The organism is Spirosoma arboris, assembly GCF_009754945.1.
GTDB classification, from domain to species: Bacteria; Bacteroidota; Bacteroidia; order Cytophagales; family Spirosomataceae; genus Spirosoma; species Spirosoma arboris.
This window is the reverse complement of sequence record NZ_WPIN01000006.1, coordinates 403,700-461,370: the sequence shown is the minus strand read 5'-3', so window position 1 is coordinate 461,370 and position 57,671 is coordinate 403,700. Positions and strand designations below refer to the sequence as shown.

Here is a 57,671-nt window from a genome sequence, read left to right as displayed (position 1 = left end):
ACTCGTTAAAACCAGCCAGCGAAAAAGAGAATGGACGAATAATAGAGGCAAATACATTTTCCAGTAACCTGTAAGTTAGCCTGCTTTTTTTGCGAAGCCAATCCAATAAAAAGAGTATTACAAAGGTCTCTACTTCGGGTTATTCAGGTTAGGACTAACAACGCGACTTTTAGGACGTTTCAATCATTTTGCGAAAGGCCAAAGGCGTAATACCTTCCTGTTTTTTGAAAAGACGACTAAAATAGGAAGCGTCAAGCAAGCCGACTTCGGTCGCTATTTCGCTGATAGACAAACTACTCTGATAAAGCAGAACTTTTGCTTCCAGCACAATGGCTTCATCAATCCACTTAGTGGGCGATTTCCCTGTAATTTTCCTGACGGCTTTATTTAGATGGTTGGGGGTAATGTTCAATTCGGATGCGTAATCCGTTACCCGATGGCTGGTTTTTATCCGGTCGACAAGGAGTTCTCTAAATCGATTCGTGATGCCCACAGCATTGGTCTGAGTGCTGACAGATACAGGTTTATAAACCCGATTTAACTCGCACAGTAATGCGATAAAATACGATTGAATAATGTCCAGATTCATCAGGCCATTTTCCGAATAATCGAGTAATATTCGTTTGAGCAGACGACGGACAAATTTTGACGTTTGTTTATCTAAACTGATACGCGGATTACCCCAAACCCGCAAAAATTCGAAGTCTTTAAGCAGCTCGTTTTTGCCGAACTTCCCGATAATGATGTCGTTGTGAAAGTTGCACAGATACCCATGATTCTCGTCAACATTACTAAACGAATACACCTGACCAGCGGGCACAACTAAACATTCGTTCTTGAAAATCTTGTACGTCTCACTACCGATCGTCATCACGGCTTCTCCATCTGTGAGGTAAATAAGCGTATGTGTTGTCGAGCGAATTGGGGGAACCGGAAGTTTGATCAGGCGAATCAATTTCTCTACTTCCACGATAAAAAACTTCCCAAAATCAGACTTTAGAATAGTGTCCAATTTCTGTTCGGGTTGCATATATGCATCCCGAAAATTTTCCGTGCTGTAGGTTCGTATTTTGCTTTTCGACACGTAAAATAGTGATAAACAAACCTAAGGCTCATGTCGATACGTATCGAAATTCCCTAAGATTTGCTCGATATGAATAACTTCATCAGCATCGTCAAAAGAAAAACCATTACCATATACATACCAACACTGACGCTGCTCAGCGGTTAATTTTTGAATACTTGGGAATCGATCGAGCGGCATCAAAATAGCACGCCCATCTGCCAGCTCAACTTTTAGTTGATTAGGTGTTGGAAAACAAATTGACTGTACTTTAGGTACAACATTCCAATAGCCTTCCACTTGTTGTTTTATGCTGACCATGTTAATTAATTTTTAGTATTTCAATTTTTTGTCCGCTCAAAAACTGTTGCCATTGTTTAATTAACTCCTCTTTATATAACTCTGTTATTTGTAAAACCTCTCGTTGCTCACTTGTTGACAATTCACCTGATTTGGAAATTTCCACATTCGGTTCCAGTCAGATTTTGCAAAGCTTTTCGGTGCCTTTGCGGCCTACATGCACATGCATCCGGTTCTCGAATATATCTGTACCGAAAATAGTGAATATCCAGACAGCCTGATAAATTAAAAGTTTAGGCATTTACTCTAAGTTACGATATACGTGTGAATTATGATATGCGGATAACGAGTTGGGGCTTTTCTTAAACCTCAACCAGCAACCATTGGGCAATCATAAAATAGACACCGATGCCAATCAAGTCGTTTGCCGTTGTGATAAACGGCCCTGATGCCACTGCTGGATTGATCCCTATCCGATTGAGCAACAGGGGCGTAACTGTCCCCATAAACGACGCCAGTAACACTACCGCCAGCAGCGAAGTAGCAACAACAAAAAATAGACGTGGTTCGCCGATAATGAATGTGTATGTGCCCGCAATCAAGCCTACGACTAAGCCATTGATAATAGCGACCAATAGCGTTCGTACCAGTCGTTTCGCCATGGTCATGCTGAGGCCCGTAGTATCTGTCAGACTTTGCAGAATAAGCGACGACGTTTGAATACCTACATTGCCACCAGTCGACCCAATGATGGGAATAAAGGCAGCCAGAGCCGCTACTTTCCCAAGTTCACTCTGAAATCCGTTGATAACCGTTGCTGCCAGCAAACTTCCAACTGCACCGGCTACGAGCCAGGGCAGCTGCACTTTAGAGCGTTGCCAGACATTATCATCCTCTTCTACTTCGCCCGAGAGACCCGAAATGACCTGAATATCTTCTTCGGCCTGTTCGGTAATTACGTCGACCACGTCATCGATCGTAATACGACCGAGCAAACGTTGCTGCACATTCACAACCGGAATAGCATCCAAATCATACTTCTGCATCAACTCAGCTACTTCGGCAACGGGACGATAGGTTTCTACAAACACGACATCCTCGTCGTAGAGATCAGCGATTTTGGCATTTTTTCGAGCCAGTACGATTTTCTTCAGCGATATCAGGCCGAGCAGTTTACCCACCTCATCGACGACGTAAACGGCATACACATTTTCGACATCTTCGGCTTGTTGCCTGATTTCTTCGATGCAGGCATTGACCGTCAGATTGACACTGATTTTGATCAACTCCTTCTGCATTAGGCTACCCGCAACACCGTCTTCGTAGTGCAGCAAATCCAGAATAAAGCGAGCCTGCTCCCGATCTTCCAGAAAACCGATTACCTCTTCCCGTATCTGAATCGGCTGCTCGTTCAACAAATCCACGGCATCATCAGAATCCATCTGATTGATGAAGGGAGCGAGTTCTTCTGACGAGAAAAGTTTGAGCAGATCGGTACGTATCGTGGGATCACTATTGGCGAGAATTTCTGCCCCGACCGATTTATCCAACAGACTCAGCAGGTAGTGCGCTGATTCGGGCTCCAGCTCATCCAGAATTCCCGAAATATCAGCCGGAAACAACTCCTCCATCTCAGTCCGAAGCAGTGTCTCATCACCCGCTTCAATAGCTGATTGTATATGATCGAGATAGTCTTTTGTGAGTTCGAAAGTCATTTTCTGATGTATGATATAGGATATATGATATATAAGTAATGGCCGATAGCTCCCGGCATACATCCTATATCATATATCATACATCAATCTCGTTAATTCCACAAACTGTGCCACGCTTAATTGCTCGGCGCGTTTATCCATGAACAGGCTGGCTAAGGCCGCTTCGGGTGGATTTAGGGGTTTCAGCGCATTACGAAGCGTTTTTCGTCGCTGACTAAAGCCGTGCTTCACTACTTGTGTGAATTTCCGAAAATCACAGCCGAGATCGGTGACCGTATTACGTCGAAGTGATAAAACACCCGAATGCACCTTGGGTGGCGGATTGAATACGTCTGGATCGACCGTGAATTCATACTTGATATCGTACCAGGCTTGCAGCAATACACTCAGGATTCCGTAATCTTTATTGCCCGGCCCCGATGCTACTCGTCGGGCCACTTCGCGCTGGAACATGCCCACAACTTCGGGGACACGATCGCGCATGTCCAGCACTTTAAAAAGAATCTGGGTCGAAATATTATAGGGAAAGTTGCCAATGATGGCAAACAGTTCTGTACTATCGGGCTGTTTAGTCGGGAGCAAATCGGGCCGAATATTCAGAAAATCGGCGGGTAAAATATGACCATCCAATGCGGGAAAATTCAGTTTGAGATAGTCCACTGATTCGCGGTCAATCTCGATCACATAGGTCTCGAAGCGTGTATCGTTCAAGACAAACTGAGTCAAAACGCCCATGCCCGGCCCAATTTCAAGGACTTTTTTATATTCACCATGTCCGGTCAGCAATTCAGCAATACGTTGAGCAATGCTAAGGTCTTTCAGAAAATGCTGACCGAGTTCTTTTTTGGGTTTAACGTACATCTGTGGCTTGTTTTCGGACGGTTCGGCGTTCCGGCGCAAAGGTACAGCCATCTCGTGCAAAATATACTCAAACTATATACAATTGTACCTTCATCAGTGATGCGTTAAAGAGTGCCTCTACAATGCCACCCGCCAAAGTAAATTCTTTGATTTTCAGATATTTACAACTCTATATAAGCCTAAGAACATACAGAGTCATATCCACGCGGAACAATCATTCCTTCTTGAACGTCTCTATAGAAGGTACCACCTCTTTGAGTATATGACTCGCCGACAGCATTTTATTATTATCCTGATTTTAGGTACGCTCTCTACAATCAGTCCGTTTTCCATCGACATGTATTTGCCGGGATTTCCGGCTATTGCCAAAGACCTTCACACGTCTATTTCGCAGGTTCAATTATCCCTAACCGCCTATTTAGTAGGCATTTCGGTGGGGCAACTTTTATACGGCCCTTTGCTGGATCGGTTTGGCCGAAAACTTCCACTTTACGCAGGTTTAGCAGTTTATTTACTAGCGTCAATTGGTTGTGCGGTGAGTACGTCGATTGATATGCTGATTGCCATGCGACTCTTTCAGGCGTTAGGCGGTTGCGTTGGTTTGGTAGCGGCTCAGGCGCTGGTACGTGATCTATTTCCGGTAAACCAGATTGCTCAGGTATTTTCGTTGCTTACGCTGGTGGTAGCGGTTTCGCCCATGATTGCCCCAACTGTTGGCGGCTATGCTACCATTGCGTTGGGATGGCACTCTATTTTTCTGATTCTGGCTGTCATAACCGGCCTCATTCTGGTGGGTGTTTACTTTGCACTACCCGATGGTAAACAGCCCGATGCCTCTCTATCGCTTCGACCGAAGGCCGTATTAGGCAGCTTTTTTACGGTACTGAAGCAGCCGCAATTTCTGGTCTATGCATTAGTGGGTGGCCTGGCCACATCGGCTCCCTTTGCATTTCTGGCTGGTTCGTCCGATGTATTCATGAATATCTACAAGGTAAATGAACAGGAATACGGCTGGATTTTTGCCATTCTGTCCGTTGCCGTGATCGCCCCAACACAACTGAATCGGTTTTTCCTGAAACGATTCACCAGCGAACAAATCATTTTTGCAACACTACGGTATCAGGCTGTAGTTGGCGCATTGCTAGTTTTTGGAACCTGGGCTGGCTGGTATGGGCAATATGGTCTGATGGTCATGTTATTTCTGTTTCTATGCGGGCAGGGAATCACAGGCCCCAATGCGTCGGCACTTTCGTTAGCTCCATTTGTACGACATGCGGGGAGTGCCGCAGCCCTGATGGGTAGCTTCCGAATGGGCTTTGGCGCCTGTGTTTCTGCTGCTGTGAGCGTGTTGCACAACAATACCGCTCTGCCGATGGTCGGTGTTATGCTGACTTGTGTGCTTAGTGGATTATTGATTCTCCTGATTGGGCAACGAACGATTCAGCATCGGAGTAGGCACGAAGATGTTAATGAACCGCTGGCTGAAGTTATGTTGTAAATAGGTACTCATATAAAACCGCACTTTATAGATCCATCCCGTTTGACCCCATCGGGGTCAAACGAGAATAGTGGCTAAAATCAAATTGCTTTAATTCTACAATGCCAGACCATGTTGATCCTGATCACGACTACTGGTTAGAAGGAATAACAATTCCTTCTCTGACAGATAGCCTGCTAGTCAAACACAGCGCAGGGTTTAATTCATTTTCTGATGGCTATGTTGATAGTCAGCCTAAGGACATTACCATTAATCAGGGAACGTTTACCAGTGCCTCCCGGCTAACGTACTTCCCAACAGTTACTGTTACTCAAACACAGCAATCACTGCTGGTGTCCTGTGTGTGCGATGACCCCAAAGACAAGTTATGCGGACACCAGGTACAGGTTTTGTCGAGTCTGCTCAGACGACGGGAGTTACGTATTTTCTTCGATCAGGCGCTACGATATGACGCCATCCGATTGGTTGCCAAAGATTATGGCTTAGAAAATGAGAGCCAGTTAGATGAATTTTTCGAAGTAGTTTATGAGGCTAAAGCTATAAGTATCAAACCGAAACGAAAAGAACTTACCCCATTAACACAATCAGATAAAGATTACCTTACTGCGAGCTTATTACCGAAAACTACGCGCCGGGAGCCGCCCGTCAACGAACTGGTTTCGAACTTAAAACGAATTCTGGTCTTTACGAAACACCGCTACTACGACCCGTTTTGTCTCGAGCTTTTTGAGGCTGCCACGGCACGAGATGGTCGAATAAAGAATCCGTTAGCCTCTGTTCAACCCTTCGAAGTATTGACTAAAGTCGATAAGCCGAATGATGTAAAATTCTATTCGGCTATTGCCCGATTTCAGAATCATCACCGTATTAAACAAGAAGAAACGGATCTGGAAAGCTTACGTCTGATAGCCTCAAATCCTGCCAGACTGTCCGTTTTTTATCATGTGAACAGCGTTTCAGAAAACATCACTGCGCATTCACTTGTGCCGGTTAAGCTAACGATTCTAAATACGAAACTCAGTTTATCAGTTCGGCTAATCGACAGCTTTTACGAAATCTCGGGCACGCTGACAATTGATGGCGGAACGTACGAACTTCACAAAGTGACGCTTAAGTACGATTATTTTATTCTGCTCGACGATACGCTTCACTTAATCGAAAACCCAGACTACCTGCGCGTTATTCAATTTTTCACGAAACGAGGCAGCAGAATCGTCCTTCATGAATCGAAATACGAGGATTTTCAACAGGGGATTCTAGCTAAACTTGAAGATCAGGTTCATATTAATTATGCCTACCTAAAACCTGCTACACCCACGCAGTTAGCCGAGAGCGGATTCAATCAGGAACGCGAGCGCATTATTTACCTGGAAGACACCGAAAATTACGTAGTCCTGACGCCCGTCATGAAATATGGGCCTGTCGAAGTGCCCGTGTTATCGACCAGGCAGATTCATTCGGTCGACAGCAAAGGGAAACCGTTTACAGTAAAGCGCGATGAGGACGCTGAAATTCAGTTTACAATAGCAGTGCTAGCACAGCATCCCGATTTTCAGGACCAGGCTCATCAAAACCAATTCTTTCTTCATAAAAAACATGTGCTGGAAGAAGGCTGGTTTCTGGATGCATTCGAGGCCTGGCAATCTCAGAATATCCAAGTTCGGGGATTCAACAAGCTCAGAAACAACAAACTCAATCCGAATAAAGGAAAGGTTTCGGTCATAGTTAGCAGCGGGCTAAACTGGTTCGAAACATCACTGGGCTTATCGTATGGAAAGCAACAGGTATCGCTAAAAAATCTGCATAGAGCGATCAAAAACAAAAGCCGGTTTGTGACACTCGGCGATGGAACGCAAGGCGTATTACCCGTCGAATGGCTCGACCGCTTTGCAGCCTATTTCCAGGCGGGTGAAGTCGTTGATGAACGTATCCGAACGCCAAAAGTTAACTTTTCGAGTGTCAGGGATTTGTACACCGAAGAACAGTTGATGAATGACGTAAGGGATCAACTGGCTCTGTTTACGAAAGGCTTTGCTGACTTTAAAGCCATTAAGCCAGTTGCTGTACCGAAGGAGCTACAGGCGTCGCTTCGGGATTATCAGCGGGAAGGGCTAAACTGGCTAAATTTTCTGGATGATCTTGGTTTTGGCGGGTGTCTGGCGGATGATATGGGCCTGGGTAAAACGCTTCAAATTATCGCGTTTATTCTGTTGCTACGGGAGAAAAAACGACCGAACACGAACCTAATTATCGTTCCTACCTCGCTTCTATTCAACTGGCAGGCCGAGGTAGCGAAGTTTGCGCCAACGCTCAAGATCCATACATTTTACGGCGCTGATCGCGCACTAACGAAAAAGGAATTTGACCAATACGACATCATTCTAACCTCTTACGGTACACTGCTTTCCGATATTCGATTTTTAAAAGAATACCCGTTTAATTACATCTTTCTGGACGAATCGCAGGCGATTAAAAACCCAGAATCGCAACGCTATCAGGCAGCTCGATTATTGCAATCACGTAACAAGATTGTGCTGACGGGGACGCCCATCGAAAACCATACGTTCGATTTGTATGGCCAGTTGTCATTTGCGTGTCCGGGCCTGTTGGGAAGTTATAATCATTTTAGAGCGCACTACTCCACGCCCATCGACAAGTTTGGTGACGGGAAACGCGCCCGCGAGCTTCAGGCGAAAATCAATCCGTTCATTCTTCGTCGAACCAAAGCGCAGGTAGCTACTGAACTTCCCGACAAAACGGAGATGATTCTTCATTGTGAAATGGGGCCGGAGCAGCGCAGTGTGTACGATGCCTACGAACGTGAGTTTCGCAATTTCCTGCTGACGACCCAAGAGGGCGACATTCCCAGAGATCGCCTGCACGTATTGCAGGGCCTCACCAAGCTACGACAGATTTGTAATTCACCAATATTGCTCAATGATGATGAATTTTACGGCGACTCGTCAGCTAAAATCGATATGCTGATGGAGCAGATCGAGAATAAATCACCGAATCACAAAATCCTGGTTTTCTCGCAGTTCGTGTCCATGCTCGACCTGATTCGAAAGGAACTGGAAAGCCGGAAAATTGGCTTCGAATACTTCACCGGTCAAACGACCAACCGGGCTGCCATTGTAAACCGATTTCAATCGGACAACTCTGTTCGGGTATTCCTAATCAGTTTGAAAGCCGGAGGAACGGGGCTCAACCTAACCCAGGCCGATTATGTGTATCTGGTCGATCCATGGTGGAATCCGGCTGTCGAGAATCAGGCCATTGACCGGAGTTACCGCATTGGCCAGAAGAAAAACGTAGTGGCGGTTCGGCTAATCTGCCCAAACACAATTGAGGAAAAGATTCTACTCCTTCAGGAATCCAAGCAGGAGTTGGCCGGCAACCTGATCAAAACCGATTCAGCAATCGCTAAATCGCTGACAAGAAAGGATCTGCTGAATTTATTGAGCTAACTTTTTTTCTGACAGGATTTACAGGACAAAGCAGGATTATTCATCTCCTTAAATCCTGTTGTATCCTGTAAATCCTGTCAGAAAAAATTACTCTTCTATAGGTTCTATTGGGCCGTATTTAGCTTCGCGGATGGCGATCCACTCGCGGACTGTACCACCCTTAGAGAAGTGCTCATCTTCATCCTGAATTTCCTGATCCCAGCTAAACTCAGTCGTGAATTGGCCCTGAGCTGTTAGGTCGATTTGTAGTCGGTTAGCCGCAGGCAGTCCTTCCGTTTTTCGATGCAGGTACAATTCCTGAACAGCCTCGACCATCTCATCAGGAAAATCTGTGGATAGAGGTTCAGCTTCACCAGCTGGTGTCAGATAGGTACCATCGAATTCAATTTCCTGTCCCTCCGAGAGAATCTGAACGTTCAGTCGAACGATGGTCCATTCGTTAGGGATAATGCTGCTGATGGCATCCGTCAGCACATCATAAATTTCGTTTGTTGTCATGCGTATGATATAAGGTGCTCACGCACTAAATCGTTCACAAATTTACCCAGAACCATAACGCAGCTACCAGTTAATTTTTCACCTGAACCGGCAGGTCTTCCAGTTGAGCATAGCTCAGTTTCCAGGTATTATCTCCTCCTTTTTTCCAAAGAAGAATATAGTTTCCTTCTCCAAACGCGTGTGGATCTTTAGGATTCAATGGCAGCACATCGACCGAAAATGTGCCAGCCTCATAGGCAATTTTGCTATCTGATTCCGAGCTTACTACGTTGGTTTTCAGATCGGTCAGAGTGGGTAACGTTTCGCGAACCCATTTGTCGGCTACTTCTGCTTTGCCTTTAAAATGAGTACTGCCCTGCAGGAAATGAGCGTCATCGGCCAGGAGTGAGATTATCTTGGTCGAATCTTTATCGTTCCAGGCATTGATAAACTGTCGATTGAGGTCCTGCACATTGACCGTATCAGTCGATTGCGAACAGGACGCGAAAAGGGTAGCCGCGAGTAAAATGCGGATGGATGTGTTCATGACATAACGTTTTAGAAGTGAATGATAAAAGGTGCATTGCTGGCAGGTATTACATACCTGCCAGCAATGCATTAGCACTAACTATTACCAGCTTTTCCGGCGATATTCTGATGTAGGGTACGGTGACAGAGGATCACCATACGTATCGTTCGGTAGATAGCCAGGCTTTAGTACATAGGAAACTGTAGGCTGGGTGGTATCGATCAGGCTAGGTGCCTGCATCTGCGCGTCAGCAACCACTGCTGGCATACCCGGCTTCGCAGCGACTGGCGCTGGAGTAGCTGTCTGTTGGGCAACCGCTTTTGCATGGGCAGCCTGATCAGCCGCAGCACGGTCGGCGGCAGCTTTCTGAGCGGCAGCCCGTTCTGCAGCGGCAATACGAGCGGCTTCTGCTTTATTCTTATTGTCCTTATGCTTACCAATGGCATACCCGGCAGCCCCTCCAACAACGCCACCAACTACACCACCGACAACACGGTTTCGTTTATTGATAATCGCACCAGCAGCAGCGCCAGCCCCCGTACCGATAGCCGTACCAGTTGCTTGTGGACTCCAGCGTCGTTTCGACTTCTTGCCGATTGCATATCCAGCAGCGCCCCCTACGACACCACCAACGACTCCGCCCACCACGCGATTTCGTTTATTGATAATAGCGCCTATAGCGGCACCGCTCCCGGCCCCAATAACAGCGCCATTTGTTCCAGTACCCCAGCCTTTTATAACTTGGGCCTCAGCGGACTGACCAAGCGAAATGGTTGCCAGCAAAATCAGCGTAACAACCTGATGTGTCTTTTTCATGGTATTTCCTTTTAAGTGATAAGTAATACTTACCAATGACAATTAACGTGTTCTACTTCGTCATTGTTTAGTATAAGACCATGATGAGAACAGATGGTTTAATGAAGCAGGTTGGCGTACACCTAACGTAAAGCCTTCAACCGCTTAGTCCAGCAGGCACAAAATACAATCGCCCTGTTAGCTGGCAGCGACCAACTAACGGGGCGATTTAGTGTTGTTTACCAGCAGGTTAGAATAGGCTCAACTAGCCTATAAACCACGTTTATGAAAGTGCTACTTGAGGATCATTTTCATAAGCAGATCCGATGAGGCAAAGCTGATTAAGAATTTCGGCAAAGAGTTCGTAAAGCGATTTTAAGCGCTCAACATCTTTTATTACGCCTACCACCTTGAACGTTAACTGATCGACATCTTCCGGAAATCGAGTACTCAACCAGCCATCGTCATCTTTTATATCGAGGCTAATGTCGGGCTGTATCTCAATTAGCCGTCGTATTATGGGATTCTTAAATAGGAGTTGCAGTTTGGATTCATCATTTCCCTGAATGATAAACTGATCGTCAAATTCGGGGAAGCCGATTTCAACATCCTGCATACCGAACTTCTTACCTAGATTACTAAAGAGACCTTTCCGATATAGTTTGAATCGAAAACCATCCATGTTTACATATGGAGCCCGTATTCGCGTATATACGGTATGGGTTTTTCCTGTCGATACAGTGTAAGTATCAAGTGTTATTGTCCATTCATTAACGGTTGCCTGTACTTTACTATCTTTCCAGAAACCACCATCCACGAAATCAGCGTTGATTTCTCGAGCCAGTTGCTTCCAGACTTCTTCCTTATAAGGTCCAAATAGCGTCCTTAATATGCCCATCGTATTGTAGGTAAAAGCTTGGTAGGCTAGAGATTTTTCATCCAGATTTCGCGAAGTTGCACTTGCTGCGGTGTTGCCTGTGGATCGAGCTGAAAAACGTATTGTTTAAGGTTTTCTTTCTCCAACATAGCAGGTTTCACCGTAATATCCTGACCATTCCGCCGAACCGTTACCTCGTACATATCTCCCGGTTTCAGCTGCTTTAAGTCGGCCTGAATTTTACCAATATTTTCCAGATTTACTGGCTGGCCATTGAACGCAGTCCATTCATCGTTCTCCTGTAATCCGGCTTTCAACAGAGGTTCAGCCAGGCGGGTCAGGGTAAATTTTGCCCCTGTAAAAGCGGGCCTCATACCCAATGATGCGACCTTCTCGCCCGTAACAATGGCTGGCGTATAGGTAATACCCAGCTTGCCATAGTAGTCACTAAAGGGCAGTGGTTCAGCGGCTTTGATATACCGATTGAAAAAATCTCCAATTTCTGGGTAGGTCTTAGCGGTAAAAATGGCGAAGAACTCTTTCTCTGGGAATGATTTATTGGGGCCATAATTAGCGGCCAGCTCATTAATGACCTCACGTAAGCCTCGTTTACCACCAGAGAGTTCTAACAGGCGAATGTCGAGCAAACCTCCTACTAATGCTCCGCGAGCATAAATATTTCCGTATTGCCGCTGTCCTTCATCGGTATAGCAGGTCAGACCAAGCTTGCTTAAACTATACGTTGTGTCAACACTTTTGTCGTAAGCAATTTTCTGACTCAGTTCGCCAAAATAGGTCGGCAGATCCATAATCTGACCACGTAGCTGCATGGCGTCACTGGCCCATTCGGTTACGCCTTCGTAAAGCCACAGGTGTTCTGATGGTGTAGGCGTTTCGAAGTTGAATTGCTCAATAATTTCACTGTGGATGTTGAGTGGCGTTACCACATGAAAAAACTCATGCGCAGCAATCGACGTCATGTCATCAGCCAATTTCTTCGAAAACTCCTCTTCTTTTATGACATACTCTGAACTATATGAGTGTTCCCAGGCACCCCAGCTCTGATCTTCGAAATGGTACAGGAACGTATAGCGCTTAACAGGCAATTGCTTCAAAAATTGACCAGCAGCAGTCAGCATCGACTGCATATTCGTCAGCAGTTGGTCGGATTTAATTTTGTCGCTTTTCGAGTAGGCATACACATCGATCTGCGCCCCAGCAACGTTCGTCGTGGCTTTAGTCAGGCGACCCAGCAAGATGGGCGAGTCCACAATCCGGTCATAGGTTGCAGCAGTGAAGTAACCTTTCTCGTTTTTCTCCAATGCCGTTCCAACTGTCCAATTGGCGGGGTAATTCAGCTTCAGCTCGATAGGGGCCGCTTGCATACCAGTCGGGAAACCAAACACACCTTGACCATTGATCAGTACGTGATCGTTTTCGATGGACGTACCGCACATGTTGTACGGTTTGTGTTCGTTCACGGGCGTGTCCCAGGTTTCAGCAATGCTGTACTGCACCGTCCGAACTTTTCCGGGTTGATCAAATTTCCACTGGTTAGTAGAAACTTGTGTTGTTTTCACCTCTTTGCCTTTGGCATCAAACGCTTTAAATGATCGAACGTACCGGCCAATATCCATAATCTGATAGGTGCCGGGAGCTGTAGCCGCAAACTGATAAACAGCATTTTCGGCGGTCAATCCATTAACGTGCAGCGTTACTTTAAATTCGTCGTCGGCCCGGTCGTTGAGATTCACTTCATAGACTAAAGGAGTGGTGGGCTTGGCAATAGAAAACTGGAAAAAGAATGTAGCTGAAGCCAGCAGAAAAAGGCGTACGATCTTCATGAATTTTGGCACTAATTGAATACGAATAAGCAAGTTAACTCAATCTTGATGGTGGGTAAACGTAAGTAGTTTTTTACGGAATTATTTGAGGATAAATGGCAAACCAATCCATTTAATGACACCATATGTAACGTTTATCTGTTATTAGTTTGCATAAGATATAGAATCCATTTATCATTGTACCTGACATCCCTGTTGTAAATCGAGTTTCATCATTAACAGCTAATTAGTATGGAAACGAAAGTGGAACGCCCGAAGAGCATCGCCAAACAGATGTTAGAAAGGAAACGGTTAATTGAAGACTATTTAAAAAGTGGTGATGAGTCCAAAAAACCAGCCGGGGTTAAATTCGTCAAACCCTTCACCTTACCCGATGAGGAACGTTGAAGATGGTTTTCTGTTTGAAACAGACTTTGGGATAACATACGCAATACGATTCACGGACGACTCAGGCTATATACCTGAGTCGTCTTTTGTTGGTACTCTATTCTCTTTCTCTATTACTCCTATAGCGGGACAGGTCAAGCAGAAAGATCCACGCGTTGAGCAAACCGTTATAAAAGCCATCCTTCTTACCTTCGAGGCCTTACCTACTGCCGTGATTAATTATGTCTGTAGTCTGGACGACGACCAGGAGGTAGTCAGAAGTAGGCTATTTCACAGGTGGTACCTCAAAGCCGGAACAAATCACTTTGTCAAATTTGACCAAACAGATACTGAAAGTAGAATTTTCACATCGGTGATTTTCTCAAAAAACCACCCTGCTGAAGAAGAAATAAGGAGACGATTCGATCGAACATTTGACAAATAAAAATCGGCAAGCTTATTATCAACAGATTACGATTAATGAAATCAATACCCCTTCAAATCGAACTCCGCACTATCGACCTGCTCGACTCGTTTGCCCATCTTTTTCTGAATGATTTTGAAATGGTGTTCATCGTCAGGGGTAATTAGCGAGAAGGCTTTCCCTTTCGACTCGGCACGGCCTGTACGACCAATTCGGTGAACGTAATCCTTAGGAGAGCGGGGAAGGTCGAAATTAATGACGTACGGAAGTAACTGGATGTCAATACCTCGGGCTAACAAATCGGTAGCAACCATCACCGTAAGCTGACCCGCTTTGAATTTCTGAAGTACTTCGGTTCGGATATTCTGGCCTTTCTGTCCGTGGATAGCAGCCGCCAGAATTCCATTCTTCGTCAATTTGACAACCAGATTATCGGCCGTTCGGGTGGATGAAACGAACACCAAAACCTGCTTCATCTTCTCAGTTTTGATCAGGTATCGCAGCAAAGGGCCTTTTCGCTCAGCTTCAACTTTATAGGCTAGTTGTTCAATCAGATCAAGATTGGTTTCCTCTTCAGCAACCTCAATTTTAATCGGTGTGCGTAACAGCGTCGTGTTGATATCCTGAATAGCATCGCCCAACGTGGCTGAAAATAGGATCGTCTGGCGTTTTTTGGGCAATAACGCAAACAACTTGCTCATCTCGTCGGCAAAGCCGAGCTCAAGCATTTTATCGGCTTCATCGAGTACCAGAATTTCCACATCCGACAGACGTAATGCACGCTGATCCAGCAAATCCAGTAATCGGCCCGGAGTGGCTACGATAATGTCAGCGCCGTACACCGCCTGCATTTGCGGGTTAATGGCCACACCCCCATAAACGGCAACCGTTTTCACCCTCGGAAACAGGTGCGTACCCAACGTCTGAAACACATCAGCGACTTGCCCGGCCAGTTCCCGTGTGGGTACCAGCACCAATACGCTGGCATAGCGACCACTGGCTTCTTTAGTTCGGTGAAATAACTCCAGAATCGGCAACACAAAACTGGCGGTTTTTCCGGAACCGGTTTTGGCGATACCCAGAATGTCTTTCCCGCGCAGAATTGACGGAATGGCATCCCGTTGAATGGGGTAAGGCCGTGTGTATAATTGCTCCGTTGCAGCTTTCACCAGCGGCTCAGATAAGCCAAGCGATGAGAAAGTCGCGTTATTTTTTTCCGCTTCGTTTAATGGGTCGACCATATTTTAGCATTTTTTCGGCCGCGTGATCGCGCCGGACATTTACTTTTTTATTCTTAGCCAGTTTCTCGTGGAAAGCCGGTCCAACATCTTCTCGTTTAGGCACTTTCACCTCCGGCATTTTCATGTATACCTTCGGTTTTTCATCATCGGTGAGCACCTCTGAAATAGCCAGATCATCCGGTAGCGGTACTAACGGAATCTGGTAATTCATCAACGCTTCGATAGCCTCCTGTTTTTCCTGATCGGCAGGCGTAATAAAGGTGATCGCAATACCTTTCTGGTCAGCACGTCCGGTTCGTCCAATCCGGTGAATGTAGTTTTCCGGCACGTCGGGCATGTCAAAATTAACTACGTGTGACACCTCAGCTACGTCTAGTCCACGAGCAATGATGTCAGTGGCAATCACAATATGAAACACACCTGATTTAAACTTCTCGACAGCCTCAAATCGCTGATTTTGCGCTTTATTCGAATGGATAATTCCGAGCTGATCAGGAAATTTGGCATCCATCTCTTCATACACCTGATCGGCCAGTTGCTTGGTTGCTACAAAGACCAGCACTTTGTTCATAGTTTCGTCCTGACTCAATAACAGTTTCAGGAGATTAATCTTTGTGTAAAAGTTAGGAACATCATAGGCCGTTTGCGCAATGTTTTCCAGGGGCGTACCAACCGGCGCAGCCTCAACCCGAACCGGATTGTTGAAAAACGTCTCTATCAACTTCTCAACTTCAGTCGTCAGCGTGGCCGAAAACAGGAGGTTTTGGCGTTTCGGGGGAAGCAGATCAAGAATGATTTTCAACTGCGTGCGGAAGCCAAGGTCCAGCATTTCATCTACCTCATCGATAACCAGCTTTTTGATTGCCTTGGTTTTTAGCACACCACTCGACAACAAATCGACCAGCCGACCGGGTGTAGCGATCAGGATATCCATTCCCTGTTGAACTTGTGCAGCCTGCGGTTTCAGGTTGACGCCCCCATACACGCCCACCGCCGTCAGATTCATGTAAGTTGTCACTTGATTCACGGTTTCCAACACCTGAACGACCAGCTCACGGGTGGGAACGATGATCAAAAGTTGGGGCAATTTATCCTTCGAGAATTGAAGCTGGCGAAGGCAGGGTAGCAGGTAGGCAAGCGTTTTACCAGTTCCCGTTTGTGCAAGACCGCACACGTCCCGCCCAGACATAACAACCGAAAACACATTCTGCTGAATGGTCGTGGGGGTTGTGTAACCCAGGTCATTCAGGGCATTTATCAGCGGTTTATTTAGATTCAGTTCCTCGAACGTCATAGCTATTCCATTGTCTACCAATCTACGAAGGTACGGCTATTCCGGGAACTCATGTTTTTCTGACAGGATTTACAGGATAAAACAGGATTTTATTAAACCTTCACTCATATGACTCGACCAGAGGTTAGCAAAAATCCTGTTTTATCCTGTAAATCCTGTCAGAAATATAATCCTTACTTTTAGGGCATGATAACCCCACAACAACAGGATCAAATCCTGAAAAGTCTTGGCATTTCGGCTTTAAAGCCGATGCAGGAAGCTGCGCAGAAAGCCATTTTACAGGATAATGATACGTTTTTGATCGCTCCGACTGGCTCGGGCAAAACGATTGCCTTTCTGTTACCCATTTTCCAATTACTGAAACCAGATCGTAACGCCGTGCAATGCCTTGTTCTCGCACCCACCCGCGAACTGGCGTTGCAGATTGAGCAGGTCTGGAAAAAAATGGCGACGGGTTACAAAGTCAATGTCTGCTACGGTGGACATCCGATGGAAACCGAAATCAAGAACCTCAGTAATCCCCCTGCTCTCCTGATTGGCACACCTGGGCGAATTACAGACCATATTAGTCGGGGGACGTTTTCGCTGGATGGGATTCAAACGCTGGTTCTGGATGAATTCGATAAGTCGCTGGAATTGGGGTTTCAGGAAGAAATGGCGTATATCATCAGCGGTCTACGCAACCTCCGCAAACGGGTGCTTGTCTCGGCGACATCGGGCATTACTATTCCTGATTTTATTCGGCTCAACACGCCTACTACGCTGACATTCACGCCCGAAGAAGACATACCAGCGAACCTAACCGTTAAAGTGGTTTATTCGGAAGCAAAAGATAAAATCGAGACCCTGTTTCAATTACTTTGCTCGCTGAATTCGGAATCTGCCCTGATTTTCTGCAACCATCGGGAATCCGCCGAACGAACTAGTGCGATGCTCAACGAAATGGGTATTTATTCAACCTTTTATCACGGTGGTATGGAGCAGGACGATCGCGAGCGGGCGCTAATTCTATTCCGAAATGGCAGTGTCACCTACCTGATTACGACCGATCTGGCGGCTCGCGGACTGGACATTCCCGAAATGAAACACGTTATTCATTATCACTTGCCACCACATGCTCACGAGTTTACTCACCGCAACGGTCGAACGGCACGCATGCAAACATCTGGGACTGCCTATGTGATTCTGCATCGGGATGAAGCGCGCCCAGCCTATTTGGACAAGTTCCTCGAAACGTTAGAGCTTCCCGCGAATACATCACTGCCCAAACCACCCGAATTTGTAACAATTTACATCAGCGGTGGCAAGAAGAACAAACTGAATAAGGTTGACATCGTCGGCTTTTTCTCCCAGAAAGGACAACTCGAAAAAGGAGATTTGGGGCTGATTGAAGTGAAAGATTTCATTTCGTTTGCGGCCGTAAAAAAAGCAAAAGTCGACGCCTTTCTGAAACGGATAAAAGACGAGAAAATGAAGGGTAAAAAGTATAAAATAGAGATCGCACGATAAGCTTGCCTGTAACCATGTTCGAAGTTTTTCGAAAATATCTAAGTAGTAAGGCCAACCTCAGTGATGCCGATTTTGAGCGGATAAAGGCGGTGAGTGTCATCAAAAAACTGCGAAAACATCAGTACTTATTACAGGAAGGCGATGTCTGGCGATCCAATGCATTTGTGGCCAAAGGCTGTTTGCGTAGGTATCAGATTGATGCTAAAGGGCAGGAACACATATTGACATTCGCCACCGAAAACTGGTGGATTGGCGACCGGGATAGTTTACTGACAGGCAATCCGGCCATTAGTAATATTGATGCGATAGAAGACTCGGAGGTTGTGCTGATTAATAAGGAAAATTTCGATCAACTCTGTCAGCAACTACCCACGTTTAACGAGTTTATTCAAACGATTCTCCAGAAGAGTTTCATTGCCTCGCAGAACAGAATCTACGCGACCATCAGCTACACCGCTGAAGAAAAATATCAGAACTTCATTTCGACCCGCCCCGAACTAGCCAACCGAGTGCCCCAACACATGATTGCGTCGTATCTGGGCATCTCCGCCGAAACACTAAGTCGAGTCCGGAATCAGATGACGAAAAAATAGCGTAAACAGGGTGTTCATCCCCCAATACAATCAACTCATTATCAACTATATAGCAGAATTATCTTGACATTTATCAAGCTATTTCTTAGGAAATATCAATGGACGGTGGTCTTGTTCTGCCCCACCTTTGTATCACTCAAACAGAGACAAATACAACAGGAAAATTTAAGAATAAGACAATGAAAAAGACTATTGACTCCCAACTTGTTTTGATAACAGGGACAAGCACCGGGTTTGGTAAATTAACCGCCATTACACTAGCTAACGCGGGCTATACCGTGATTGCAACCATGCGAGGAACAACTGGCAAAAATGCCGCTGTTGCTCAGGAATTGGCAACCTTCCCCAATATCGACGTCGTAGAAATGGACATCACTAGCGACGAATCGGTGAAGCAGGCCATCGAACAAACGTTAGCTAAATACGGCAAAATTGACGTACTCGTCAACAATGCGGGCGTAAGTGGTTTCGGACTTCTGGAAGGCTATTCGCTGGATCAGATTCGGGCTATGCTGGAGGTTAATCTGTATGGCGTGTTACGCACGTATCAAGCCGTGTTGCCCGCCATGCGTAAAGCAAAAAGTGGATTGGTCATTAATCTGACATCGGGTGCCAGCGGTTTCACCGTGCCCTTTATGGTGCCGTACTTAATCTCCAAGTTTGGCGTTGAAACCATCACCGAAGGGCTTCAGGATGAACTTGCCGACTACGGTATCGAAAACGTAACGATACAACCGGGCGTTTACCCGACTGAAATGACATCTGGTGTAAAAGATGGCCTTAACGCTGACAAACCCGAGATTGTGTCTGAGTATGGCGATTCGGCTATGGCTAAATTCAATGCCATTGGAGCCGGATTTTTCGGTAAAATGGCCGAGTTCAATATGAACCCGCAAACCATTGCCGATGGTGTTTTAGCCCTTGTCGAGATGGAAAAAGGAACACGCCCATTGCGATATCCGTTGGACGCCATCGCGCAGGGAACCGACAAAGAGTTTATTCAGGCCAGGGCTGATATCAAAGCCAAATGGGTTAAGAAATACAGTTTTAGCGCGTAGCAGGATAGCGCGAACGTCTTCGTTCGTGCTGATTATTCCCCGGCCTCTGGCCGATTGATAATTGCTTAATTCCGGCCAGAGGCCGGGGAATAGTCGGCACGAACGAAGACGTTCGCGCCATCATAGCTATCGAACCTTATTTTCCAGCACAATCAATGGCAAATACCCGTTCCAATTAGGTTTAAACCCGACTTCGTTAAGAAATCCCTGCGAGTAGTTGCCTAAGACAATATCCAGGTCACCATCGCGATCCAGATCGTTTACATCCATACAAATCCAGCGGCCATAGGGATGTATCGGGACAGCATGAGGTGTAAAATCTAATGACTTTTTCTGTTCAAAATAGACGAAGGTTTCGGCCGGATTGTTTTTTAAATCACCGAAAAAGGCAATGGTTGCCAGGTCCAGATCGCCATCCTGATCAAAGTCGGCAGCAACAGCTTTCGTGCAGCCGTTGATTGGGTAAAAGTAGGTTTGCTCATAGCGGTTGTTGCCTTTATTGAGAAAGATATAAACGCCGTGAAACCGCTTCAAAACCCGTGAATAATCGCTGTTATCGCCACAGGTGTACAGAATATCCAATCGCCCATCTTTGTTAAAATCGACCAGTTGAAAACTGGTAGAACCATAAACGGGTGGAAATTTGAGCAGATTTCGGTCGGTAAAACCGCCTTCTTTATCGTTCGTAAATAGCCAGATTCCTTCGTCGGCGTGTGCAAAGAGAGCCATGAAATCGAGCCAGCCGTCGTTATTAAAATCCCCGGTTATAACTTGGGTAGCGCCCGGTATTTCTTTAATAATCTGCTTGTCGAATTGATGATCGGGTCGCTGTTTTAATACGTATAGTCCACCCTCATTATGGCCAAATCCGCAAACGACATAGTCTGTCAGGCCGTCATGGTTGAAATCGCCTGGTGTTGATTGAATAGGGCGAGGAAGTTGTTTAGCCAGGGTAACAGATGGTACAGTTGTGGATTTAGCAAGTCCAACTTCTACAACCTCGCCACTAGGCCGATCTACGGCAATCATCGTTCCAATACAGGTTAGCAAGGCCCGATGAGAGCCCCCAGCGTCTATAAAATTAGCCTGAACAGCAGGCGAATTTAGCCGTCGGATCAGCGTAGGTTTCAGTGATGAATTCCATTGATAAAGTCCTGCTGTATTTTCATTACTCGTGTAAATCTGTCCGCTAGACGAGTCAATGGCTACCATCATTGTAGTAGCCAGTTCGGTTTTTATTTCGGCGGGTTTTCGTAGACTAAAAATAGACCAATCGTTGACCAATGGCGTTGGTGGAGTTGATTTAATTGGCTTCGCGGGCGCGAACTTGTCGTAATAGGCCAACAGCTTTGCCCAGTTCTCGAACGAAATGACGGAGTTTTGTGAGGGATAATAATGGGTTTTCTGCCAGACTTCTATCCCTAGTTTGGTGGCCATTTCGGGCAGGACATGCTTGCTCCAGGTTTCTTTGTCAAGTGCCTCAGGCGCAACGGGCAAATGGCAGGAACCGCAATACTGGCGGGCTAGTTTTTCCCCTTCTACTGCAACTGGGGCTTTCGCCGTCGTCGAATCGTTGCTGGATTGGCAACTGGTTACGGTAATACATGCTCCGATTAGAAGAAGTAAATAAATTCGTTGGAAAAGCCTGTGCATTATTGGCAATAGATTAGCCTGAATCAAAAATTACCTTTGAAGCCCTAACGGGCCGAAGCAACCCGACACTAGGTAAACAAAAAGAGGCAGCACGATGACTGCCTCTTTTCAGATTTTACAAACTCATTAATTATACCCCGGATTCTGCGTCAGCGATGACTTGCCGCTGGATGTGCTCAAGTCGATTTGCCGTTGTGGAATTGGGAAATAATCATTTTTGCCAGCCGTAAAGTGGCCACCCCGAATGTCTGTCGTTATCGTACTTTCGTACGTAAAGAAGGCATTCAACGTTGTTTCTGCTGTTCCCCAACGAACCAGATCGAAGAAGCGGTGACCTTCCATAGCCAGCTCGAGTTTACGTTCGAAGTAAATCGCTTTTAGAGCACCATCTTTCCCCAAACCAGCGAATTTACCTGCTGGATAAACCGCCATCTTATAAGTAGCAGCCGGTGTCGTTGAATAGCCCGACAGGGGTGCAGTATCGTTCGCGTATTTGTACACAAAATTGACTGGGTTTGCCGCCCGCGCCCGCACCAGATTCACATACGTTTGCGCCTGATCCAGATTACCCAATTGGGCCTCCACTTCCGCAGCCATTAGCAGTACGTCGGCATAACGAATCAAATTCAGGTTAATAGCGGTACCCGGTGCCCAGGAGTGGTTATCGGCATACTGATCCTGTGTGGCCTGCATGTAAATATTTTTCTTCGGCGAATAAGGCCCTGCATACGTTTGGCCTGGGCTCCGAATCCAGTCGGCACCAGGGTGATTGCCCCAATCCAGATATGGGATTCCACGACGACCAATTGTCCAGTCGATTCGAGGATCAAGATTACCAGCATCGGGCGTAAACGCTTGCGTTGATGCAACGCCCTGGTCATTCTTCACAGGGTGCGTATTGTAATCATCCAGATACGGTAAGCCCGTAGCATCAGTCCGATACGAATTGGCTAAATCCTGCGAAGGCTGGAAGAAACCACAGCAGCGGAAAGGGCTATTTCCGTAGGGGAAGTTCAGCATATCGCCCTGATTCGCATTGGCAATGGTACCAGTTCCATCATTGGCCACCATCTGAATAGCAAACACCGACTCCGAATTATTTTCCGTTGCCGCGTCGAAGTTGTCGTGGTATTTGGTCGCCAGCGCATATTTCAATCCATTGCTGGTAACACCCTGGCTAACAACCTGATCGAAGAGTGTTTTTGCCGCTGCGTATTTATGTTCATACAGATAGGCTTTGGCCAGATAGGTCATTGCTGCCCATTTATTTACCCGACCTAGATCAGACTGAGTGGCGGGCAGGTTATCTACCGCGTACTGCAAATCGGCTTCAATTTTCGGCCAGATATCTACCGTGTTAGGCTGGGCGTTGGCAGCTGTGGTTTCGATGGTTTCATCAATCCACGGAACATTATTCAATAGCTTCTTTAGCTCAAAATAGTAGTGTGCACGCAGAAAACGAGCCTGAGCGGTAAAACTTGTCCGTTTGGCATCGGAAACACTCGTTGCCTGCGCCAGAACCCGTAAGGTCGAGTTCGTCCGGTTTATACCCTCATAGACTGTCCGCCATTTTCCGTTAAAAAAACCGTTGCTGGGATCAGACGTAAATTTGGCAATAGCATCAATAGCAGGTTGATCACTACCGTCACTGCCTTTGTGGGCATCGCCACCAGCAATACTGCCATAAGTCCAGTTGCTGGGCGATGCCTGCCACGCATCTGAGCCACTCAGGTTCAGTGCCGAGCCGTTATTATACTGACCATCCAGAGCCGCGTAGGCTCCTGTCAGCAAGGCATCTACTCCACTTTCGGTGGCTAATGTCTGGTCACTCAGGGCACCTTGAGCAGCTATGTCAAGACTATCTTTACAAGAGTCAAACGTCAAACTGACCGCCGTAACTGCCAGGATGGCTATATATTGTTGTATTTTCATCGTATGTCGAGTTAATAAGTTAGAACGTCACATTCAACCCAAATAGGAACTGGCGCTGATTCGGATAAACCCCTTCATCGATACCAAATGAGGTGGTATTCGAGAACGACTGGTTCAAACTACCACCCGAACTATTGTTGGTGTTTGCTGTCGTGCCAATTTCAGGATCGAGACCTGAATACTTGGTGATTGTGAATAAATTAGCCGACTGAACGTACACCCGTAGACGCTCGATACCCAGTTTCTTCAACGTATTGGCAGGCAGTGTATAGCCGATCTGTGCGTTTTTAGCCCGCAGATACGAACCGTTTTCTACGAAATACGAATTAGGTACGTTCGATGAGCTGAACGATCCAACCGTTTCCTGAATTGGCGCTTTGGCATTGTGATTTTCGGGCGTCCATGAATCATACAAAGCCGTCTGGCTCTTGGCTCCCTGGAAGTTCGCGTTGAAATCGGTCCACCACCGTACGTTGTTCCAGATGTCGTTGCCCTGTGTCCCGTAGAAGAAAATGCTAAAGTCAAACTTCTTGTAGGTAGCCCCCAGGTTCAACCCATAACTGAATTTAGGGTTAGGATTACCCAGATACGTCCGATCAGCATCCGTAATTTGGCCATCCCCATTTGTGTCCGCGTAACGGAAACGGCCTACAGCTACGTCGCTCTGGTACACAGCAGCCGCATTTCCTGTTTTTTGCTGCGCTTGTGCGTTGGCAGCATCAATCTCTTCCTGCGAGTTCCAGAACCCAGCGGTCTTGTAACCAAAGAACTGTCCGATAGAGTGGCCAACCGAGTTGCGAACAATGTAACTACCATTGAATCGACGACCCTCCTGATCGAAGTAATCGATACCATCGGCCAGCGAAACAATCTTGTTGTTATAGGTAGTGAAGGTCAATGTACCCGTCAGTTTCAGATCTTTCGTCACGTTGAGTGCAGTAGAAGCCGCAATATCAAGACCGTGGTTACGCATTTTGGCTACGTTCACAGCAGGCGCAGTACCTAAACCCGCCGTTCCTGCCAGCTCAAGTGTATAGAGCAGATCACGAACCTCTTTGTTGTAATAATCAACTGTCAGATCGAGTTTACCTTTCCACAGACTAGCATCAAAGCCAATGTTGGAGTTGATGTTTTTCTCCCAGCGAGCGTCGGGATTACCGATCCGTGTCCGCTGGAAGCCCAGTGTATTGGCCGAATTTGATCCGTTGATGGCGTAGTAAGACGACGTTCTGTCACCGCCATAAGTCGTGTATGCATTGGCCGGGTCTACGTTCAACTGGTTACCCATGATCCCGTAACCACCCCGGATTTTCAAATCATTCAGCCAGGTTATGCCACGCATGAAGTCCTCCTGAGTAACGCGCCATCCAGCACTCACCGCCGGGAACCAGCCATATTGATAATTCAGGAAGCGCGATGAGCCATCCCGACGAATGGTAGCACCCAACAAATACTTGTCTTTCAACGAATAATCGACCCGACCAATTAGCGAGAACAACGCATCAGCGTAGTAATTACTGTAGTTCGTTGGTGTTCCTGATCCGGTTGAGAGGTTCGTAAAGTTTGGATCGAAGGAGAAGTAACCCTGCGTTGTACCGCCTACGTTACGTCCCTGATTTTTATACGCTTCTGTACCAACAAGCACTTTCAGATCGTGTGTGTTGTTGAAATTATGCTGATACTGCACCGTGTTGGTCCAGGTCCAGTTCGAGCCATTGAACGTATTTTCGGTGTACGAATTAGTCGTTGTATTCTCCTGATTCTCGTAGGTTGGGTAGGTGAACGAATGGAAATTACCCATAAAAATTTCACCACCAAAACTGGTACGTGCTGTGAAATCTTTCAGGAAGTCGATCTCGGCATACATGTTCCCAAACAAACGGTTGTTCAAGCCCTTGTTATTCGCCGTACGTTGTTGAACAGCCACTGGGTTGCTGGCGTTGCCAAGCCCCTGTCCATAACCACCGGCATAGTTGCCCATGATGTCATAGACCGGAATAATGGTCTGCTCCCGGAACGCCATCCCAATCGCACTACCTTCCTGTAAGGCGTTAACCCGTGGGTTATCAGAGACCGAAAAGGCGATATTTTCGCCCACTCGGATGTTTTCCCGAATGTTGTACTGACTGTTAGACCGGATCGTGTACCGCTTCAGATACGTATTAATCAGCGTACCCTGTTGATTGAAATAGTTGAATGAGAACAGGTAATTACCTTGTGGTCCCCCACCGCTAACGGCCAGATTGTGGCTCATGATCGGTGCCGCTTTGAAAATCTCGTGGAACCAGTCGGTGCCGGTTTTATTGGCCCGTGTAATCCGATAAAACGAATTATACTGATCAGCGCTGTTGTAAGTCGGGTTCACATTATACAAAGCAGGGTTTACAGAAGCATCGCCTTCCTTTGCTCCTTGTGGAGAAATGTAATCGGGCAACACAGGAGTGGCTCCGCTCCCGTAAAGTGGGTCATTAATAGCCACGTTTGGGTTGGCATTCCGCAACGCATTGAATTTCAATTGTGCTGTTTCCTGCGGATTGAGCAAATTCCACACATTTCCTCCCTTCGGAATCTGGGTTCCATAATAGGCATCATATTGCACTTTCACTTTGCCATTTCCGCGACGGGTAGTGATGATAATCACACCGTTAGCCGCCCGTGACCCATAAATAGACGCCGAACCAGCATCTTTCAATACCTGCATCGACGCTACGTCGTTTGGGTTAATGTCGTTGATATTCTGCGTGGGCACACCGTCGACAACGTACAGTGGCTGGTTATTTCCGAACGTATTCAAACCCCGGATACGAACCTGAGGAGCCTCACCGGGCTGCCCCGATCCAAGCACTGTAACCCCAGACGCCCGGCCCTGCAACTGGTTGGTTATCTGCGACGTTGGCTGTGTTTGAAGTTCAGCGACATTCACGACGGCCACGGCACCTGTCAGGTCTTTTTTCCGTTGCGTACCATAACCCACAACGACAACTTCGCTCAACGATTTCACGTCGGAGGCCAACTTGATATCGGGCAGGGTTGTCCGGTTATTAATGGCAATTTCCTGCGATGTGTAACTGATCGACGAAATCACCAGTGTCCCATTACCGTCTGGTACGTTCAGTGAGAACTTACCGTCGGCATCGGTTGCGGTACCCACGTTGCTCGTTCCTTTGAACAACACCGTGGCACCTGGCAAACCTGCGCCGGTTTCATCGAGAACCCGCCCCGTGACGGTTATAGGCGGAATGGATTTTTCGACGTTTGGGCTGCTTCCAGCTACCCGTTTCAGAATAATTGTCTTTCCGCCAACTTCATACGAAATAGCAGCGGGTCCCAGCACTCGGTCGAGTACGTCGGAGAGTTTCTCGTTCGTAAACGTGAGTGTGCTAATGCGCTGCTGCGTGAAGATGCGTGGGTTATACATGAACTTCACATCGGCTTCTTTACCAATGCGACTAATTGCCTGTTCAACAGTCAGGTTGGCGAGTTGAAGGCTCACTCGTCGATTAAGTAATTCCTGACCATACGTATCATGCGCCCGTGCCATTGAAGCAAACGTTGTTACCGCAAAAAACAGGTAAAAACTGACTCGCATAATTTTGAGCAGCCTGTGCTGCATTTGTATTGGAATTGTCATACTTTTGAATTGTTTGTCGGTTTAGATCGGCAATAAAATTCCCTTACCCCGTCGGAGGGGTGCTTTTTTCGAAGAGAGCAAGTGGGGAATGACTCTGGAGTCAGTGATGTTGGCGCATTGCTGACTCTTTTTTGTGAGGTAAGCGTACTTATTTTTCGGACATAGGCTAAGAAATTGGGTTGAGTAATTTTATTGACATCCTTTGCTGCTAATTAAAATCTTTCCGTCCATCTGCTCGTGTTGCGCATCCAGCGTCTGGCAAATCATATTAAGCTTTTCAAACAGGGGTTCGTCGTCCAGTGAAGCCGTCAGGTAGCAGTTTTTCATGACCTCCGCGTCGAAAACAATCTCGACGCCATAGGCTCTTTCCAGTGAGGCAAACACCTGGTTAATCGGCGTATTGCCAAACTCAAACATCGATTGTTGGATCGGCATATTCAGCAATGTTGGCGAATCGACAAGCGACCGCAACAGGCGATTTTCATCCTGATCAAACTGTACTCGCTGATTGGGTGTCAGCACTAGCCCCGTTAGTTGTTTTGACTGTTGTTTTTCGACTCGCTCCTTATCTGATCGGGTAAAAACAGACACTTTCCCCGTTTTCACGATCACATTTACTTGCGCTTTTTCGTCGGTTCGAACGGTGAAGCTGGTACCCAGCACTTTCGTAATCAGGTTGTCGGCGTAGACAAAGAAGGGTTTCTCTGGATTTTTAGCCACTTCAAAAAAAGCTTCCCCAATTAGGTAAACCTCTCGTTTTACGTGTTCATTGAACTGCTTCGGATAACTGATACGACTATTGGGCTGGAGCAATACCGAACTGCCATCGGAGAGCATTATCAGGTGGCTGCGGGTGGTGGTATTCGTAACTTCTTCCAGCGGTGATTCGGCGGTGGCGACCAGTTGCTGGTAGATTCGTGCTGATGGGTTGGCGTCCAGCTGATTCTGTTGCCAGCTAAACCAAGTTACGCCCAACAGAACTATAGCCGCTGCAGCCCATCGCCAGACAGGCATTTGATACCAGACCACCGGCTGACTGATCTGTACAGGCTCAGTAGCCTCCATAATCTGCCGGATATTTTGCCGAACTTTTGCCGAGGGTAACACAAACGTATCGCCCTGAATGGCCCGCAGTGCTTCTTGGGCCTTTTTGAAGGTAGACGCTTTTTCTGGGTACCGATACGGAAACTCATCCCACTGCTGAGCCAACTCGGGCGTCGCCTTGCCCGATAGCCACATCCGGAAAGACTCGTCCTCTAAAAAATCCTGAAGCTCAGAATGGTTAAATGTTTTCATCAAAAAACGCTACTTATCTACCCCTTTATTCAGACAATTAGCGGGCAGAAAAAATATACCCTCTGTTTTTGACTTTTTTTTGATTCTTTTTGACCAATTGAGGATTAGGGGCTAAAACAGCGGGTATTTTAGCCCATAGCTTCAGCTGTGGGCTAAGATTTCGTCGGTTTATTGCCTCAAATCAATTCACAATACCATCTGCATAGCTATAGCTATGAACTGGCAGAATTTTCTAAAAAAAGCAAAAGAACAACATTGAAATAGTAAAATCCTGCCAGTTTTCGCGCAGGTAAGTAAGAGCTTTGTGAAGATGATTGGAAACTGACTGGCGGTTGATGTTCATAATCTGGGCGATATGGTCAACATCCAATCCTTCGAAGTAGCGCAGGTACAAAGCCTCCTGCTGGCGAACGGGCAGTTGGTTAATGGCTTCTTTCACTTTGTGCGTAGTCAACTGCTCCTTTTCCAGGCGGAAAAGTACATCCTGAAAATTCTGCTCTGTAGCCATCCCAGCAGCTTCGTCTTCCGAAACCCATCCCCGCCGGTAAACCCGCTGCAACTCCAGCAGCATTTTATGCCGAAAGGATTTAAACAAATATTTTCGGATCGAATCGGTAGCCCCCAGCGACTGGCGTTTCTCCCAGAGGTAGACAAATAGATCGTGAAGGCAGTCTTCAATCAGGCCGACATCCTTGGTAAATCGGGTACCGAATCGGAATAAACTGTTATAGTTAGAGGCAATAATCTGCTCAAATGCAACCTGATCTCCTTCTCTAAATCGTTGCCAGAGTTGTTGATCGGAAGGATAATCGGTTAGTGTAGCAGTTTCAATCATTGAACTAACGTTGATGAATTTTAGAACTACAAATATTTCAAATTAATGCCATCTTAGTTGCATAAAGGGCATTTTTTGTATCTGCAGGTACTTTATCGTAGCACTATTCGAATAAATACTATACGTTTTGAAACATGCCTTTGTTGCAAGGGATAAGAGTACTATGGTGTTACAAACAACCCGCCATTATCTCAATCGCTCGATCTTGCTCATTGAGGTTCAGTGATGCAAAGCCCAACCGGGCGGAATTGTAGTTAGTTGCTCCCGTGTTGTATCGCTGGCCGTCACTCATGATCAACCCTTTTTGGGCTGCTTTTGCCGAAACCTGCCGAAGGTCACTGTCATTAAATTTTGTCCAGACGGCCATACCACCATCGGGTAGTTTAAACGAAACACGATCTCCGAGTCGATCCGTCAGCAGCGAACAGAAATGATCTCTACGCTCCCGGTACAGGTTGACCACTTTCCGGATATGCCGACTAATTGTTCCGTTTCGATACAACTCGGCAATGGCGATTTCCATCATACTATCGCCTTGGCGATCAATAGCCATTCGTAGATTGGCAACGGCCCGTATGAAGTTTTCGGGCGCGACAATGAACCCAACCCGAATGGCCGGAACCAGCGTTTTGCTCAACGTTCCGATGTAGATAACACTGCCATGATGGTCAAGGCTGGTCATGGGTTGTATAGGATTGCTGGTGTAATGAAAATCGTAGTCGTAATCGTCTTCGATAATGGCAAACTTGTACGTGGCCGCTAATTCAAGGAGCCTGATACGTCGCTCAGGTGGCATGGTCACAGTGGTGGGGTGGTGATGATGCGGAATCACATACAGCAATCGTATTCGCTTCTTTTTACAAAGCTGTTCTACGGCATCGACATCAATACCAAATTCATCTACAGGAACCCGATTGATATGTGCACCTGTCTGCTGGCAGATGAGCGTAGCTGCAAAGTAACTCGACTCCCCAACGATGACCTGATCGCCCGGTTTCAGCAATAGTTGGGCTGTCAGGTAAATGCCCATTTGTGCACCTCTGGTAATCATTACGTTAGCGGCAGAAATAGGCAATCCTCTGGTTTCCCGTAAGAAACCGGACAGTGTTTCGCGCAGATAATCGGTTCCCTCTGGATTACCATACATGTGGTACTTTCGGAAAGCCGCTTGTCTACTCACACTTCTCAATTCACGCAGCAACAGCTCATTAGGGACTAAGCGCGTATCGGGAAACCCATCGTTGATGATTAACGCTTTAGGATCTGGTATGACTGCTGCGGGAAACGAACCAACCCGATTTTCCTGAATAGCGAAAATCGTTTGGGCGGGGTAAGGCATGCCAAGTTCACTCTGTTTCAGCTTCTTTGGTTTGATCTCGGGCAAGTCCTGAACAACGAACGTGCCCTTTCGTGGAAGCATCTCAATCCAGCCCTGCGCCATGAGTTCGTCATAAGCAGCCACGATGGTTTTTCGATGAACGGCCAGTACTTCTGCCAGTTCACGGGAGCCCGGCAACTTCGATCCACTCCGCAACTGACCCCGACGAATCTGCTGAATCAGGGCATTGACAACCTGTAAATAAATCGCGGTATCGGCCCCTTTGTCGATCTGAATAAAATTCTTGAACGCAAACATAACTGGACTACCTTATTTGTTATATCTGGACTAATAAAGTAGTCCAGGAAAGATAGACATTTGTAGAGACAAAACACACGAACTGGTGGCAATCACGACAAGTCAATACACGTATTGCCAGGTAATAAATTACAGCTATGAAAGCTAGATTAAAAGTTAAAACAGTAGAACCCAGAGTGTATACGGCCATGATGGAAGCAGTAAAACAACAAGCTTCTTTTGGTCTTGATCCTATATTAACGGAGTTGATTAAAATGCGCGTGTCTCAGTTGAATGGCTGTGGCTATTGCCTGAACATGCACGCAAAAGAGGCCCGTAGAATTGGCGAAACCGAGCAGCGTTTGTATACGCTAAGTGCGTGGTGGGAAACGCCCTTCTTCACCGAAGTTGAGCAGGCAGTTTTGCGGTTCACTGAGGAATTGACGCAGTTGACTAACAAGGGCGTATCCGACGCCGTGTATGACAATCTTGTAACTCTTCTCGGCGAACAGAAAGTCGCTCAGATTATTCTGGTCATTAACACCATTAACAGCTGGAATCGCATTGCAATCGCCACGCATATGGTTGCGGATGTGGATTGATGGTTTGTTATTAACCCCAACCCAACCCCTTCCCTGAAATCAGGAGAGGGGCTAATAATTCGGCATATGTCTTAGCGCAAAGGGAAGGGTTAGGATAATTCTTTCAATACATTTGAATAAACACTACAAATTATTTCCCCTTAACTCTCAAATGAAAACACTACTCATTATCAGTACCATACTGGCAAGTTCATTATCAGGCCAACTCTTTGCTCAACATGACCATACGGCGGCTACCAGCAGCAGCCCTACGAGCGTAAGTCGCTCTATCATTCGTCAGCAGTTATTGAACGAAAAAGGGATCGACAATCGAGAAGTCCAGATGCTTATTGTGGACTATCCACCCAACAGCTCCTCCCCCGCGCATCGCCACCCCTGTCCTACGTTCGGCTATCTACTGGAAGGCGAACTTGAATCTACCTTCGAAGGCAAAACGCGTGTGTATAAGAAAGGGGACACGTTCTATGAATTCAGTAATGGACTACACAGTTCAGCCCGTAATACCAGCTCGACAGTTCCGGCCAAATTGCTAGTCTTTTTCGTGGCTGAACCTGGTAAGCCGACGTCGGTTCTGGAGAAGTAACTCCCTCACCCCCGGCCCCTCTCCCAAAACGGGAGAGGGGAGAAAATACAGCCATTATACTAAACTAACCTCTCATGACAAGTACTTCCTCGTCTGCCAACAAATGGCTGTATTTTATCGCGTTATCGCTCATTTGGGGGAGCAGCTATATTCTGATTAAGAAAGGGCTGGAAGGTTTTGGTTACGTAGCAGCTGCTACCATTCGGCTAGTTGCTGCAGGCGTGGCCTTTCTACCGTTCGCGCTCAGGTATTTCCGGCATATTCCTCGAAAAAAACTACCGATCATCCTGTTATCCAGCCTGCTCAGTATGCTGATTCCGTCTTACCTGTTCAGCTTATCGCAGGAGCATATTCAGAGCTCGGTCGCTGGGATTCTTATTGCGGTGACGCCTTCGTTTACTTTTCTGGTTTCTACCTTTTTCTTCAAAAACACCTACTCGTATTCTCAGCTAATTGGGCTGTTACTAGGGCTGTCGTGTTCGGTTGCCTTAAGTTTGTTATCGTCAGATGGTTCCACATTATCGGTCAATGTCTATGTGTTTTTGGTCATCGGGGCAACTCTTTGCTATGGGCTGAACATCAATATTGTAAAGTATTATTTAGCCGATATTCCTCCACTTCAATTGAGTGCCGTTAGTGTTACGATGAACGGGTTGCTTGCCTTCTTTTTTGTGGCGATCCCAAATTATGAGATTTTCCAGTTCTCTCACGCCAGCATTGGACCTGTTGCCGCCTTGTTAACGCTGGGTCTGCTAGGAACAGCGCTGGCCCAGTTGCTGCACACAAAACTGATCCAAAGCTCTTCGCCCCTATTTGCGAGTACCACAACCTATGTGATTCCTATTGTCGCTATTTTCTGGGGCATTCTGGACAATGAGCCGTTTACATTCGGGCATTTCGTGGCCTGTCTGGGAATTCTGATTTCAGTTTACCTGGTTCGGCGGGAGAAGAAGCTAGTGGTGACGTAAGGACCAGGTAACAGGCTTACTCATCAACCACTTGAGGTTCAGCCTGCTTTTGGTAGTTTTCCAATAGTGTGTCGTAGGCTTTGGACTTCATAGCGATAATCGTAATGATAAGGCCGATCAATCCAGTGACCGTAAACAAAAGAGCAAGCCCTCTATCCTTGCCAGTTCCAAACCAGGAACCAATCAGCTCCACACCGGCTCCAGTGGTCATAAATGGAATAAAAATGAGCTGCGCAATTGGGCCAATCATAAACGCGGTTATCGGTGAAGCAGCCTGTTCGATACTTTGCGCAAAGCCAAACACCCGCCCCTGACGCTCCGGCGAAATCAGCTTTTGCAGAATCGTCTGCTCGGCCGCTTCCACAACCGGAATCAGGCATAGATAAATGAACATGCCCACCGCCAGCAGAATAACCGACGCCTGAATCGTAAAGAAAACACAGATCGTCCACATAGCGATGTTGGCCAGAAACAGGGTGCGAAGCGGCTGTTTTCCAAGTCCTTTTTTCGATACAATCAGACCGCCGATAATAAACCCAAGGCTCAGCACACCCCACAAAACGCCCCAGGTCTGGACTGTTACCAACGACAGACCGTAGGCATCCATCAGCGACATGAATACGCCCCCCAGAAAGTTGTTGAAGGTATTGAAAAAGATAAGTGCGAACAAACCCGGTACAAGATTAATAGCCCGTATCGTTCCCCGAATATCAACGCGTTTGGTGTGCTCTTCGGCATGCGCAATTCCTTTTTCGGGAATCGCTAAAACCCACACATGAATCAGCACCAGAGCAGTCAGACCAATGGCGATAATCAGCATCCAGAAGATGCCCAGAAAGCCAATAATTAGCCCACTAAAAATTGACGATACCAGAAAGGAAACCCCGTTTGTGGTCCCCACCATCCCGTTTGCCTTATCCCGACCATCTTCGGGTATTAGCACCGTTACAAGCGTTGAGAGTGCAATACTTCGGATGTTTCCGGCAATGGCCCCTACCAGTGAGAGCACTATAAATACCCAGAGAATTGGGCTGGCGGGGTCTTTAAAGATTTTTTCTGGCGTCGTGATGAAAATGATAAATGAGAGGGCGTATAAAACGAGAGACCCAAGGCTCGAAAAAATCATCGAATGCTTCTTCTTATATCGATCCACCAACGAGCCCAGAAAAAATCCGGACAGCGCAACCGTACCCGAATATACGCCAGCCATCAACGAGGTAGCTACTACCGATTTAGTCTCTAAATAAACCCAGAAAGTAACCGCAAACCAGACGAGATTATTGGTTAAAGAGGCAACCAGTGAGTTAGCTAAAATAGCATAGAATTGTTTCATCAACTGTGTAGTCCATTGGATAATACATTAAAACCTGTCAGGGTAACTTAAGTTCTGTTTATAATTACGACTGGCATTGATCGCCATTACATCTTAGAAACTATGAAACGATTCAAATTACCCTTAAAACTAAGTAAACGCGCGATTGGGCAGGTTGCCGTTGGCCGATGGGCAGTAGGTGCTTTAGCCGTTGGCGCCTTAGCTGTAGGTGCGTTAGCCATTGGCACACTAGCCATCGGACAGTTTCGCGCTGGCCGAGGATATATTCGCAAGCTTCGAATTGGTGAACTGGAAGTAGATAAGTTAATCATCCACAATAAAGAATAAGAATCAGGAACAAAAGTTACCAGATTACCTCATAGACACTCTTTTCTAATAACTCATAGCTTATTCTCCCTCAAAGCGGTATCATATTAACCGAAAATTCGATACTATTTCGCCAAAATTCGTCTAAGCTATAAATCGCGAGATTAGTTATTTCTTATCACCGTAACTTTTATAGTACTATGGAACAAACAGCACAAACGCTTATAGAAGAGCATGAGGTCTTTCGGGCAAGAATTAAAAATCTGATCAGCCAATTATATCGCAAGAATGTAAAGAATCATAATGGCGAAGTGATGGCCGAAGCCTCTCTGACTGAAGAATGGGAATATGAAGGTCAGGGACTTAATGCGATCACTGAACAGGGATTAGCCTATAAAATTGATGAACGAATTGATGAGCTATTTACCTGGGATGACCTCGAAACCGAATCGCTCATTGAAGTGGTCCACATTTTAGAAGACAAAGAATTTGTGGAAAGCAATTAAGAGAAACCCCGACCGCAACATTGGTCGGGGTTTCTGTTTTTTCAGGTTGTATAAATTTTTTACTACGCACTGGCCTCTGCTGCTGGTTGCTCCTGATTAATGGCAGCGGGGTCCATATACATAACTTCCCATAAGTGGCCGTCCAAGTCCTGAAATCCATGTCCGTACATAAAGCCCTGATCCTGTGGCTCGTTGGGCGTAGTACCACCTGCAGCCACTGCTTTACTTACTAACCCATCAACAGCTTCACGACTTTCGGCCGAAAGGCAAATGAGTACTTCGGTGGTTTTGGTAGCATCCGCAATCTCTTTTTTAGTGAAGGTTTTAAAGTACTTCTCAACTAAGAGCATGACATAAATATCCTCGCTAATAATCATGCAGGTTGCATTCTCGTCCGTAAACTGAGGATTGAAACTGTAGCCAAGCTGCGTGAAAAACTCGATGGATTTGTTGAGGTCTTTAACGGGCAGGTTTAAAAAGATTTTGGTTGCCATGAGTATGTTGTTTTAACGTTTATATGACAAAGATACTACTCAGTGAAGACTTGGATAGGGGGTAAATACGACAATAACAGGGCTAATTGCGTCTATTATTTTTACAATATAAATACTTGAAAATCAATTACTTAAAAATAAAATTACCAGCTCTCAATAATTTACTAACCTCCTGTCATGACCACGCTCAAACGACTAATCACCAAACGTCAGAAAGACAGAATACGCGGGTTGGTATGGTCAGTCCTACGAAAACCATTTGCCCCAACGCCTGTTACGTATGAAAACAATCGAACGAACAGTCATGGATAAGAAAGTGACCGCTATTGCAGGAATTGCATTGGGAGCCGCGTTGGCTGCGGGTTATGGCCTTTATAAATATTTCGGCAAAAAGTCGGCAAAAAGTACCAGTAGTGGCTCAGGCAGTGATGTATCACGAAACGGCCTGACACACGGTTTTTTAGGAAATAGCCTGATTAAAAGCGTCAACCTATACGGTGGACATTCGGATAATGGACTTGTTGGTGGTGGACTTACACTATCACCTCCCTGGCAATCACATTAACGATTTGTGAATCCAGATTACAACAAGTTGGGTAACGCCTGGCGATGGCTGAGACTACGTCCGGGCGTTACCTAATCTGCCAGTATTGTCGTAGTCTTTGGTCTGAAGGAGAGCTTGGGTTAATACAAAAAAGCGGCTAAACAAAGTCAGGCCGCTTTCCTTAATCCTATCTAATACTTTTAATAGTTCAAAGATAAGCCAACACCTGCAAACGTGCGAATTTACTAGACCGTTGGGCCCTAAATACCGATAAACGACCTCTTTTACCCGATAAATGAGCTTATATAATTGCCGTTCAATAGCCTTTGTTTGAATGAGGAGGCAAGTTTAATCATAGAATAATCCAATAAACAATGATTCATTATGTACCTGTTGATTTTGGCTATTGGCAGGTGATCTAGAAACGGTCATCCTGACTACTAACTAATCGTACATATGGATATTTCAAAGGTATTTAGCCTGATTACGCCACTCATGATAGTCGCGTTGATGGGTATTATTATCATTCTGTACGGCTTTGTCGATATGAAGCAGGAGAACAATGTTCTGCAATTCATCTTCGGTATTCCCATTGCGGCCGGAGCGGTCGGGCTTCATTTTCTCGTCCGCCGATTAGCTCAGCACAATACACTGCATGTCTGGATAATCGAATCTATTCTTGTTGCGCTTATGTGGTATGTATTTAACCGCTCCTGATTGCGGACAAGGATAAATTTATCGTATGATATGTCCTAAAGGAACATCAGCCATTGCCTGAGACCAGTTCGTTCTAATGGGGCTATCTAGCGTACGGCTATACATAACTGCGTTATAAGTAGGCGTCAGCCTTGTTCCAACCGGGCGGTTTATGACGTATTCTACCCAACCTTCATTGTACTTAATGACCCGAAAGAGTTCTTTCTGGTACGATCGCCAGGCTGTTTTTTGACTGTCTATATAGCCCCAAATTTCCTTTTTAGGAATTAACGCCCTTTTAGTGTGTTCGTAATGAACAACCAGGTATTTGCTTAGAATTCCTCGTGACTCAATCGAAGTAATGTGGTTGCCGGTATCTGGTCTGGCCACTAAATCCTGATCTGTCCGTACCGTCAGGTCCTGACTTCGATATATTATTTTACACTGAGCATTTGCCTGCTGTATCTTCAATAGTCCAGCTAATAAAACCAGGAATAGTAGTGGATTCATACCATTTGTCAATACAGCTTTAGAAGCTGCCTTATGGTTCTGCTATGGTGATGTTTTTATTTGAGCAAGAACACAAGGCACGGCAAAATGTTTGCCTGGTTGCAACTGATTAATTTACTTTTAATTCAATAATTTATAGCAAAGACTCAAACTAATTTTATGGTTTTGAGATTTCCTCCAGTACTTTTTTCCCGTTTTTATTATCAGGATTTAGTTCTATTGATTTTTTATACATTCTAATCGCTTCTTCTTTCTGATTGCTTTTTAAAAGGGTCTCCCCGTAACTGTCGTAGACATTCCAACTAGCAGGGAATAAGTCAACATTTAGCTTGAATATCTTTAACGCCTTTGGCAGATCACCTTGTTGCAATAATTGATAGCCCCACGAATTTAGATTGTCTTCCGAATGTCGATAAGCAGCCTCCGTTTTGTTTCTTGTATTGGACGCATCAATTGCATAGGCAATACCCCGTTTTAGTATCTCATTACTTTTTGCTTGATCCACTGTTTTAGCATAGGCTTCGACAATGGCATTAATAACCATCGGAGGATTATCACCAAAAATAAAATGGCCACAGCCATAAGCCATAATCCCTTTTCGATTAGGTGATTCACTCACAAACATCTGGTGACACTGTTTCCAGTCATCTCTCTCTTTTTCGTCGCTAAATGGCGGATTTTCGGCAACGAAATCGGTTACTGGAATCTGTTGGGGAAAAGGCGTTTTTCTAACGTAGTTTATATTAGAACTAAAATCTAACCCCTGATAATAAGATCCAGGATTCGTTTTCTTAACCTTGGCCAGGTCTTTATCAATGATATGTTGGGTCGCTCTCAGCCGATTTTCCTCATAAAAACAAGGGGTGGTCGCATCAATCAATACGGCGGCCTTCACTTGCTTAGGATGCCTGAACGCATACAGGCTCGCATACAAACCACCTTGAGAATGAGCTACCAATATAATGTTACCTGTATACCCCAACTTCTGCAAGCCCGTTTCTAATCCGATTATGCCATTTACGATACCATGCCGATTGGTATCCAAACTGCTTTTCCCGAAACCAGCCCGATCATAGGCGATGAGGGTGGTGCCTGTGATAGCGGCAATTGGCTTTAGGATATTTTTCCACACGCTGGCATCATCACCTCCCCCCGCTTCAAAAAGGATTGGCACACCTTTTCCTTTACTGATCGTAAAATAAAGCCTATAGGTGCCAACATTAAGTAAAGTATCAATGAGTTGAGCGCGACCCGAATGTACGATTGACCCTGTTAAAGCAAGAATGAGCAATAGTGATTTCATGTCCTGTTTCTGTACGTTAATTAAGGGCCGAATAATCCGGACAATTCCATATCAGAATCACTAAATCACTTCTTTTTCCCACTTTTCACCATCTCTGTCGATAAGTTCGTGGTGAAGAAAGGCAGCATTTTTTGCTCGATGCGCTCGGCGATTCGGTTGATATGATCACCGTCGTACTCTTCGTAGGTATGAGGAATCTGGTACGTAGTGAGAATGCCGTCTAGGATTTTATTATTGGCGGCAATGCTGGCGTCTTTCGAACCCGCATCGAAAGCCAGCGCATGCAGTTGCTTGATGTTGCCAATATTTTGGTCCAGCATAGCCAGTGGAGCATTGGCCGCCCATTTGGCCGTTACCAGTGGCTGCGGCTGACCTTCCTTCACGGGCAAATCCAGAAAGAAGGGCGCCTTCGTCGGGTTAGGGGACCACGAAGCGGCCGAAGCAAACATCGCTTTTGTACCAAAATCGGCTTTCTCGAGGTCAGCCACTGTTTTAACCGCTTCTGCCTGAGCCGCCCGCTCTGCACTCATTGAGCCACTGATGTTTGGCACCATGCAACAGGGGCTAAGCAAGTATAAACTGGAGAAGATTTCGGGGTGCTTCTGCCCAATCCGAATCGTACCATACCCACCCATCGAATGCCCCGCCAAGCCACGGCTGCTGGCTTGCGGAATGGTGCGGTAGTTTTTATCCATATAGGCCACTAGTTCATCGGCCACAAAATCCTCCCAGTTACCAATCGTCACCGAATTAGAATACATGCTCCCGGCAAACCGATTATAGGCATTGGGCGTCACGATGATAAACTCGTTCGTTTTCCCTTCGGCCAATGCTTTATCGGCTACTGCCGGTAGATTGATCCAATGCTTCGTGAAGCCGTACCACTTATCGTCGCTATCCGTAAACCCATGCAGGAAATAGATGACCGGATAATGCCGTTTCTTATCGGTCTGGTAACTAGGCGGCAAATACACCGATACGTCCCGATCGGGTGAATCGCCAGACAGATTACCTTCCAACCCCTTCCCATGCACTTTTATGCGTTCCACCTTACCAGTCTTTGGCGGACTGGCCTGACTATATCCCTGAGTGGTCAATACAACTCCTAAACTACCCAGAAGCAACAAGTAGGTTAAACGACGAAAGAAGGCAGGTTGGGGATTCATACTAGTTTGGTTTATGCTGATAGAAGCGGATTACCAGCCGTTTTTACTTTTAGAAAAAGCAGTGCCCCGGTTTAATGAAGTCTTTCACTTAACCAGGGCACTGCTTTTTCTAAAAATCTTAATTCACAGCTGATAGTTATCGAACCTTCTTACCTCAAAAATCTGTATTGGCCTCTTTTATATCCATCTTCTTGATCCAGATGTTCCGATAGAGAACGTCGTGTCCTTCGGCTTGTAGTTTCAAGCCACCTGGTGTATCGGTAACGCCTTTGCCACCATCGTTGCCCCCGTCGATACCAGAGTTGGGGCCACCCCAAACCTGGCTTATCTTCTGGTTGGTATGCGCTTTTTTGCCATTCAAATACAGCGTTACCATAGCGGGTTCGGTACGTTTGCCGTCTTTGAAACGGGCCGCCCGGAATTCGATGTCATAGGCATTCCACTTCCCAATACCATTATACAGTTTGTAGGGTGAAGGCGATTCGTTGATCACTGCTCCTAACCCGTGACTGGTGGTATCGCCGTCGAATATTTGAATCTCATAACGGTTTTGCAGATAAACCCCACTGTTACCCCCTGCTTTGCTCACATAAAATTCTACGTGCAACCGAAAATCCCGAAAGGTTTCTTTGGTCACGATATCGGCTGCCCCATACAGGCCACCAGCGGCTGCGGGATCATTGGTATTCATAACGGTACCGCTACCGGCAGGGTCTTGCTCAATCTTCCACTTAATAGGCAGGCTGGCTTTAAGCCGGGGCCCTTCCCAATACGTCCATTTTTCGTCGAGCATTTTCTTTGAGCCATCGAACAGAACTTCGGCATCTTTCGGTGCTTTAACGCCAACGCCAATCGGCTCTTTAGCGTTGGGAATCATGGCTACGCTAATGGCAAAGAGCAGCAAGGCAGGCAATATAACAGACTGGGTATTTCTAAAACGTTTCATCCGGTCAAAAGTGGTTTGATAGTACGTATCTTCTTGTAAGAATATCCGTCATAGAATTTACCCGTACTGGAAGAGAATACACAACGCGGGCCAGAGGCCCTGTGATAGTGCACACTCGGCAAAGCCAAGCGTGAACGTTACGTATAGGCAAACTCTAGTTGGGGAATCAAGCTCCTTTCGTTCACGCTTGGCTTCGCCGAGTGTGCACTATCACAGGGCCTCTGGCCCGTATTTCACTACTACTAAACCATGTCTGAATTTTTTAAAGCCAACACAGAAGATGCACCTTACTTTATCACGTTAACAACGGTAGGATGGATAGACATCTTCACTCGGCAAACATATTGCCATGAGCTTATCAAAAACTTACAGTTTTGCCAACAAGAACGTGGCTTAGAAATCTATGCGTATGTTATTATGTCAAGTCATATCCACATGATTGTTCGGCGGCAGGTACGACATGGTTTATTGAGTAATCTGCTACGCGATTTCAAAAGTGCAACTGCTAAAAAGCTCATCAATTTGATTAATGAAAATCCTGAGGAAAGCCGGAAGGGATGGCTGATGCATTTGTTCAAGTATTATGCAAATGTTGAAAAGCAAAATAGCGAACTTATGTTCTGGCAGAAGACATCGCACCCGGTGGAGCTATTTTCCAATAAAATGATTGACCAAAAACTCCGCTATATCCATTGGAATCCGGTGAAAGCGGGTATTGTTATAGAACCTCATCAATACCTTTTCAGCAGTGCTTGTCCTGAGTCTCCACTGGCGGTTTTGGATGCTTATTGATTGGTGGAATACGGGCCAGAGGCCCTGTGATAGGGCACACTCGGCGAAGCCAAGCGTGAACGTTGCATATAAGCTGGCTCTGATTGATGAATCAAGCTCGCGCTGTTCACGCTTGGCTTTGCCGAGTGTGCCCTATCACAGAGCCTCTGGCCCGACTCATTGACAAAAAGGCATATCATCCTTTCTGTCGTAACAAAAAATAACCCCCTATCCAGGCTGCCAGCGCCGTCAAACCGTGAATCCAGGCCGCACTCAGCACTGTTGATGGTGATGTTAGCACGATGATCATATCTCCAACAGGCGTCAATGACCCAATCAGAAATAGAGCCGCCAGAGGTTTGCGCCAGCCGGCTATAGTGAATACGGTAAAAAACAAACCGGAAGTCAAATCGCGAACACCTTTGATATAATGAAATGACTCGTTCGGCTGAGCGTAGATGAGTCCGAAACCGAGTTCAGCCTGTTCGGGCAGGAGCAAAAAACGCCCACCGATAAAAATAAGGCCGGCACCGAAGAAATAGCCAAGTAATTTGGCCCAGAGAGGCAGTTTTTCTGTTAGCATCGTCGTATGAATTAGTTAATGACCTCACAAAGGTCTTCATCCGTACAGACGCCTGCATTCACCTAGGTGAAGATCGATACAGCTTCTAATCAATACTCAATACTGCTTTCCCGCCCGCTGTGCCCGAATCCGACTAAGCGATTGGGGCTTAATCCCGACATAGGAAGCGATCACATATTGGGGTACTCGCTCCTGCAAGTCGGGGAAACTTCGCAGTAATGTATCGTAGCGTTCTTCGGCGGTTTCTTTATAAAATGACGTGAGTTTTTGTAACATTCCAACAAACAACTCTTCGGCTACCAGGCGACCAAACTTCTGCCCTTCCCGCAATCGATCATAAAGCAATTGGAGGTTATCGTAACTGATAATCAGCAACGAAGTATCCTCAATAGCCTGAATGAAGCGGGTTGAGGGTGTCTTTGTTAGAAAGCTCTCGTAATTACAGGTAAAGTGCTGTTCAGGCGAGAAATCGTAGGTATGTTCGATACCATCATCAAGGATGTAATACCGAAGCAGGCCCTTCGTCACGAAGCCTACGTAGCGACAAACATCCCCTGCTTGTAGGAAAAAATCATTTGCCGGTATATGTCTAGGTTCGAACAGGGAAGTAATGATCGATTCTTCTTCCTGTCGAACAGCTATCCAGTGGCGAATCGTTTGCGTTAATAATACATAGTCTGCGTTCATATCACATCCACTCCCAGGCACTTTGGTACGCATCAAGACCTTCAGCATACGCAATAAAATCAGCGTAAAATGGGAAACCCGCCAGAGTAGCGCTATCGCCGACGATGATTAATTTCTTGCGGGCGCGAGTCATGGCTACGTTCATCCGGCGGATGTCGGACAGGAAGCCAATTTCGCCTTCGGCATTGCTTCGGGTCATGGATATGTAGACGATGTCCCGCTCCTGCCCCTGGAAACTATCAATGGTATTTACTGAAATTTTATCCCCATAAGCCAACAAATCAGGGGCACTCAACAGTTGGTCTTTTAAGACGTTTATCTGTTGTTTGTAAGGCGAAATAATGGCGATCGTTGGAAAGTCTTGCTTCGAGTAGCGCGTACTCAGCTCAGTCACTAGCTGGGTTAAATGCTTGATCAACAACGCGGCCTCTTCGGGGTTTGTCGAGCTTGTACCCTCCAGTTTTTCATCGAAACCGCAACCGGCTGTGTCCACAAATGCTAACGATGTATCGCCATCAAACAGCGAATGCCGGGCAACCGATGTGTGAGCTCGCACCTTGTTCTCGTAAAACACCTGCGACGAATAGCCCATAATGTGCTCGTGCATTCGGTACTGCTCGTCCAGGAGCGAAACGGCTTCGGGATGCAGGGTTACGCATTTCTCCAATAAAGTCGTACTCAAGCCTTTCCGGGCGGCTTCAGCCGATTTGATAGTGGGCGATAACTGACAGTGGTCACCGGCTAACACAACTTTCTGTGCTTTCAGAATAGGAATCCAGCAGGCGGGTTCCAGCGCCTGTCCGGCCTCATCAATCACAACAGTGTGATACGTAAGATGGCGAACCGTGTAATGGTTAGCTCCTACCAGCGTTGCTGTAATTACCTGTGCTTTCGCAATCAAATCATCAATGATATACTGCTCCGAATTACCGACTTCCTTCATGATCCGGTGCGCTTCATCGAACAGCGCTTTACGTTGATCTCGTTCGGCTTTTCCAAAATTTCGCTTGTATTTGTGCGCCATATTCTTGAACTCATTCGCCTGCTTTTTCAGCTTTTTGGCCTCCTTCATGTAAGGGTGTTCGGCCATTTTATGGTCCAGCGTCAACGCCATCAATCGCTCCGATACTCGGGCCGGATTACCTACCCGAAGCACGTTCAGGCCTTCGTCATGCAGTTTTTCACTTAGGAGGTCAACAGCGGTATTACTGGGCGCAACCACCAAAATCTTCTTATGATCCTGAGCAATCAGCGCTTTTATGGCTTGTACCAACGTCGTAGTTTTACCCGTACCCGGAGGGCCATGCACAATAGCCAGCTCGTTGGCGGCCAGTATTTTGCCCACCGCCGAAACCTGACTAGGATTCAGTTTAGGAAGGTATACTTTGGGAACTTCAGGATGAAAAGTTGGCGATTTCTCGCCCGTCAGAATGGAAATCAGGCGGTTATCCGATTTTTCGCCCAACGCATTGGCCTGCTTAAGGGCCTCCTCCATTTCGTTGTAGCTATTGTCATCGAATAGGGCTTCAACGCCGAGTTTCCCGTCGCGCGACCAGTCGGGCAGTTCATCGGTGCGCAGGGTTATTTTGAGACGGTTGCCACTCTGGTGCGAAATCGTGCCCTCGACCCGGTCGTTTTTAGGGTTGTGGTTACTGAACAACACGGCGGGCATACCAAACCGTAACTGATGCGAGATATCCTGATGCGTCGTCCGTTCAACTTCGACCGTCAAATAATCACCCCGACTCATTTCCGATCCCCGAATGGCAATTGGATACCAGGTCAATCCATTGGCCCGGCGTTCGGCAACGGAAGTCGTTTCGGTTAGTTTTCGGTATTGAGTACGATCTTCTTCTCGTTCAACCTTGAGTAAATCAAGCAGATTTTTAAAATAATCCATTCACAAAGGTAGCGAGTTCTCTTGCCACCTTTTACCCCATCCCCAGGCCCTCCCCTGAAAAACAGGGGAGGGGTGTAGACTCGGTAATGGCTTCACCCTTATTTCTAAATCTTGTTTGGCTTCGCCAAGTTCTCACGCGGCAGTAGCCCCTCTCCTTGTTTTAAGGGGAGGGGTTGGGGTGGGGTAAAAACCATTACCACTCACGAATTAGTTAGAAAGTCAACTCCGCCTTTTTACGTTGAATTCTTACTTTTAAGGTCCTTGTTCAATCAGAATTCAAGAACTCAACTCATTATGAAAATCAGTTCACTTGCGTTCGTTTTTCTTTGCACAATTTCCGGCTCATTTGCCCAGATTAGCCAACAACAGATGATTGAAGATACGGTAGTTGGCTGGTACACAAAGCTCACACCTGCCGATAAACCCGCGAAACCAATCCAATCAGGTGGGCAGAATTTTTCAGTTCGACAGCAGGAAATCAACAACTTATTTGTGCAATGGATGCAGCAAACTTACACGCCCGTTGCAGGCATTGGTGTCTTCCGGAAAAGGTATTACGCTAAAAAAGACGAGTACTTCCCGCATGCCTATGGCATATTTTTTCAGGCTTATAATGTCGATTTCAAAACCCTGGATAAACAAGGGCATTTCAAACCAATAGATGAAACCTGGGTACCTTTTCAGATAGCCGCCAATGTTGTATTCAATTTCAATCAGGCGTATTATCTCAACACGCCTTCGCAGTACATCTTTACATTGTTGCCGGATGGCTATATGGAGAGCGATTTCTTTCTGAAGCGGTTCAAGGATGCAGACCCTAAAATCCACCCGAATGTCTATAAGTACATCACTACGGTAAACAGTGGTGCCATGACGGTTTATTTAGCCCCTGGCAATAAATTACCAATCCGGCAACTGACGAAAGGCGAGTTTCTCGATCTGTCCGATGCGTCATTTGATCGCCATCTAGTCGAAAAACAGAAGGATGTTGTCCGCCAGTTCAACGGCGAAAAGGCCCAAAACGAAGTCATGGCCTCAGAACGGGAGAAGATCAAAACCTACCGGGAAAAACTAAAAGCGTTAAAGAACCAATACAGCGGTCGCCTGAATGAGCCAGCGGTGATTCGGGATATGCAGCCAACCATTTATACCGTTGATGGATCTGTGGACCCGTTCAAGATTGATCCCTTCTCCACGAATTTGAAGCATTCGTACGGCGTGTATACCTACGAGCCATCGATCTACGAAAAATGCCTAACCGATCAACCTCAGTGGATTGCCATTACCTTTCCATACGCCACCAAAGAAGATGGCCGCAAAAAATACGAGCTATTTCGGGCCATTACGGAGCATTTCAACTTCGACTATGTGTACGATTATTTTTTCAATCCCGAAAAAGTAAAAGGGCAACCCTACCGACCCGTCAATGAAGAGTTACTAAAAAAGACGCTGGCTAATTATAACAAACGATCCTACTGGAATAATTCGGCAGCGACTGGGGTGGCATTGCCTCCTGGTGTTCTTTTTCAGGACAATTTTTTCACTAACGAAGTCGGCAATCGACCAGCGGGTTGGTTCTTTTCTTCTTACGGAAAGGCGTCGCAGGTAGCTACGGTAAAGAATTTACCGGGCAAATGGTTGCAGCTAGGTTACAACAACAAGATCGATCCGACGGCGTTGCCCAAACCACTTCCTGAAAATTTTTCGTTGGAATACGATGTCGCTACAGACGAGTTTAACTCTCGAACGGGTGGGGAAGTCAGGATGGAATTGACTGGTGGTATGAAAGGAGACCGTAAAAGTGCATCTACGTACATAAAGGTCATCATTACGGCGGGCAATGAAGCCGATTTCCAGAACAATAATTACCGGGGGCAGGCAAAAGTTGAAGTGACCAGTTACCCATTGGTAAAATCCAATACGTATGTCGAAGCCGGTGGGGAATCGATCAAACCACTCACCGTTTTTACGAATCGCCAGAACAAGGTGCATGTAAAGTTGCTCAAGAGAGGTTCAGAAGTCATGCTCTTCGTCAACAACAAGCCAGTCATCCTCCCACCCGATTTTAAAAGCAAGTATGGAAAACCCTGCGAATACTGTGTCATACCGGCTGGCGTCCAGTTTAGTGCCATCACCTGGGAAAACTGGACGACTGGTACTGGTAATGAAAACGTGAATGTTTACATCAGCAATGTGAAAGTCAGCAAAGAGTGAAGAACTAGTTTTTTCGACAGGATCAACAGGATAAAACAGGATTTCTCTAATTAACTAATCCTGTTTTATCCTGTTGATCCTGTCGAAAAACAAACTTGTCTTACACCCAAATCGTGGGCGTATCGTAGAAATTCTGTAGTTTCAGCAAATTGCCGAATAAACTTTGTCTCTTCTGTTAACCAGAATACAATCATGAAGCAACTCGTTTACCTGTTGGTGGGGCTTGTCCCTTTGCTTACGCATGCCCAGACTCCAGATTCCACCTGGTTCAGAAACAATTACACGAAAAAGGAGCAGTATATTCCGATGCGGGATGGCACGAAGCTGTTCACTTCCATTTACACGCCAAACGACAACTCGGAAAAACACCCGATTCTGATTTCCCGGACGCCCTATTCCTGTGCTCCTTATGGCGAAAAAGAATACCGACCCTTCTACAGCAATCATTACAAAGAATACCTGAAAGAAGGCTACATCATGGTTGTGCAGGATGTGCGGGGTCGCTGGATGAGCGAGGGCGTCTTTGAAGATATTCGCCCGTATAACACGGCTAAAAAAGGCAAAGATTTCGATGAAGCCAGCGACACGTATGACACCATCGACTGGCTCGTAAAAAATGTACCGAACAACAACGAAAAGGTCGGCGTTTTCGGGATTTCGTATCCGGGCTTCTACACAACGATGGCGGCTCTGAGTAATCACCCGGCTTTAAAGGCAGCCAGCCCACAAGCGCCCGTTACTGACTGGTTTTTGGGCGACGATTTCCATCACAACGGAGCATTCATGGAAATGGACGCCTTCAATTTCTACCTCCGTCGCGGATTTGGTTTTCCGCACCCAAAACCGACTACCGTTGGTCCAAAAGGTCTGCCCGTGCCGACCAAAGACAGTTACGACTTTTATCTGCGCAGTGGCTCCCTGGCCAATCTGACCCGGTTTGCGGGCGACAGCGTTCGGTTCTGGAACGAAATGATGCAGCACCCAAATCTGGATGCGTGGTGGAAAGCACGTAACGTCCGGAATTTCGTTGATGGTATTTCTCCGAATGTCGCTACGTTAATTGTAGGCGGTTTGTTCGACGCGGAAGACTGCTTTGGAGCCTGGTCGACCTATAAAGCTATTGAAGGCAAGGCGAAGAACAACAACAAGATCATTATGGGCCCCTGGTTTCATGGTCAATGGGCGGGCCGTGGTAGCGACGGATCATCGCTGGGCAACGTGAAATTCGGCAGTCCGACCAGTACGTATTACGCTGAAAATGTGGAGGTGCCGTTTTTTAACTATTACCTAAAAGGGAAAGGAAGCATCGACAAAATCAAGGAAGCAAACATTTTCTTCACGGGCGAAAACAAATGGCACCAGTTCGAGAAATGGCCACCTGCCAGCACAACTGACCGCGACCTCTATTTACAATCCAACGGAAAATTAGGCTTCACCAAACCTTCAGCCAGTGGTGCTTTCTCTGAATACGTCAGCGACCCGGCCAAACCGGTTCCGTATGCAGAAGGTGTTAAAGCCAATCGTACGCGCGAGTACATGACCGACGACCAGCGGTTTGCCGCCAGCCGCCCCGACGTACTGGTTTTCCAGACGGATATTCTGACTGAAGATCTAACATTAGCCGGTCCGCTCGTTGCGGATTTACAGGTGAGTATGAGCGGCACGGACGCTGACTTCATCGTCAAGCTAATTGACGTATTTCCCGATGATTTCCAATACAGTGCAGCCGATGCCTACATCATGAATGGCTACCAGAAGTTGGTTCGGGGTGAAGTGTTCCGGGGACGTTTCCGTAAGAGTTTCGAAAAGCCAGAGCCATTTGTACCAGGTCAAGTTACCGAAGTGAAATATACTCTCCCCGACGTAGCACACACCTTTCAGAAAGGGCATCGGGTCATGGTTCAAATTCAAAGCACCTGGTTCCCATTAGTTGACCGGAACCCGCAGAAATACGTTGATATTTACCACGCCAAAGACAATGATTTCCAGAAAGCTACCATCAAAGTTTTTCATGGCGCTACGGCGGCTAGTAAGATCATATTGCCAGTGAGCAAGTGATTTGTTTTGTCATGCTGACGAAGGAAGCATCTTAATGTTTCCAAGTTAGATCATTAGGGCATTTTAAGATGCTTCCTTCGTCAGCATGACAAAAACTAGTCCGGCGGCCTGTGTCCTCACAGGCCGCGGAAAAGCAGCCACCTCACCCCAACCCCTTTCCTATAACAGGAGAGGGGCTAAATTCCTCTTAAACCGAAACTTGTCATTCCATGCCCTACCTCTTCACAGCCAAGCGTGCTCTCTTACTCACTTCGGCCCTTTTAAGCGCCTATCTCTCAACTGCCCAGTCAATTCCAGATACGGTAGCGGCCAAAGTTGATAAGCTATTTTCGGAATGGAACGGCACTGGTAGACCGGGAGCGGCTGTGGGCGTAGTGCATGGTGGCAAGCTGATTTACGCCAAAGGGTTTGGTGAGGCTGATATTGAAACCGGTGCCCCTGTTTCAACCACAACGATCTTCCACGTAGCGTCGGTCTCTAAAGAGTTCACGGCCTATGGGATTGTGCTGCTGGCGCAGGAAGGCAAATTGTCTCTCGATGATGACATCCATAAGTACTTGCCGGAGGTGCCGGACTTTGGTCAGAAAATCACGATTCGCCACCTGATTCACCATACCAGTGGCCTGCGCGATCAATGGGCATTGCTGACTATGGCGGGCTGGGACATGAGTGACGTGATTACGAAGGAGCATGTTTTCAATCTCGTCAAACGGCAAAAGGAATTGAATTTTGCTCCCGGTGCTGAATCCCTATATTGCAACACAGGCTATACATTACTGGCCGAAATCGTCGCACGGGTAGGAAAACAACCGTTTCGGGAGTGGATGAAGCAGCACATATTCACACCGCTCGGCATGAAAAATACGCTGTTCTACGACGATGATGAGCGGATTGTAAAAGGCCGGGCGTATTCGTTTCATCGATCATTTGACATGTCGGCGGGCTTATACAAGAAAAGTGTATTGAGCTATGCCAATGCGGGAGCGACCAGTTTATTTACAACGGTAGAAGATCTGGCGAAGTGGATCAACAATTTCAAAAATACGACCGTCGGGAATGCCGCCACAATGAAGCAAATGCTGGAACGGGGTCGACTGACCAAGGGCGATTCTATTCCATATGCATTCGCGTTGGTGCATGGCACGCACAAGGGATTACCTTATTACGGTCACAGTGGGGCTGACGCGGGTTTTCGGTCCAATATCACGTATTTCCCCAAAGAGGATTACGGCTTTATTGTGCTAAATAATCTAGCCGAAACCAATCCGACTGGCAAAGCGCTGGAAATAGCCGATTTGTATCTGGCGTCCTATCAGCAGAAAGGCAAAGATGCACCGGCACCGCCCAAAGCTGCCACACCAGATACTAAGCCTGATAAAGTTGTAAACGCTGATTATGTAGGCCGGTACTACAGCCCGGAATTAGAGGCCATTTATACCATTCGCCAGAAGGGTGATGCTCTGCAACTGGTACATGTGCATCATGGTGAGACAGCGTTGAAACCTACCGATAAAGACAAATTCTCAACAGGCTGGTGGTTTGCCTCCACAATCGATGTTGTCCGAAACCCTAAGAATATCGTCAGTGGTCTGCGCATCTCGAACGGCCGCGTTCGGAACCTATGGCTGATGCGATTGCCCGACGATTTTGACGCAGTGAAACCGCCTGTGGCGGAAAAATGAATTATCTTTTGACAGGATTAACAGGATAAAACAGGATTAGTTGATTAGAGAAATCCTGTTTTATCCTGTTAATCCTGTCAAAAACCATTGCATTACAACCTGAACTATACGTCCATCAATGAACATGTACTTCCTAAAGCGAGCTTCTTTACTCGTATTATTTAGTTGTTGCTGGCTAGCAACCACGTCCAGTATAGCCCAGCAGAAACCGATTCCCAAACCCGAAGAAACTCTCGGATTTCCTATTGGTGCCGATTTCCATCTGGCTACGTATGAGCAATCACTAGCCTATTTTAAAAAACTCGACGAGGCCAGCGACATGGTCAAGCTGGTACATGTAGGCGAAACATCCGAAGGGCGACCCTGGTATTTTGCACTGATTTCGTCAAAGAAGAATCTCGACAACATCGATAAGTACCGGGCTATTGCTCAGCGGTTGGCGCACCCGACAGGGCTCACCGACGAGGAAGCGAAAAAGCTGTCGATGGAAGGGAAACCACTCGTACACATCGACGGTGGTTTGCACGCATCAGAAGTGGCGGGGGCACAGCACACTATTTCGCTGGCTTATGACATGCTCACCAAAGCCGATGATCCTAAGATCAAGAACATTCTGGACAATGTGATTTTGCTGTTGTGGCCGTCGCTCAATCCAGATGGCCAAACGATGATTGGGGACTGGTACAAATCGAATGTTGGAACGCCCTTCGAAATTGCACCTCCGCCATTTCTGTATCAGAAGTACGTTGGGCACGATAACAACCGCGACGCTTACATGCTTAACATGATCGAATCGCGTGTGGTGGCGCGTACCTGGCGCGAGTGGGAACCGAATATCATTTTTGTGCATCACCAAACCTCGCCCTTCCCGACACGTATCTGGTTGCCGCCTTTTGCTGAGCCGATTGCGTCACAAACACCGCCTATCATTGCCCGCGAAGTCAACATGATTGGCATGGCGATGGCGCAGGCCCTGGAAAGCAATGGTCAGAAAGGAGCCACGCACATGGGTACGGGTTTCGATGCCTGGTATCCCGGCTATATCGACTATATGCCCGTACTGCAAAATATCCCAGCTTTCTGGACCGAAACGGCCTTGTACAATTACGCGACTCCTCATTTCTACACCGTCCGCGATTTCCCGCAAGACAAAAAAGAGTTCCGGGTAGAGTCGTTGTATTCAAGTCCGTGGCCGGGTGGCTGGTGGCGTATCAGCGATGCCATGGCGTATATGGAAACGGCTTCACTGGCCACGCTCGACTATGCCGCCAAGTACGGCGACGTACTGCTGTACAATCGTTATCAGTCAGGACGTAATACGATCAAAAAATATGAACAGGAACCTCCGTATGCGTACTTCATCCCGCAAAAACAGCGCGATCCGGCACGCCCGGCAGAGTTGTTACGCCGATTGGCCTTTCACGGTATTCGCATTGGCCAACTGACAAAAGACGTCGCTTTTGATGGACGCAATTATCTCAAAGGCACCTGGGTAATTCCTATGAATCAGGAGTATGGCGAGTTGACCAAACAGCTTCTCGATGTGCAAGTGTACCCCGATCTGCGCGAATTTCCCGGTGGTCCGCCCGAGCAACCGTACGATGCTGCTGGCTGGACACTTCCGTTGCAATTTGAGCTGAACATCATCCCGGCCATAACGCCCTTATCTGCTGATTTGAAAGGTGCCATTCAACTCGTCAGTGGAACCGGTAAAGACTGGAAAACAGATGATAAAAAGGACGCTACACCTGCCGATTTTGTGACAGGGATTGGCTTTGATACCAATCCAGTATCCGCAGGAATCAAAGTACCCGAAGGAAAGCTGACAGGCGTGGGAACAGTAGTGCTGGTCAATCCAGCGGAGAACAATGCGTTCAAAGTCATCACTCGCTCCATGAAAGCGGGCGGAACCATTAAATTCAACAAAGACAGCCAGCGGTATGCCATCAGCGGGGTCGCCAAGGGAACACTTGAACAGTGGATCAAGGATTTAGGTGTTACGGCAGAACTCACGACAACTACTGCCGGAGCGACCGTTAAACCCCGTATTGCTATCTACAAACCCTGGACAGCCAGCATGGACGAAGGCTGGTCGCAGTGGATTCTGGAGCAGTTTGAATTTCCGTTCGCCATCATCACCAACACCGATATACTAGCCAACGACCTCAGCGACCGTTTCGACGTAATCCTGATGGCTTCCGACCGACCAAGAAATCTGAAAGATGGATTTGCAAAAGGGGCCGTGCCGCCTGCCTACGAGGGTGGATTAGGAACCTTGGGAGCTGCGAACCTCACCAATTTCGTGAGCCAGGGCGGTACCCTCGTCTGTCTGAACGAAAGCAGCGATTATGCCATCGAAGCCCTCCACCTGCCCGTGAAGAATGTAGTAGCGGGTGTTAATGCCAAAGACTTCTTTACGGGTGGTTCGATACTGGAAGTAGAAACCGACCCCACGCATCCGGTCATGGCTGGAATGCCTACAAGAGCCGCTGTTTTTGTGGATGATAGTCCTGTTTTCGCCACGCTCGATGGCTTCAAAGGTCAAGCCCTGGCCAAGTTTTCCACAACGGGTTCTCCCTTGCGATCAGGGTATTTACTGGGCGAGAAATATCTCCAGGGTTATGCCGCTTCGCTGGATGTGCAACGGGGTAAAGGGCATGTCATCCTGCATGGATTCAGACCTCAGTGGCGTGGTCAGCCTTTGGGAACGTACCGTGTTTTGCTCAATTCGGTGTTGTATGGCGGTGAGGTTGCCAAAGGCCAATACGGCACGATAGACTTCTGGAAATCGCCAACAGTGGCAGCAAAGCCGTAAGTAGGTAACCATTTGTTTCGCGGTATTTTACCCCACCCCAACCCCTCCCCTTGAATTATGGGGAAGGGCTAAAAAATGCCAATTCTTCCCCCTCTCCTGTTTTCAGGGGAGGGGACGGGGGCGGGGTAAATACCAAAATACTTATTCATTTTCTCCACTTATTTCTGCTTCGCGGCCCAGGCATCCATTTTGCCCTCCAATACGTCGAGCGGCATGCAACCATCTTTGAGGAATTCATCGTGGAAGGCCGCTATGCTAAATTTAGCGCCGAGTTCCTGCTCGTACTTAGTCCGCAGGGCACGTATTTTCATGGCACCAATTTTATAGGAAAGCGCCTGACCAGGAATCGCCATGTACCGTTCGATTTCGGCGGTAGCGCCCTGCTCGGCAATGGGTTCGTTGTCCATCATGTACTTGATTGCCTGCTCGCGGGTCATGTGCTTGGTGTGCAGACCAACATCCACCACAAGCCGAATCGCCCGGTGAATTTCGTCGCCTAGCGCGCCCATGTACTGATATGGATCGGTGTAAAGACCCAGTTCCTTACCTAATGATTCGCAATACAACGCCCAGCCTTCACCGTAGGCACCATACCAGGCAAACCGCCGGAATTTTGGCAAACTTGTGTTTTCCTGCTGTAGTGATACCTGGTAATGGTGACCTGGAATGGCTTCGTGCAAAAACAACGACTCCATGCCCGAGGTGACATTGAACTTGGTAGCATCGGGAATAGGGACATAGAAAATACCCGGACGGCTCCCATCGACCGATCCCTGATTGTATTCGGCACTGGCGGAGGCTTCGCGGAATTTCTCGGTCTGCCGAATCTCGAATTTCGACTTGGGCGTGTTCGTGAACTCTTTTTTCAGACTAGGTTCAAGTCGGGTCAAAATGGCGTTAAACGCGCTTAATACTTCTTTGGGAGTTTTGTAAGGATAGAATTTTTTATCGGTTTTGAGGTGCTCGAAAAACTCAGCCAGGCTACCTTTAAAGCCTACCTGTGTTTTTACTTTCTCCATTTCACCCCGAATCCGACTAACTTCTTTCAGGCCAATCTGGTAGATTTCTTCCGGCGTATCGTTAGTTGTTGTCTGCACCTTAACCAGATAGGTGTAGAGTTCCGGCCCCTTTGGCAATACGTCGATACCCGATGTTGTCCGGGCTTTAGGCAGGTACTCATTCTTGAGGAACGTTCCTAACTTCTGATAGGTCGGTACGATTTGCTCCGAAATCGCTTTCTTGTAGGCAGCCGTTAGCCGCGTTTTATCGGCGTCACTAAACGTAGCAGGTAGTTTTTGAATCGGACCATAGAACAGACTTTTTGTGGGATCGGCCACCACTAAGTCGGTCATCTGAGGAATCATCTTTACGACCAGACTTTTCGGTAGTACGTTTTTGGTGGCCATACCTTTCCGAAAGTCAGCGATAGCTGTATCACCCCAAACGGTAAACGCAGAGACTCGTTTTAACCAATCGTCATAATCCTTTACCGTCTTGAACGGTTGAGCACCTTCCCCACTACCTGCCTGTCCAAACATCAGCGGCAAACCAACGAATTGGTTAAACGGAATGTCTTCCTGATGAAACGGATATTGTTCCAGTTGCAGCTCTAGCTCCCGCTTCAGGATGTCGTATGAAATCTTGTCTTCGTCAGACAGTTTCTCCCGATCAAACGGTTTTAGTTTATCGAGGGTAGCGGTATAAAACGTCTTCGTCTGTTCCAGAAACGCCTGCGAAATGTCATTTGGCAACTGGTCGTTGTACCGATTATCGCCTTGCATTGTAGCCTCCAACGGAAACAGCTTTAACCGTTGCTCATAATAATCGTCCAGCACAGCCGCGAATCCAGGATTAGCGGTGGTGGTTTGGTCGCTTTTGTTGGATGTGCAACTCAATAGCGTAGCGAATATCAAGGGGAGTAAACTGCTTTTTTTCATGAATATTGGTAAGGGGATAGTAAATCGAAAGATACAGAATTACGGTTGCTTTGACAGAATCGTTTGATCTATAACTTGTCTAACTTCCACTTCGTATGGATTACCTGATCTGAATAGACATGAACAGTGAAGTTCGCCGTATAAATTATAGTCTATTTTCTCGGCCTGCATAACACCTGTCCGTTGCCAATCCTCAAACCATTCAGAGAATTTATTGCTCCGCCATTTGGCATATCGAGGGTGTTTATTTTCGGGACCGGGATACCAAATACTTTCATCGCTGCAAACAAACAACAAAATCCTATTGGGGTATTTAGAGATATAGTAGTACAGAACCTCAAATATGGCAATTACGACTTGCATGTCTTTAAGTAGTTTACCACCTGGCCTTGTTTCTTTTGTTGGGCCGAAACCGAACATCTTAGTGTCTTGAGCAAAAGAAGCGAATGGCACATAACCATCCGCTTCTTTAAAGTAAACTAAATATTTTATTCCTCGAGCCGTAACAAACGAGAATTCACTATCATCTTCCGACTCCTCTGCTATCAAATAGTCCTGATTGTTTGATGAATTTGACTCCACTTAACTCGCTTTTTTTGCCGCCGTTAGCTATATACTCTTGCATTTTTGCCGCATCCTCGGCCATTTGACGAACGTTTATAGTACCAGAAAGCAAAGATGTAGGTGCAGAGCCAGAAGCCTGACCGGCGACAACAGCTACACTTTCGGCTTTAGATATACAGCTAAATGATCGTTTAGTGCTTAGAACGCTACGTTCGCCAACACTCATTTTTGGTTTGCTCATGACTCAGCATCTTTGAGTTATGATTAGAAGAGAAAACAGGTAAAGTATAATTTTGGCATCAACCTCAATAAGTATGTGGTGTACCTGCGTTTACACTACCTGTATTTTAAATGTACACAATTCTTCGTTAAAGAGTTTCATTGCAAACTAGTCGAAACGTTTCTATATCGTGAATACTACGTCCAATCTGGTACAGCATTCACAAACTACGCCGAACGCCGTCGAGCAAATACTCCAGGCCGTTCAATTTGATTTCGTACATAGTTTGCAGCAGCATACCCAGCTTGCCAGCCGGGAAGCCTTTCTGTACGAACCATTCCAAATACGACATAGGTAATGACTTGATCAGGTGCCCTTTGTATTTGCCGAAGGGCATTTGGTAGTGCAGTAATTCTTTTAACAATTCGGAATTTCCGTGGGCTGGTTCTATTGCCATATTTTTTTCGTTCTCGCTTGGCTTTGCCGAGTGAGGGATATTGTTTTAACGGCCTCTGGCCGGCGTGATACGATATAATGTCCAAAATGGGCCAGAGGCCCTTGAATAAATAGTCCTCACTCGGCAAAGCCAAGCGAGAACGGCAACTAGAGCTTGGTCCAGGCAAGCTTAACTTACCGCCGGTTCAAGCAGTCTTATGGTTCCTGCTGTAGCGTCAATTTCGGTATCGATGCCTACTGGAACGGTAAATTTATCACGAATATGGCCAATCATGGCGCCTGAATAAGCCGGTTTGTTCAGGGGAATGATATGCTCAGTCAGTACGTCGTCCAGCGTTAGCGAACCGTAACCGCCACTTCCGGGACCGCATTCACTGCATTTCCCGAAAACAAAGCCCGAAATCTGATCCAGAATGCCCGCCAGTTTGAGATGCGTTAACATCCGATCCATACGGTAAACATCCTCGTGCGTGTCTTCTACGAACAAAATCGTGTTTTTCCAGTCGGGGAGGTACGGCGAACCGATTAAATGACTCAGTACGGTAAGGTTCCCGCCCACCAATCGCCCGCGAGCCAGACCCGGACGGATGGTGGTAATGCGATCCTGAACCTGCGTCAGGTTATCTCCTTTTTCGGTGGGGTTTCGCATCGTTACCATTTCTCCTTCGATCAGTACCCGCTTTAACCAATCGACTGTATACGCATTGAACGTCGCGGATCCGACGGGACCATGCATTGTTACCAAACCTGTTTTGGCATAAATCGCCAGCAACAACGCCGTAATATCGCTGTAGCCGATCAGAATTTTCGGGTTGCGCTGAATCAGGTTATAGTCGAGTAAGGGCAGCAAACGGGCGCAGCCCCAGCCGCCGTGAATCGCCATGACGGCCTTGACGCTTCGGTCATCGAAGAGCGCGTGCAGATCAGAAACTCGGTCGGCATCACGTCCGGCGA

At 46.7% G+C, this 57,671-nt stretch carries 54 protein-coding genes (2 of these 54 running past the window's edge); 20 read left to right on the top strand and 34 right to left on the bottom strand.

Annotated features, from left to right (window positions below; all coding sequences use genetic code 11):
* The 7 genes from GO755_RS18860 to rsmA all read right to left on the bottom strand — a co-directional run.
* Nucleotides 1–57, bottom strand: the start of a protein-coding gene (locus GO755_RS18860) for a hypothetical protein (protein ID WP_157586835.1). It extends 408 nt beyond the left edge of the window; 57 of the gene's 465 nt are visible here — the first part of the coding sequence; its start codon is at nucleotides 55–57; the stop codon falls past the left edge of the window.
* Nucleotides 58–169: 112 nt separating this feature from the next.
* The gene (locus GO755_RS42015) at nucleotides 170–1,084 is read right to left on the bottom strand and encodes an AraC family transcriptional regulator (RefSeq protein WP_198174867.1); all 915 of its coding nucleotides are present in this window, start codon (nucleotides 1,082–1,084) and stop codon (nucleotides 170–172) included.
* 21 nt (nucleotides 1,085–1,105) lie between these two features.
* Nucleotides 1,106–1,384: a DUF2442 domain-containing protein gene (locus tag GO755_RS18850; protein ID WP_157586834.1), complete on the bottom strand. Its 279-nt coding sequence runs from the start codon at nucleotides 1,382–1,384 to the stop codon at nucleotides 1,106–1,108.
* 1 nt (nucleotide 1,385) lies between these two features.
* Nucleotides 1,386–1,529 (bottom strand): DUF4160 domain-containing protein, encoded by a 144-nt coding sequence (locus GO755_RS42190; protein WP_198174866.1) that lies wholly within the window; start codon nucleotides 1,527–1,529, stop codon nucleotides 1,386–1,388.
* A 12-nt stretch (nucleotides 1,530–1,541) separates the two neighbouring features.
* A complete protein-coding gene (locus GO755_RS41850; protein ID WP_262887012.1) occupies nucleotides 1,542–1,664 on the bottom strand; it encodes a hypothetical protein in 123 nt (40 codons plus the stop codon).
* A 61-nt stretch (nucleotides 1,665–1,725) separates the two neighbouring features.
* Nucleotides 1,726–3,078, bottom strand: coding sequence for a magnesium transporter (gene mgtE, locus GO755_RS18840; protein ID WP_157586833.1), 1,353 nt, complete (start codon nucleotides 3,076–3,078; stop codon nucleotides 1,726–1,728).
* Between the two features lie 69 nt (nucleotides 3,079–3,147).
* Nucleotides 3,148–3,939 (bottom strand): 16S rRNA (adenine(1518)-N(6)/adenine(1519)-N(6))-dimethyltransferase RsmA, encoded by a 792-nt coding sequence (gene rsmA / locus GO755_RS18835; RefSeq protein ID WP_157586872.1) that lies wholly within the window; start codon nucleotides 3,937–3,939, stop codon nucleotides 3,148–3,150.
* A 262-nt stretch (nucleotides 3,940–4,201) separates the two neighbouring features.
* Between rsmA and GO755_RS18830 the strand changes: the two genes are divergently transcribed.
* Complete coding sequence (locus tag GO755_RS18830; RefSeq protein ID WP_157586832.1) at nucleotides 4,202–5,437, top strand: multidrug effflux MFS transporter; 1,236 nt, start codon at nucleotides 4,202–4,204, stop codon at nucleotides 5,435–5,437.
* 101 nt (nucleotides 5,438–5,538) lie between these two features.
* Nucleotides 5,539–8,904, top strand: a complete 3,366-nt coding sequence (locus tag GO755_RS18825; RefSeq protein WP_157586831.1) for a DEAD/DEAH box helicase — start codon at nucleotides 5,539–5,541, stop codon at nucleotides 8,902–8,904.
* A gap of 87 nt (nucleotides 8,905–8,991) precedes the next feature.
* On the opposite strand, the gene GO755_RS18820 is transcribed toward GO755_RS18825, so the two are convergent.
* From GO755_RS18820 to GO755_RS18800, 5 genes are all read right to left on the bottom strand, one after another.
* Nucleotides 8,992–9,402, bottom strand: coding sequence for an antitoxin YezG family protein (locus GO755_RS18820; protein ID WP_157586830.1), 411 nt, complete (start codon nucleotides 9,400–9,402; stop codon nucleotides 8,992–8,994).
* Nucleotides 9,403–9,472: 70 nt separating this feature from the next.
* Nucleotides 9,473–9,928: a YybH family protein gene (locus GO755_RS18815; RefSeq protein WP_157586829.1), complete on the bottom strand. Its 456-nt coding sequence runs from the start codon at nucleotides 9,926–9,928 to the stop codon at nucleotides 9,473–9,475.
* 84 nt (nucleotides 9,929–10,012) lie between these two features.
* Nucleotides 10,013–10,726 carry a glycine zipper domain-containing protein gene (locus GO755_RS18810; RefSeq protein WP_157586828.1) on the bottom strand — a complete coding sequence of 238 codons (714 nt, stop codon included), beginning with the start codon at nucleotides 10,724–10,726 and terminating at the stop codon, nucleotides 10,013–10,015.
* 262 nt (nucleotides 10,727–10,988) lie between these two features.
* A complete protein-coding gene (locus GO755_RS18805) occupies nucleotides 10,989–11,603 on the bottom strand; it encodes a DUF3137 domain-containing protein (RefSeq protein ID WP_157586826.1) in 615 nt (204 codons plus the stop codon).
* A gap of 26 nt (nucleotides 11,604–11,629) precedes the next feature.
* Nucleotides 11,630–13,426: a M61 family metallopeptidase gene (locus GO755_RS18800; protein ID WP_157586825.1), complete on the bottom strand. Its 1,797-nt coding sequence runs from the start codon at nucleotides 13,424–13,426 to the stop codon at nucleotides 11,630–11,632.
* A gap of 231 nt (nucleotides 13,427–13,657) precedes the next feature.
* Here GO755_RS18800 and GO755_RS40930 point away from each other — a divergent pair, with 231 nt between their 5' ends.
* Together GO755_RS40930 and GO755_RS18795 are read left to right on the top strand one after the other, a co-directional pair.
* Nucleotides 13,658–13,813: a hypothetical protein gene (locus GO755_RS40930; RefSeq protein ID WP_198174869.1), complete on the top strand. Its 156-nt coding sequence runs from the start codon at nucleotides 13,658–13,660 to the stop codon at nucleotides 13,811–13,813.
* Entirely contained in the window at nucleotides 13,800–14,237 is a 438-nt protein-coding gene (locus GO755_RS18795; protein WP_227686997.1) for a DUF6169 family protein, read from the top strand. Before GO755_RS40930 ends, GO755_RS18795 begins: the two co-directional genes overlap by 14 nt.
* Before the next feature lie 41 nt (nucleotides 14,238–14,278).
* Here GO755_RS18795 and GO755_RS18790 read toward each other — a convergent pair whose 3' ends face one another.
* Nucleotides 14,279–15,457: a DEAD/DEAH box helicase gene (locus GO755_RS18790; protein WP_157586821.1), complete on the bottom strand. Its 1,179-nt coding sequence runs from the start codon at nucleotides 15,455–15,457 to the stop codon at nucleotides 14,279–14,281.
* Entirely contained in the window at nucleotides 15,423–16,751 is a 1,329-nt protein-coding gene (locus GO755_RS18785; RefSeq protein WP_157586819.1) for a DEAD/DEAH box helicase, read from the bottom strand. The genes GO755_RS18790 and GO755_RS18785 overlap by 35 nt, the downstream gene beginning before the upstream one ends.
* A gap of 186 nt (nucleotides 16,752–16,937) precedes the next feature.
* Here GO755_RS18785 and GO755_RS18780 point away from each other — a divergent pair, with 186 nt between their 5' ends.
* The 3 genes from GO755_RS18780 to GO755_RS18770 all read left to right on the top strand — a co-directional run bounded on the left by GO755_RS18780 (nucleotide 16,938) and on the right by GO755_RS18770 (nucleotide 19,911).
* Complete coding sequence (locus tag GO755_RS18780) at nucleotides 16,938–18,260, top strand: DEAD/DEAH box helicase (RefSeq protein ID WP_157586817.1); 1,323 nt, start codon at nucleotides 16,938–16,940, stop codon at nucleotides 18,258–18,260.
* A gap of 14 nt (nucleotides 18,261–18,274) precedes the next feature.
* Nucleotides 18,275–18,853: a Crp/Fnr family transcriptional regulator gene (locus GO755_RS18775; protein ID WP_157586815.1), complete on the top strand. Its 579-nt coding sequence runs from the start codon at nucleotides 18,275–18,277 to the stop codon at nucleotides 18,851–18,853.
* Nucleotides 18,854–19,032: 179 nt separating this feature from the next.
* Entirely contained in the window at nucleotides 19,033–19,911 is an 879-nt protein-coding gene (locus GO755_RS18770) for an SDR family oxidoreductase (protein ID WP_157586813.1), read from the top strand.
* Between the two features lie 126 nt (nucleotides 19,912–20,037).
* Here GO755_RS18770 and GO755_RS18765 read toward each other — a convergent pair whose 3' ends face one another.
* From GO755_RS18765 to pdxR, 6 genes are all read right to left on the bottom strand, one after another.
* Nucleotides 20,038–21,564 carry an FG-GAP repeat domain-containing protein gene (locus GO755_RS18765; protein ID WP_157586811.1) on the bottom strand — a complete coding sequence of 509 codons (1,527 nt, stop codon included), beginning with the start codon at nucleotides 21,562–21,564 and terminating at the stop codon, nucleotides 20,038–20,040.
* Nucleotides 21,565–21,690: 126 nt separating this feature from the next.
* Nucleotides 21,691–23,496: a RagB/SusD family nutrient uptake outer membrane protein gene (locus GO755_RS18760; protein ID WP_157586809.1), complete on the bottom strand. Its 1,806-nt coding sequence runs from the start codon at nucleotides 23,494–23,496 to the stop codon at nucleotides 21,691–21,693.
* 19 nt (nucleotides 23,497–23,515) lie between these two features.
* Nucleotides 23,516–27,127, bottom strand: coding sequence for a TonB-dependent receptor (locus tag GO755_RS18755; RefSeq protein WP_227686996.1), 3,612 nt, complete (start codon nucleotides 27,125–27,127; stop codon nucleotides 23,516–23,518).
* Nucleotides 27,128–27,316: 189 nt separating this feature from the next.
* A complete protein-coding gene (locus GO755_RS18750) occupies nucleotides 27,317–28,423 on the bottom strand; it encodes a FecR family protein (RefSeq protein WP_157586807.1) in 1,107 nt (368 codons plus the stop codon).
* 232 nt (nucleotides 28,424–28,655) lie between these two features.
* On the bottom strand, nucleotides 28,656–29,258 hold the full coding sequence (locus GO755_RS18745) for an RNA polymerase sigma factor (protein WP_157586806.1): 603 nt from the start codon (nucleotides 29,256–29,258) through the stop codon (nucleotides 28,656–28,658).
* Between the two features lie 169 nt (nucleotides 29,259–29,427).
* Nucleotides 29,428–30,894, bottom strand: a complete 1,467-nt coding sequence (pdxR, locus tag GO755_RS18740) for a MocR-like pyridoxine biosynthesis transcription factor PdxR (RefSeq protein ID WP_157586804.1) — start codon at nucleotides 30,892–30,894, stop codon at nucleotides 29,428–29,430.
* 137 nt (nucleotides 30,895–31,031) lie between these two features.
* Between pdxR and GO755_RS18735 the strand changes: the two genes are divergently transcribed.
* The 3 genes from GO755_RS18735 to GO755_RS18725 all read left to right on the top strand — a co-directional run bounded on the left by GO755_RS18735 (nucleotide 31,032) and on the right by GO755_RS18725 (nucleotide 33,026).
* Nucleotides 31,032–31,475, top strand: coding sequence for a carboxymuconolactone decarboxylase family protein (locus GO755_RS18735; RefSeq protein WP_157586802.1), 444 nt, complete (start codon nucleotides 31,032–31,034; stop codon nucleotides 31,473–31,475).
* 151 nt (nucleotides 31,476–31,626) lie between these two features.
* Complete coding sequence (locus GO755_RS18730) at nucleotides 31,627–32,058, top strand: cupin domain-containing protein (protein WP_157586801.1); 432 nt, start codon at nucleotides 31,627–31,629, stop codon at nucleotides 32,056–32,058.
* Between the two features lie 74 nt (nucleotides 32,059–32,132).
* On the top strand, nucleotides 32,133–33,026 hold the full coding sequence (locus tag GO755_RS18725) for a DMT family transporter (RefSeq protein ID WP_157586799.1): 894 nt from the start codon (nucleotides 32,133–32,135) through the stop codon (nucleotides 33,024–33,026).
* 16 nt (nucleotides 33,027–33,042) lie between these two features.
* On the opposite strand, the gene GO755_RS18720 is transcribed toward GO755_RS18725, so the two are convergent.
* Nucleotides 33,043–34,359, bottom strand: coding sequence for an MFS transporter (locus tag GO755_RS18720; RefSeq protein WP_198174865.1), 1,317 nt, complete (start codon nucleotides 34,357–34,359; stop codon nucleotides 33,043–33,045).
* Nucleotides 34,360–34,461: 102 nt separating this feature from the next.
* On the opposite strand from GO755_RS18720, the gene GO755_RS18715 reads away from it, so the two are divergent.
* Both GO755_RS18715 and GO755_RS18710 read left to right on the top strand, forming a co-directional pair.
* Complete coding sequence (locus tag GO755_RS18715) at nucleotides 34,462–34,686, top strand: hypothetical protein (RefSeq protein ID WP_157586796.1); 225 nt, start codon at nucleotides 34,462–34,464, stop codon at nucleotides 34,684–34,686.
* Nucleotides 34,687–34,865: 179 nt separating this feature from the next.
* Nucleotides 34,866–35,171 (top strand): hypothetical protein, encoded by a 306-nt coding sequence (locus tag GO755_RS18710; RefSeq protein WP_157586794.1) that lies wholly within the window; start codon nucleotides 34,866–34,868, stop codon nucleotides 35,169–35,171.
* Between the two features lie 62 nt (nucleotides 35,172–35,233).
* Here the strand turns inward: GO755_RS18710 and GO755_RS18705 are convergent, their stop codons facing one another.
* Nucleotides 35,234–35,665 carry a VOC family protein gene (locus GO755_RS18705; protein ID WP_157586792.1) on the bottom strand — a complete coding sequence of 144 codons (432 nt, stop codon included), beginning with the start codon at nucleotides 35,663–35,665 and terminating at the stop codon, nucleotides 35,234–35,236.
* A 177-nt stretch (nucleotides 35,666–35,842) separates the two neighbouring features.
* Here GO755_RS18705 and GO755_RS41845 point away from each other — a divergent pair, with 177 nt between their 5' ends.
* The 3 genes from GO755_RS41845 (at nucleotide 35,843) to GO755_RS18695 (ending at nucleotide 36,926) form a co-directional block, all read left to right on the top strand.
* A complete protein-coding gene (locus GO755_RS41845; RefSeq protein WP_262887011.1) occupies nucleotides 35,843–35,977 on the top strand; it encodes a hypothetical protein in 135 nt (44 codons plus the stop codon).
* Nucleotides 35,946–36,230: a hypothetical protein gene (locus GO755_RS18700; protein WP_227686995.1), complete on the top strand. Its 285-nt coding sequence runs from the start codon at nucleotides 35,946–35,948 to the stop codon at nucleotides 36,228–36,230. The genes GO755_RS41845 and GO755_RS18700 overlap by 32 nt, the downstream gene beginning before the upstream one ends.
* Nucleotides 36,231–36,665: 435 nt before the next feature.
* Complete coding sequence (locus tag GO755_RS18695) at nucleotides 36,666–36,926, top strand: hypothetical protein (protein ID WP_157586791.1); 261 nt, start codon at nucleotides 36,666–36,668, stop codon at nucleotides 36,924–36,926.
* Nucleotides 36,927–36,944: 18 nt separating this feature from the next.
* Here GO755_RS18695 and GO755_RS18690 read toward each other — a convergent pair whose 3' ends face one another.
* The 4 genes from GO755_RS18690 to GO755_RS18675 all read right to left on the bottom strand — a co-directional run bounded on the left by GO755_RS18690 (nucleotide 36,945) and on the right by GO755_RS18675 (nucleotide 40,830).
* A complete protein-coding gene (locus tag GO755_RS18690; RefSeq protein ID WP_157586789.1) occupies nucleotides 36,945–37,415 on the bottom strand; it encodes a hypothetical protein in 471 nt (156 codons plus the stop codon).
* A gap of 157 nt (nucleotides 37,416–37,572) precedes the next feature.
* A complete protein-coding gene (locus GO755_RS18685) occupies nucleotides 37,573–38,718 on the bottom strand; it encodes an alpha/beta fold hydrolase (protein ID WP_157586787.1) in 1,146 nt (381 codons plus the stop codon).
* A gap of 65 nt (nucleotides 38,719–38,783) precedes the next feature.
* Nucleotides 38,784–39,884, bottom strand: a complete 1,101-nt coding sequence (locus tag GO755_RS18680) for an alpha/beta hydrolase (protein ID WP_157586785.1) — start codon at nucleotides 39,882–39,884, stop codon at nucleotides 38,784–38,786.
* Nucleotides 39,885–40,038: 154 nt separating this feature from the next.
* Entirely contained in the window at nucleotides 40,039–40,830 is a 792-nt protein-coding gene (locus GO755_RS18675; protein WP_157586783.1) for a 3-keto-disaccharide hydrolase, read from the bottom strand.
* A 249-nt stretch (nucleotides 40,831–41,079) separates the two neighbouring features.
* On the opposite strand from GO755_RS18675, the gene GO755_RS18670 reads away from it, so the two are divergent.
* Nucleotides 41,080–41,622: an REP-associated tyrosine transposase gene (locus GO755_RS18670; protein ID WP_157586782.1), complete on the top strand. Its 543-nt coding sequence runs from the start codon at nucleotides 41,080–41,082 to the stop codon at nucleotides 41,620–41,622.
* Between the two features lie 175 nt (nucleotides 41,623–41,797).
* Here GO755_RS18670 and GO755_RS18665 read toward each other — a convergent pair whose 3' ends face one another.
* The 3 genes from GO755_RS18665 to GO755_RS18655 all read right to left on the bottom strand — a co-directional run bounded on the left by GO755_RS18665 (nucleotide 41,798) and on the right by GO755_RS18655 (nucleotide 44,771).
* Nucleotides 41,798–42,184 (bottom strand): DUF4267 domain-containing protein, encoded by a 387-nt coding sequence (locus GO755_RS18665; protein ID WP_157586780.1) that lies wholly within the window; start codon nucleotides 42,182–42,184, stop codon nucleotides 41,798–41,800.
* A 96-nt stretch (nucleotides 42,185–42,280) separates the two neighbouring features.
* Nucleotides 42,281–42,919, bottom strand: a complete 639-nt coding sequence (locus GO755_RS18660) for a Crp/Fnr family transcriptional regulator (RefSeq protein WP_227686994.1) — start codon at nucleotides 42,917–42,919, stop codon at nucleotides 42,281–42,283.
* Nucleotides 42,873–44,771, bottom strand: a complete 1,899-nt coding sequence (locus GO755_RS18655; RefSeq protein ID WP_157586778.1) for an AAA domain-containing protein — start codon at nucleotides 44,769–44,771, stop codon at nucleotides 42,873–42,875. Before GO755_RS18655 ends, GO755_RS18660 begins: the two co-directional genes overlap by 47 nt.
* A 294-nt stretch (nucleotides 44,772–45,065) precedes the next feature.
* Between GO755_RS18655 and GO755_RS18650 the strand changes: the two genes are divergently transcribed.
* The 4 genes from GO755_RS18650 to GO755_RS18635 all read left to right on the top strand — a co-directional run bounded on the left by GO755_RS18650 (nucleotide 45,066) and on the right by GO755_RS18635 (nucleotide 53,540).
* On the top strand, nucleotides 45,066–46,985 hold the full coding sequence (locus tag GO755_RS18650) for a hypothetical protein (protein WP_157586777.1): 1,920 nt from the start codon (nucleotides 45,066–45,068) through the stop codon (nucleotides 46,983–46,985).
* Nucleotides 46,986–47,177: 192 nt separating this feature from the next.
* Nucleotides 47,178–49,043, top strand: a complete 1,866-nt coding sequence (locus GO755_RS18645) for a CocE/NonD family hydrolase (protein WP_157586775.1) — start codon at nucleotides 47,178–47,180, stop codon at nucleotides 49,041–49,043.
* A 209-nt stretch (nucleotides 49,044–49,252) separates the two neighbouring features.
* Nucleotides 49,253–50,725 carry a serine hydrolase domain-containing protein gene (locus GO755_RS18640; protein ID WP_157586773.1) on the top strand — a complete coding sequence of 491 codons (1,473 nt, stop codon included), beginning with the start codon at nucleotides 49,253–49,255 and terminating at the stop codon, nucleotides 50,723–50,725.
* A 118-nt stretch (nucleotides 50,726–50,843) separates the two neighbouring features.
* Nucleotides 50,844–53,540 carry a M14 family metallopeptidase gene (locus tag GO755_RS18635; RefSeq protein ID WP_157586771.1) on the top strand — a complete coding sequence of 899 codons (2,697 nt, stop codon included), beginning with the start codon at nucleotides 50,844–50,846 and terminating at the stop codon, nucleotides 53,538–53,540.
* Between the two features lie 158 nt (nucleotides 53,541–53,698).
* Here GO755_RS18635 and GO755_RS18630 read toward each other — a convergent pair whose 3' ends face one another.
* From GO755_RS18630 to GO755_RS18610, 5 genes are all read right to left on the bottom strand, one after another.
* A complete protein-coding gene (locus GO755_RS18630) occupies nucleotides 53,699–55,477 on the bottom strand; it encodes a DUF885 domain-containing protein (protein WP_157586769.1) in 1,779 nt (592 codons plus the stop codon).
* Nucleotides 55,478–55,516: 39 nt separating this feature from the next.
* Nucleotides 55,517–56,026, bottom strand: a complete 510-nt coding sequence (locus GO755_RS18625) for a hypothetical protein (RefSeq protein WP_157586767.1) — start codon at nucleotides 56,024–56,026, stop codon at nucleotides 55,517–55,519.
* Entirely contained in the window at nucleotides 56,001–56,282 is a 282-nt protein-coding gene (locus GO755_RS18620) for a hypothetical protein (RefSeq protein ID WP_157586764.1), read from the bottom strand. Before GO755_RS18620 ends, GO755_RS18625 begins: the two co-directional genes overlap by 26 nt.
* Before the next feature lie 199 nt (nucleotides 56,283–56,481).
* On the bottom strand, nucleotides 56,482–56,718 hold the full coding sequence (locus tag GO755_RS18615; RefSeq protein ID WP_157586762.1) for a DUF3820 family protein: 237 nt from the start codon (nucleotides 56,716–56,718) through the stop codon (nucleotides 56,482–56,484).
* Between the two features lie 168 nt (nucleotides 56,719–56,886).
* Nucleotides 56,887–57,671, bottom strand: partial view of a S66 peptidase family protein gene (locus tag GO755_RS18610; RefSeq protein ID WP_157586760.1) — the 3' portion only. The gene runs 244 nt beyond the window's last position; only the last 785 of its 1,029 coding nucleotides appear in the window; its start codon lies off the right edge, out of view — the gene reads right to left on this strand; it ends in the stop codon at nucleotides 56,887–56,889.

Bases quoted from the DNA above. Each gene is read 5' to 3' on its own strand.
- GO755_RS18850 (WP_157586834.1), bottom strand. From the start codon at position 1,384: ATGGTCAGCATAAAACAACAAGTGGAAGGCTATTGGAATGTTGTACCT.
- GO755_RS41850 (WP_262887012.1), bottom strand. From the start codon at position 1,664: ATGCCTAAACTTTTAATTTATCAGGCTGTCTGGATATTCACTATTTTC.
- mgtE (WP_157586833.1), bottom strand. From the start codon at position 3,078: ATGACTTTCGAACTCACAAAAGACTATCTCGATCATATACAATCAGCT.
- rsmA (WP_157586872.1), bottom strand. From the start codon at position 3,939: ATGTACGTTAAACCCAAAAAAGAACTCGGTCAGCATTTTCTGAAAGAC.
- GO755_RS18830 (WP_157586832.1), top strand. From the start codon at position 4,202: ATGACTCGCCGACAGCATTTTATTATTATCCTGATTTTAGGTACGCTC.
- GO755_RS18825 (WP_157586831.1), top strand. From the start codon at position 5,539: ATGCCAGACCATGTTGATCCTGATCACGACTACTGGTTAGAAGGAATA.
- GO755_RS18820 (WP_157586830.1), bottom strand. From the start codon at position 9,402: ATGACAACAAACGAAATTTATGATGTGCTGACGGATGCCATCAGCAGC.
- GO755_RS18815 (WP_157586829.1), bottom strand. From the start codon at position 9,928: ATGAACACATCCATCCGCATTTTACTCGCGGCTACCCTTTTCGCGTCC.
- GO755_RS18810 (WP_157586828.1), bottom strand. From the start codon at position 10,726: ATGAAAAAGACACATCAGGTTGTTACGCTGATTTTGCTGGCAACCATT.
- GO755_RS18805 (WP_157586826.1), bottom strand. From the start codon at position 11,603: ATGGGCATATTAAGGACGCTATTTGGACCTTATAAGGAAGAAGTCTGG.
- GO755_RS18800 (WP_157586825.1), bottom strand. From the start codon at position 13,426: ATGAAGATCGTACGCCTTTTTCTGCTGGCTTCAGCTACATTCTTTTTC.
- GO755_RS40930 (WP_198174869.1), top strand. From the start codon at position 13,658: ATGGAAACGAAAGTGGAACGCCCGAAGAGCATCGCCAAACAGATGTTA.
- GO755_RS18795 (WP_227686997.1), top strand. From the start codon at position 13,800: ATGAGGAACGTTGAAGATGGTTTTCTGTTTGAAACAGACTTTGGGATA.
- GO755_RS18790 (WP_157586821.1), bottom strand. From the start codon at position 15,457: ATGGTCGACCCATTAAACGAAGCGGAAAAAAATAACGCGACTTTCTCA.
- GO755_RS18785 (WP_157586819.1), bottom strand. From the start codon at position 16,751: ATGACGTTCGAGGAACTGAATCTAAATAAACCGCTGATAAATGCCCTG.
- GO755_RS18780 (WP_157586817.1), top strand. From the start codon at position 16,938: ATGATAACCCCACAACAACAGGATCAAATCCTGAAAAGTCTTGGCATT.
- GO755_RS18775 (WP_157586815.1), top strand. From the start codon at position 18,275: ATGTTCGAAGTTTTTCGAAAATATCTAAGTAGTAAGGCCAACCTCAGT.
- GO755_RS18770 (WP_157586813.1), top strand. From the start codon at position 19,033: ATGAAAAAGACTATTGACTCCCAACTTGTTTTGATAACAGGGACAAGC.
- GO755_RS18765 (WP_157586811.1), bottom strand. From the start codon at position 21,564: ATGCACAGGCTTTTCCAACGAATTTATTTACTTCTTCTAATCGGAGCA.
- GO755_RS18760 (WP_157586809.1), bottom strand. From the start codon at position 23,496: ATGAAAATACAACAATATATAGCCATCCTGGCAGTTACGGCGGTCAGT.
- GO755_RS18755 (WP_227686996.1), bottom strand. From the start codon at position 27,127: ATGACAATTCCAATACAAATGCAGCACAGGCTGCTCAAAATTATGCGA.
- GO755_RS18750 (WP_157586807.1), bottom strand. From the start codon at position 28,423: ATGAAAACATTTAACCATTCTGAGCTTCAGGATTTTTTAGAGGACGAG.
- GO755_RS18745 (WP_157586806.1), bottom strand. From the start codon at position 29,258: ATGATTGAAACTGCTACACTAACCGATTATCCTTCCGATCAACAACTC.
- pdxR (WP_157586804.1), bottom strand. From the start codon at position 30,894: ATGTTTGCGTTCAAGAATTTTATTCAGATCGACAAAGGGGCCGATACC.
- GO755_RS18735 (WP_157586802.1), top strand. From the start codon at position 31,032: ATGAAAGCTAGATTAAAAGTTAAAACAGTAGAACCCAGAGTGTATACG.
- GO755_RS18730 (WP_157586801.1), top strand. From the start codon at position 31,627: ATGAAAACACTACTCATTATCAGTACCATACTGGCAAGTTCATTATCA.
- GO755_RS18725 (WP_157586799.1), top strand. From the start codon at position 32,133: ATGACAAGTACTTCCTCGTCTGCCAACAAATGGCTGTATTTTATCGCG.
- GO755_RS18720 (WP_198174865.1), bottom strand. From the start codon at position 34,359: ATGAAACAATTCTATGCTATTTTAGCTAACTCACTGGTTGCCTCTTTA.
- GO755_RS18715 (WP_157586796.1), top strand. From the start codon at position 34,462: ATGAAACGATTCAAATTACCCTTAAAACTAAGTAAACGCGCGATTGGG.
- GO755_RS18710 (WP_157586794.1), top strand. From the start codon at position 34,866: ATGGAACAAACAGCACAAACGCTTATAGAAGAGCATGAGGTCTTTCGG.
- GO755_RS18705 (WP_157586792.1), bottom strand. From the start codon at position 35,665: ATGGCAACCAAAATCTTTTTAAACCTGCCCGTTAAAGACCTCAACAAA.
- GO755_RS41845 (WP_262887011.1), top strand. From the start codon at position 35,843: ATGACCACGCTCAAACGACTAATCACCAAACGTCAGAAAGACAGAATA.
- GO755_RS18700 (WP_227686995.1), top strand. From the start codon at position 35,946: ATGAAAACAATCGAACGAACAGTCATGGATAAGAAAGTGACCGCTATT.
- GO755_RS18695 (WP_157586791.1), top strand. From the start codon at position 36,666: ATGGATATTTCAAAGGTATTTAGCCTGATTACGCCACTCATGATAGTC.
- GO755_RS18690 (WP_157586789.1), bottom strand. From the start codon at position 37,415: ATGAATCCACTACTATTCCTGGTTTTATTAGCTGGACTATTGAAGATA.
- GO755_RS18685 (WP_157586787.1), bottom strand. From the start codon at position 38,718: ATGAAATCACTATTGCTCATTCTTGCTTTAACAGGGTCAATCGTACAT.
- GO755_RS18680 (WP_157586785.1), bottom strand. From the start codon at position 39,884: ATGAATCCCCAACCTGCCTTCTTTCGTCGTTTAACCTACTTGTTGCTT.
- GO755_RS18675 (WP_157586783.1), bottom strand. From the start codon at position 40,830: ATGAAACGTTTTAGAAATACCCAGTCTGTTATATTGCCTGCCTTGCTG.
- GO755_RS18670 (WP_157586782.1), top strand. From the start codon at position 41,080: ATGTCTGAATTTTTTAAAGCCAACACAGAAGATGCACCTTACTTTATC.
- GO755_RS18665 (WP_157586780.1), bottom strand. From the start codon at position 42,184: ATGCTAACAGAAAAACTGCCTCTCTGGGCCAAATTACTTGGCTATTTC.
- GO755_RS18660 (WP_227686994.1), bottom strand. From the start codon at position 42,919: ATGCTGAAGGTCTTGATGCGTACCAAAGTGCCTGGGAGTGGATGTGAT.
- GO755_RS18655 (WP_157586778.1), bottom strand. From the start codon at position 44,771: ATGGATTATTTTAAAAATCTGCTTGATTTACTCAAGGTTGAACGAGAA.
- GO755_RS18650 (WP_157586777.1), top strand. From the start codon at position 45,066: ATGAAAATCAGTTCACTTGCGTTCGTTTTTCTTTGCACAATTTCCGGC.
- GO755_RS18645 (WP_157586775.1), top strand. From the start codon at position 47,178: ATGAAGCAACTCGTTTACCTGTTGGTGGGGCTTGTCCCTTTGCTTACG.
- GO755_RS18640 (WP_157586773.1), top strand. From the start codon at position 49,253: ATGCCCTACCTCTTCACAGCCAAGCGTGCTCTCTTACTCACTTCGGCC.
- GO755_RS18635 (WP_157586771.1), top strand. From the start codon at position 50,844: ATGAACATGTACTTCCTAAAGCGAGCTTCTTTACTCGTATTATTTAGT.
- GO755_RS18630 (WP_157586769.1), bottom strand. From the start codon at position 55,477: ATGAAAAAAAGCAGTTTACTCCCCTTGATATTCGCTACGCTATTGAGT.
- GO755_RS18620 (WP_157586764.1), bottom strand. From the start codon at position 56,282: ATGAGCAAACCAAAAATGAGTGTTGGCGAACGTAGCGTTCTAAGCACT.
- GO755_RS18615 (WP_157586762.1), bottom strand. From the start codon at position 56,718: ATGGCAATAGAACCAGCCCACGGAAATTCCGAATTGTTAAAAGAATTA.